A 57,671-nucleotide genomic window follows, 5' to 3' on the forward strand; every position below is an offset into this window, starting at 1 on the left:
CTCTTTAAATTTATCCTGTTGCTATTGTCTCATTTGAGGTAAACACTCTGCTTGGCTTTTTATCGTGCAAAGATCTCTATCTTTCTATTATTTTCCTTTGGTCTATTGCCAGTAATGTTAATGCTATAACGTTACCGAAGGCTTTTACAAAGGTCAGCGCCGAATATTCATACATAAAATATTCAAAAACAATTGAAAATTTGCCTAGAAAAAGATGCCAAGGAGAGGTGCCAGCATGCGGGGGGCTAGTGGTGCTTTTGTAATAGATGCTTATAACTGCAAAGCTAATAATATACCTAACTGTGCTGCCTCTTTAACGCTGGATAAAGAAGTTTCGTCAATAAGTGTAATGAGCTGGAATAAAAAAAATTCGCCAACTAGACCTGATAATTTACCTAACAGCTACACGAATGTGAATCTAGGAGGTGGTTCTGCTTCAACAATTGCTCTTGGAAATGCAGCTGCTGCTTTTAAATTCAAATCTGAAGCTTGCTATCCATTAGACAAGCTGGCTAATAAATATAAGACGAATGAGTCGTTAGTTAAAAAGTTGGCCGAATTAGAAAATTTGTATGCTAGTAACAAAGCTAAAGGTGAAACAGAAGCCTGCGAATCCTGTATATTACAAGGTATTGAAGAAAGTTTTGGAATAAGTCTTACATCCGAAGGTCTTAGATCTGCGATGCAAAAGAAAACCTTTGATGAGTTTGTCTATAAAGTTTTATTTGGCGATGCTACCTGTAACGACCTTAACATTATACCGAAGCCTTATGTTGGTCGCTTCCCAAATAGTTCTGAAGAGCAAAGTAGAATAAAAAAAATTGATCTTGTTGGTAAAGCAAAAGAAATTTTAGCAAAAGATATCCCAGTTCTTTTAAATGAAATTTGTACTGTTGTGCTACCTGATGGTTCATGCCTTAAAGAAAGCTACCACACCGTTGTTCTTACAGGTTTCAAAGAAGTTTGCAAAGATGGTGAAAAAAAAGTATGTCGAAATATAGTACGGGTGCAAAACTCATGGTGTGGAGACTGGGATAAAGAATTCGGAGACGAGGCCTGGGTCGATGCAGAAACACTTATGAATAGTGTCGGTAGTTTTCCGGTCCATAGGGGCGTTTTAGGTTGGCTAGAGACGCATAATTGATCGCGATTAAGTCGTTTGACTGTCTGAGTGAGGGCTGATTCTAAGATGTTCAAGATGAACTTATGCCCAATCTATTGTCAATATTAAGTTACTTAAAAATCGAATTTACATAGGACTGATGTCACCAATTGCTTAGGCCGCATCTTAATTTTAAACTTTGTGCGATTGCTTTGTATGCATCGATCATCATAACGGCTTGTAACTAAAACACTTTTTGGTGAAATTTTTTTAGTTTGTCACATCAAATAATATTGCTTTTTTAGCAATATTTGACGCCTGCTAAGAACACCATACTATCGTTAAATGATATTTATAGACGTTCGTCTAATGAGGTAAAAAATATAGGTTTAATATCTAAACTGTTATGCATTGTGTTTATTTGATCAATTCTTCGTTTCCAAATTTGATGAATACTCAATGATCAATATACAGTTACTCCGGCAAACGATGCACATCCGATTTATTAACATGAGTGGAACGCAAAAGATGTTGCCCAGCATGTCAATATCAAATCTCTTGTCAGTGCCACTTCTTGAGATTGTAGATTTTTCCTGCTGCAGAATGGCAACTGTTCATCGCTGCCATTGCTTAAGTCAAACTCTCCGTCAAACTCCTAGCCACCATTTCCAAATGATGATCAGTACTCCCAAACTGCAACTCGATCGCCATCAACCGCTTAAAGTAATGACTGACATTGAGTTCATCTGTCACTCCCATACCACCGTGTAGTTGCACCGCTTGCTGGCCGACAAAACGGCAGGCTTGCCCGATCACGACTTTGGCTGAGGACAGCGCTATGCTGCGGCTTTTTAAATCCGGGTCTTCGCAACTGACTGCGGCCAGATACACCATCGACCGGGCTTGTTCTATGTGCAGCACCATGTCGGCCATTTTATGTTGTAGCGCCTGGAATTTACCGATGACGATGCCGAATTGCTTGCGATTTTTTGCATAGTCGATGGTCGCTGCCAGCAGCTTGTCGAGGACGCCGATGGCTTCTGCACAAACCGCAGCGAGACCAATATCGAGTAAGTTGCCAATGGCGACTTCTGTATCGCTGGCAGCGTCTAACATCACCGAAGCGCTAACACTGACTTGATCCAATTCCAGCTCGGCGGCAGCGACACCGTCGACCGTAGCATATGACAATACGCGTAAACCCGCTGCGTCTTTAGGGATAATGAAGACAGCTAATTGCTGGTCAGGCAAACGTGCTGTGACCAATAAAATATCGGCGGACCCGCCGTGAGGAATGACACTTTTATGACCGTTCAATAAATAGCCGCCAGCCACAGGTGTAGCCCTAGTCTGGACGTTGAGGCGATCGAAACGTGTGCTGACCTCGTCATGCGCCAGCACGGCTGTGATCGCGCCACTGGCGAGTTGCGGCAGGTAGTTGGCGCGCTGCTGCGCATTGCCCATAGCGGCGATGGCTTTGCTCGCTAGGACGGCACTGGCAAGATAAGGTTCCAACACTAATCCCTCGCCGATTGCGGACATGACGAGCAAAGTGTCTGTTGCCGTGCCATCCAGGCCACCCTCCGCTTCTGGCATATGCAAGGCTAACAAACCGAGGTCGGCAAAGCCTTGCCAGATCGCGGGATTGAAGCCATGACTAGGCTTTTCTAACGTCTTGCGGCGGATATCAAAACTAGCTTCGTTGGCGATAAAACGACGCGTTGCGTCTTGCAACATGGTTTGTTCTTCGGTAAAAATGAAGTCCATTTTTTACTCCTGATGATTTTGCTTTTTGTGATAACGCTAAACGAAGCTGAAGCATCCAAGGTCTACCAACAATTCTCTGCTGCGATGGATCAGACGTGCTCGGATATCGGTGATCAAATTCGTTGAGATAGTTGGACGTCCTACAAACCCAAGATCATCTGCGCAATAATGTTTTTCTGAATCTCGTTAGAGCCACCGTAGATCGATAACTTGCGCATATTCAGATAATTGGCGGCGAGTGAACTGGCATAAGCTGGTCCTGCGTGTTCGCCGTCATAACCAGCCGCCATTGCCTCGCGGCGTAATGGTAAGGCATAAGTACCTACTGCCTGGGTCATCAGCTCGGTAATCGCCTGCTGGATTTCTGTCCCTTTAATTTTTAGGATAGAGGCTTCGGGCCCCGGTGTGCGGCGTTGTTCTTCTGCTGACAATACCCGCAGGTTAGTGATTTCTAGTGCGTTTAAGTCGATTTGGATTTGCGCGATACGGAGAGAAAAATGCGGGTCTTCAATCAATGGCTTTCCGTTTTTGGTCTCTTGACTGGCGATACGTTTAAGCCGCGCTAACTCACGCTTGGCGATCCCGATACCGGCGATGTTGGTGCGCTCATGGCCGAGCAAAAATTTGGCATAAGTCCAGCCAGCATTTTCTTCCCCGACCAGATTCTCTGCCGGTACCTTCACATTGTCGAACCAGACTTCGTTGACCTCATGCGCGCCATCCATGGTGATGATGGGACGCACGGTAATGCCGGGGGACTTCATGTCGATCAGCAAAAATGAAATGCCACGCTGCGGTTTGACTTCATTATCAGTGCGCACCAGGCAAAATATCCAGTCGGCATATTGGGCTTGGGTAGTCCAGGTCTTTTGACCGTTGACCAGGTAGTGATCGCCCTCCCGTTGTGCCGATGTTTTGACTGAAGCCAGATCCGAACCAGAGCCCGGTTCGGAATAACCCTGGCACCACCATTCTTCACCCGATAAAATGCCGGGCAAAAACCGTTGTTGCTGTGCGGGCGAACCAAACGCCATGATCACCGGCGCGACCATTTTCACACCAAAGGGCACGATGCGTGGCGCACCGGCGGCGGCACATTCTTCTTCAAAAATATACTTTTGTACCGCCGACCAGCCAGTCCCACCAAACTCTTTTGCCCAGGATGATCCGCCCCAGCCACGCGCATGCAAAGCCTGCTGCCAGCGCACATAATCGTCGCGCTCCAAGATGAGGCCGTTGTGGACTTTGTGTTGAATATCGGCAGGCAAGGACGCGGCAATAAACTGTTTTACCTCATGCCGGAATGCCTGTTCTTCTGGGGTGAAATGAAGATTCATCGTTGTCTCGCTCTTAGTGTTATTTATATACTCTGACTGGGTATATTTTAATCGTCCATATAAAGTCTGGACAATCAACCATATTTATAAAATTTTAATGGGAGTATATCCATTAACGTTGATTAATTAGGCTTGTCGCCTGGCATCTGCTCAATACTGCATTCGCTATTTATACCCGCTTGGATTGCGCTAAACGCTAACAAACTCAAGCCTCCTCATGATGCAAAGACAGTCCCAAGTGCGCCCGGCGTTTCAGCCAAGGGCTGGCGCGGTAACGCGGATCGCCTGTCTGTTTGAGCAAATTGTCGAGTATCGTCAACACGGTCTTGGCACCGATGACATCACCCCAAGCCAACGGACCATGCGGATAACCCAATCCCAATTTGACGGCGCGATCAATGTCGGTCGGACTGGCGATCGCTTGTTGCGCAATATCACTGGCGATATTAATGATGTGCGCTACTACTCGTTGCGCGACCAGACCAGCGCTGTCGCGGATCACGCTGACAGCAGCGCCATCTGCGCCGAGTAAACCACACGCCATGGCGCGGTAACTAGGTGTTGTCGCAGGCGTTGTCATCACGACGCGGCGCTTGCTGAAGTCGAACAAACTTTCGACCGCCACAGTGCGGCTAGCATCCAATGCGTGATCGGCACAACAGGTACTGGCATCTTCACCCAAGGGCGTGACAATACATAAGGCCGTGGTACTCGGTCTATCATGGAGCTCGATTGCTACGCCTGCTTGTGTCGCCAGTTGGATAATCAGCGTGCGTATTTCTGCGCTGGTCGCTTTATCTGCCGGACTAATCCAGATCGATGATGGCAAAAGGCTTGATTGCTTTGCGCTATCAACACTGATTTTTTTACCGGCATTATCGTATTGATAGAAGCCCTGCCCGACTTTTTTACCGATCACACCAGCAGTCAACATCTGACGCGTCAATCCTTGCGGCCGGAATCGTGGCTCTTCATAATATTGCTGATAAATTGATTCCATCACCGGATGTGAGACATCCAGCCCGGTCAAATCCATCAGTTCACACGGGCCTAATTTGAAGCCCGCACAGTCCCGCAAAATTTGATCCAGCGTCGGAATATCCGTCGTATTTTCCGCCAAAATCCGCAGACCTTCCGTGCCATAACCACGACCTGCATGATTGACGATAAAGCCAGGCGTATCTTTGGCGCGTACTGTGGCATGTCCCCAATGTGTGCCGAGAGCGATCAGATAGTCGACGATAGTTGGATCAGTCAAAAAGCCACCAATGGCTTCGACGATCTTCATCAGCGGTACCGGATTAAAGAAATGGAAGCCAGCAACCCGTTGCGGAAATTGCAAACCCGCAGCGATGGCCGTTACCGATAAGGAGGATGTATTGGTCGCCAAAATCGTGGTCGGGCTGATGATGGATTCAAGTTGGTGGAAGAGCGTTTTCTTGGCCGTCAAATCTTCCACAATCGCTTCAACTATCATGTGCGCATCAGCAAGATCGGGCAACTGATTGCAGGCGTGCAAACACTGCTCGGCTGCATCCGCGGCGGCTTGCGTCAGACGACCTTTTTCTACCAGCTTGCTAAAAGTGACGATCAACTCTTGACGTGCGGCCTCAGCTGCACCGGCGCGACTATCTACCAGCTTGACTTGTGTGCCAGCGAGCGCAGCGATTTGCGCGATGCCTCGCCCCATCACTCCACAGCCGATGACGCCGACAATCAGATCACCGGAATTAAACGCGGGGCGCGTACTGGGTGCGCCAGCGGCTTGTTTGTTTTCATTCATAAGAATCCTGTTATTTGGTTTGATCGCGTAGCCTGAGCGCTTGGCCTCATCAACTCTGTCTGATCAATTCGTTCTAATCAATTCGTTCTAATCACTTTGTCTTGTCTGCATCTATCAACAACGACAATTCCGCTATGCAGAATTAAGTTCCGCAAATATAATTCACTGTATTTCCTCCCACATCACCTGTCAAGACGCATGCAAAATCTGATCAAGCCAGACCAAAAATCCCTCAGTGCAGCAAGCACCCAAGCCAAAGAAGATCGTCATTTTGTCACCGCTTTAGCACGTGGACTGGAGCTACTGGCTTGCTTTAGATCCGGGGATAAGGCGCTGGGAAATCAGGAGTTGGCAGAACGCTGCAAGTTACCTAAATCGACGGTGTCGCGCCTGACTTACACACTGACCAAAACCGGGCATCTGGATTACGTCGCAAGCATGGGCAAATACCGCTTGGGTTCGGCCACACTGGCGCTGGGCAGCGCGATGCTGGCGCGACTAGACGTGAGGCAACTGGCGCGACCGCTGATGCAGGAGCTGGCAGATTTTTCGCAAGGCATGGTGTCGCTGGGTATGCGCGACCGGCTTAGCATGATTTATGTCGAGAATTGCCGCAGCCAGACTGCATTGACCTTGAGCCTAGATATAGGCTCGCGGATTCCACTAGCAAGTACCGCAATGGGGCGGGCATATCTGGCCGCAGTCAAGGCCGATGAGCGACATGAGATTTTAGAATTGATACGCCAGGCCGACGAGGCGCAATGGCCTGCGGTGCAAGAAGGCATACAACAATCGCTGGACGAGTACGACCAACTCACTTGTTGCACCTCCTTTGGTAGCTGGCAAAAAGATGTGAACGCGATTGCGGTAGCGTTTTATCCCGGCAATGGCATGGCGCCTGTGTCGGTCAATTGTGGCGGTCCGGCGTTTAGCTTATCGCCCGATTTTTTGCTGAACGAAGTCAGACCGCGCTTGCTGGAATTAGTACAACGTTTGCGAATCGCTTTGGGGAATACCAACTAGCAAAGAGGTGTCAAGCCGGGTCAAAAACTTTAACCCGATCACGCCCTAATTCCTTGGCACGGTACATTGCATTGTCGGCATTCTTCGACAACTCAATTTCATCATTGCCATGTTGCGGATACAATGCGATGCCGATGCTGCAAGAGACTTGCAAGATGTGGCCGCCCGAGACTTCAAATGGTTCGCTGATAGTGGCACGGATTTTTTCTGCGACGAGTAAGGCGTCCTGCTCTAGCTCAATCACAGGTAACAGAATCATGAACTCGTCACCGCCCATTCTGGCAACGGTATCTGACTCGCGTACACATTGCTGCATTCTCTCTGCTACCGCACGCAATAACATATCCCCGACGTGATGGCCGAGATTGTCATTGATGGGTTTAAATTTATCCAGATCCAGATACATCAGTGCTAGTAAACTTTTGTCACGTTTTGCCTGCACAATCGCATGCCTCAGACGATCCTTGAACATCGCACGATTTGGCAAACCAGACAGCTCGTCGTACTGCGCCAGATACCGGAAACGTGCTTCGCTTTCGCGCAGCTCTTTGGTCATTTCTCGCGCTAGTGTCAACGCCCGTTCACGTCCGGACAACAACACCCAGGCCAGCACGGACAACAACGCACTAAGCAAAATACCGCTGGCTGCGATCAAGGTCGATTTATCGTTACCAATTGCTTTTTCCACCCCCGATGAGCTGGTCATCACAATCGTCCAGGAGCGACCACCGTTGCTGACATACTCAGTCGCTTGCAGCAACTGGGGCTTAATCACCTTGTTCAGATCTAGTCGTGCTGGCTTAGTTACGCTGGCATCACGACGCAGAGTGGCAGAGTCATACATCAAATTGGCGACAGTCGGCTCAACACCATCGTAAATACATATATCGGTTGCACGCGGATTTTCGCCATACAAACTGGCCATGACTTCGGCAACACGAAAAGGGGCGAACACCCAGCCCAATAAATTAGCGCGCCGTGTCTCTTGCGTGTCGTGCGGGCTGCCATCTTTGTAAATCGGCAGATAAATATAGAAGCCATTCTGTGCGGGCACATTGTCTGCTGCCGGCAACTTAAGCATCGCTGTGACGGCAATCGCACCAGAATCACGGGCGCGCTCCATCGCCACTTTCTGCACGGGGTCTGAATAGGTATCAAAGCCAAGCATCTTGCGGTTGCGACCTATTGCAGGTTCTAACTGAATGATGGGCGCAGCAAATGTGATTGCCGGATTGGGTAGCGGATAAATTTGATACTCGCCGGATGTTTGTTGCCGCATAACGGCAATGTGCTGCTCAAAACTATCGCTAGCAACCGATAAAATAATACCGACACCTTCCATCCCGGCATGATCAGCACCCAGCTGCAGCATATTGATGTAATTAGCAAAGTCTTTACGTTGTACCGATTCTGAAATCGTAAACACACCTTGCGCACCACGCAACACTTGCTCGGACGAAGCCATACGCTGCTGTATGCGGCCAGAAATATCACGTACATTAAAATCTAATGTGGCGCGAACCTCTAGCAAGGCATTATTTTTCTCATGTTTCCAGAGTAAATAGCTGAGTCCTAAAGACATGCTCAGAATGAGCAAAACCACTAACTGGCGGCTAAAGTGACGACTCAGTTGATGATTTAGATAGTGACTAGTTTGATGGTTCATCCGGTTCATTATATTTAAAAATTGACCATCGCTTTAGCCAGTTCTGGCTGAAAATATTTCTCAAAAATGGTGAGGACTTTGCCGTCTTCGCGCATGCCTTTTATCAAGGCACGCCATTTTTCTTGTTCTTTGGCAGACAAAGATCGCTTGGACATAATCAACCCATGCGGCACTGAAGAATCGTCCATATCAATCACGATCGTGTGATCACGTATCGCTGTATTTGCGACCTGAGAATAATCAAAAGGCTCAATGATCATTGCCTGAATCCGGTTGGCTTCCAGTATCTGATACAAAGGGTCTAAATCCGATGCATAGCGGACTCTTTGCTCTGCGTGTAATTTATCCAATAAACGATTCGCGTTAGGACTGTATCGAAAAGAACGGATCACCCCCAGTTGCAGATCAGGATTATTTTCAAAATCTTTCAGTTGCTGGATATTGAGTTCTTTGCGTACCAGTAAATAATATTTGTTCGAAAAATACCAAGCGAAACTGGCAAAGCGATCGCGCTCTGCGTTACTAATACCGGACAAACTAAAATCTAATGCACCGGACTCAATCAATTGCCAGATACGTGCACGTGGCAACACGCTGATAATGACTTTGCAACCGCTACGCCGGCTCATTTCGTCCGCAATATCTTTATCAATTCCCTCGCCTGTTTTTGCCGAGTACAGCAAGCCGTGATCATGCAGTGCAAGAGTAAATGGGCGATTACAGTCAGGCTGCGCAACTGCTTTTGAAACTTCCTCAGCCTGCGCTAAACTGCACATCAATAACTGCAACGAAATAAATATCAGCAGTAATGCCAGCAATAAGGCCAGCAATAAGGCCAACGGTAACGCCAACGATAATACCCAACCATAAAATCCATGGCTGCGAGCTTTGGAGTGAGCAAAAAAATGCGTCATTGATTAGGTGTATTGACTTGTAGTGTTGACTTGTGGCGTAGTCATTATTTACAACATTATTTGCTGAGTTTTGTATCCATTTACTTCATGGCTTGCTTTATGACTTGATTGCCTTGCTGTGTTTAAATAAGTCCAAGCCTTTAAATACCAAGGAGTTGAGCGCAATCGAAATAATCGCTCCAGCCAAGATCAGGTTTTGCCCTTCCATTGATAACAATCCTAGCGAGACTCCCAAGCCTGCAAGGATAAATGAAAACTCCCCGATCTGCGCCAGACTGGCAGAGACTGTCAGTGCCGTATTGAGCGGGTAGCGGAATGCCAGTACTAACAAGAAAGCGGCAACTGATTTTCCAAAAATAATAATCAGCACTACCGTTAATACTTGCCAAGGCTGGGCGAGCAAAATACGTGGATCAAACAGCATCCCGACTGAGACAAAAAACAGCACGGCGAAGGCGTCACGCAAGGGTAAGGTTTCTTGGGCAGCTCTCAGACTCAGTTCGGATTCGCGCAGCACCATCCCGGCAAAAAAAGCGCCGAGTGCAAACGACACGCCAAACAACATCGCCGACCCATAAGCAATTCCGATTGCGGCAACTACCACGCACAGCGTGAACAGTTCTTGCGAACCAGTCCGTTCTACTTGCGCCAATATCCAAGGGAAGAGTCGTCGTCCCACAATCAGCATAAACGCGATAAAGGCGACCACCTGCGCCAGCGTGATTAAGATCGTCACTCCCAGACTGTGATGTGGCGCTGGTACGGCAGCATGATCAGCACCTTCTGCACCGAGCAAACCAGCCAGCGGCGGCAATAAGACCAGCACTAACACCATCACTAAATCTTCTACCACCAGCCAGCCGACTGCAATCCGGCCATTTTCTGAATCCAGCTCATTACGACTTTCCAGCGCACGTAATAAGACTACCGTGCTGGCAACCGACAATGCCAGGCCAAATACGATCCCCGCCCCCAAGTCCCAGCCCCACCAATACGCCACGCCTGCCCCCATCGCAGTAGCAACAACAATTTGTACGATCGCGCCGGGCAAGGCGATTCGCTTTACCGACAATAAATCTTCTAACGAGAAATGCAAGCCAACGCCAAACATTAGCAACATCACACCAATTTCTGCCAGTTGCCCTGCCAGATTAACGTCGGCCACAAAGCCGGGCGTGGCAGGACCTATCAAAATACCGGCAATCAGATAACCCACTAATGCGGGCAGTTTGAGACGGACAGCAATAAAGCCGATTAGCAACGCCAATCCAAAGGCGGAGGCAATCGTTGTGATGAGGGAAATATTATGTGGCATAGGCAAATGATTATTTTAAATACAGCAATTGAATGCAACAGGCTTGAGTGTATACAAATTCTGACAAACAACATTAAAACAAGCGTACGCAGGGGTCGTATTTTTAAAATTTACGTTGCAACACGGAAAAATATTTCTTTTTACGATATCTTCGGCGATTAAATTTAAATATACTCCCCCAGTTTTTTCATAAAATTACCTTAATGACCAATAAATATATGGGCAATTAATTATACTAATAGGGAGTATATAATTTACTGATTTTTGGATGTATAGAATCGTATCTACTAAGAACTCAGTTAAAAATTCTGAAAAAGTAGCAGGCAATAAAAAAGGCGGAAATCTCCGCCTTTTTTATTTTGTGCCACATGCTTCTATTGCATCAGTGCAAACAAGCTAAATCATCAACCTAAATAATCAACTTAAGCCAGCTTACCGTGACACTGCTTATATTTCTTGCCACTACCGCAAGGACAAGGATCATTACGCCCAACCTTGAGAGCGTATTCCATTTGGGCCTGATCATTGTTTTCAGCCAAAGCGGTCGGTGCCAACATTTCTTCCGGGGTCGCATTTGCATCAAAATCTGCGTGTTGAAAATGAACATTCTCAACTTGTGATTGTGTCATTTTTTCTTCAGCAGCTTCGATTTCTTCACGTGATTGGATACGCACTGTCGAAACCGTTTTGACGACTTCATTTTTGATCAAATCCAGCATCTGTCCAAATAATTCAAACGCTTCGCGCTTGTATTCTTGCTTAGGATTTTTCTGCGCATAACCGCGTAAATGAATACCTTGGCGCAAATGATCGAGCGCTGCCAGATGTTCGCGCCAATGACTGTCGATACTCTGCAACATCACACTACGCTCAAATCCTGCGAAAGAATCTTTACCGACCAAGGCTACTTTTGCCTCGTAAGCTTCATCCGCTGCTTTTTGTACGCGCTCTAAAATGTCTTCATCATTCAGACTTTGCTCATTTTCCAGCATTTTGTCTAAAGGCAAATCCAGCGCCCATTCGCTTGCCAGCGTTGCTTGCAATGCCGGAATATCCCATTGCTCTTCCACCGATTCTGCTGGCACATAAGTGCGCACCACGTCGGCGAACATACCCGCACGCAAAGAAGAAATCAGTTCGGACATGTCTTGTGCTTCCAGCAAATCATTACGCTGCTGGTAAATCACTTTGCGCTGATCATTGGCGACGTCATCGTACTCAAGCAATTGCTTACGCACGTCAAAGTTGCGCGCTTCTACTTTGCGCTGAGCAGATTCAATCGAGCGGGAGACGATACCAGCTTCAATCGGTTCGCCTTCCGGCATTTTGAGTCTGTCCATGATGGCGCGTACGCGATCACCTGCAAAAATGCGCAAGAGCGGATCATCCAAAGACAAATAGAAACGGGAAGATCCAGGATCGCCCTGACGACCAGAACGGCCGCGCAATTGATTATCTACGCGACGTGATTCGTGACGTTCAGTACCGACGATATGCAAACCACCGGCATTGACAACATGCTCGTGTAAAGACTGCCACTCATCACGCAGTTGCTGAGATTTTTGCTGCTTTTGCGCGTCAGACAGTTTGTCGTCTGCTTCGATCAGCTGCACTTGCTTGGCGACGTTACCGCCGAGGACGATATCCGTACCACGACCCGCCATGTTGGTGGCGATGGTGATGCCTTTTGGACGACCTGCCTGGGCAATAATTTCTGCCTCACGCGCATGCTGCTTGGCGTTCAACACATTATGTGGCAACTTGGCTTTTTCCAAAATGCCAGACAAGAGTTCAGAGTTTTCAATCGATGTCGTACCCACCAAGACCGGCTGACCGCGCTCGTAACAATCTTGAATATCCACCAGCATCGCGCCGTATTTTTCTTGGGCTGACTTGTAAACCTGATCCTGACGATCTTTACGTTGGGATGGACGGTTTGGCGGAATCACGACCGTTTCCAGTCCGTAGATTTCCTGGAATTCATACGCTTCTGTATCGGCTGTACCAGTCATACCGGACAGTCGGTTATACATACGGAAGTAGTTTTGGAAGGTGATTGATGCCAACGTTTGATTCTCATTCTGAATCTTCACGCCTTCTTTGGCCTCAACAGCTTGATGCAAGCCATCAGACCAGCGACGTCCTGTCATCATACGACCAGTAAATTCATCGACGATCACGATTTCATTATCTTGTACGACATAGTGCTGATCTCGGAAATACAAAGCATGCGCACGCAAAGCAGCGTACAGATGATGAATTAAAGTGATGTTGGCAGCGTCGTACAGGGACGCGCCTTCTGGCAGCAAACCCATCTGCGTCAAAATACGTTCAGCGTGATCGTGACCAGCTTCGGTCAGTAATACCTGATGCGTTTTTTCATCTTTAGTGTAGTCGCCAGGAACTTCAACATTGCCGGTGCCGTCATGTTTTTCTTCACCGATTTGCAACGTCAGCAGCTTAGGGACTTCGTTAATTTTGTAGTACAGCTCTGTGTGATTTTCAGCCTGACCAGAGATAATCAGTGGGGTACGCGCTTCATCGATCAGAATTGAATCGACTTCATCGACGACGGCAAAGTTCAGACCACGTTGTACACGGTCTTTGGCTTCATACACCATATTGTCGCGCAGGTAGTCAAAGCCGAACTCGTTGTTGGTACCGTAAGTGATATCGGATGTGTAAGCAACTTGCTTATCATCATGATCGAGTTGCGATAAGTTGACACCGGTAGTCAAGCCCAACCAGCCGTACAATTTGCCCATCCACTCGGCATCACGCTGCGCCAGATAATCATTGACGGTTACCACGTGCACACCCTTACCGGACAAGGCATTCAGGTAAGTTGGCAAAGTCGCCATCAAAGTTTTACCTTCGCCGGTGCCCATCTCTGCAATTTTGCCGTAATGCAGCACCATACCGCCTATCATCTGCACATCAAAATGGCGCATTTTTAAAACACGCTTACTTGCCTCACGACAAACGGCAAACGCCTCTGGCAGGATTGCATCTAGTGTCTCGCCATTAGCAACGCGGGTTTTAAACTCCTCCGTCTTGGCTTTTAATGCCTCATCCGACAAGGCTTCCAGCGTAGGTTCCAGTGCGTTGATATCAAGCACGGTTTTTTGGTATTGCTTCAGAAGGCGCTGATTGCGGCTACCGAATATTTTGGTCAGGAATGACATGCTATGAATGGATGAGTGAATTCTGAAAAAATTGCTGACGGCGCCCGTACATCGTTAACACTAGCGCTACGAATTTACAACAGCAACAACAATAGACTAACTTTCGATTTTACCATGCGCGCATCATTTACTAACAATTGCACAATGACAAAATTAAGCATGATGGAAGAATTGGAGACAAAGGCAACAATATCAAGTGGAGATCGCTCGAAATTATCTTGTTAGCTTACAAAGTAGTTGCAAGCCAATGATTACTTTTTAAACAACAAACTGATTAAACCCGCTGGATTACGGCTAGAGGCGAAAAATTCAGGATTGCCACTCAGGCATCTTTATTTGAGACTTATTTTTGCCCCAGCTCGGCCATGCTAGCTTGATTAGCGCCGGCACTTAGGAATTTATGAGGGTTTTGCGGTATGCCTTTGACATGCACCTCAAAATGTAAATGCGCACCAGTGGAACGCCCAGTCGAACCGATGTCGGCAATATGTTGGCCGCGTTTCACGATATCCCCTACTTTTACGTAGACTTTGGACGTATGGGCATAACGGGTAATGATTTCTCCACCGTGATCGATGTCAATCATATTGCCAAATTCTGGATGAAATTCAGCCGCAATTACCACGCCGCCTGCCGCGGCGACTATAGGCGTGCCGGTTGGCGCGGGGAAATCAATACCTTCATGAAAAGCGCTGCGCCCTGAGAATGGATCAAGCCGCCAGCCAAAGCCAGACGCGTTGTAGCTGACATTAACTGGTGTAATGGTCGGCAATAATTTGGATTGCACTTTAAAACCCATGAGCTTGGTTTCCACCACATTCATGTAATCAGAGCGATTCTCAAGATCTTTCCCCATCGCATCTAATGCGGCTTGGAATTCGCTCATATTCAGTTCTTTTGCGGGAGCTGAGGAATTTTCTGGTCCGCCGCGACCTGGGACTTCACGGAAATTAAATTCTTCGGGCTTGACGCCTGCCAAGCCTTGCACTCTCTCGCCCAAGGCATCTAAACGTATTAACTGCGCCTGCATTTCCCCTAGCTTGACTGCCATTGCGGCAATATTTTCTTTCACATAACGGTCTTTAGCATTGGGGTCATTGACCAGCGCGACTGGGACGTAGTTGCTTAAAAACGGTATTTCTCCGCTGGCAAGGCGTAACGTCAATGCCGCCATCAAAGCGGAGCACAAAATGGTCAGCAATAAAAAGCCAACAACGGCTACGATAATATGTCGGGAACTGAGGGTGATGGATTTGGCTTGGGTAAAGCGTGAATGCATGACGATGATTTGCATCAATTCACTCCATGACTAATAGAACAAATAAGAGAAGAAATAAAACAACTATTTAGCAGATAATCCGGCAGCAATGTGAGTGTCGGCAAAGCACTCATCCGCTCGTGAGCAGGCAACTCGATCAAATCTGGTTGTTTGTGGTAAGGTTCCATCCATGCAAGCATCTTCACCACCTCCCTATAGACTCAACATCAAGCGCGGCCGCAAGTTGCCAGTAACCACTGGCGCCGCTGACTTTTTACGTAGCAACGATCAAATTTCGCCTTTATTACCTACGATCAGGCGCAATGCCAAATTACAAAAAGACTGTGGAAACTTGTTGCCCGCGATGTTCAATGCCTGTGATGTGCTGCAACTGGAGGAAGGGCAGTTAACTCTATCCGCGCCTAACGCTGCGCTAGCCACCAAGCTGAAACAACAATGTCCAAAATTACAAGACGCTTTAGTACAGCGGGGATGGCAGATTAACGCAATCCGTATCAAAGTACAAGTCAAGAGAAAAGTCGAGCCCAAACCTTACGTCAAGCAATGTAGCCTGTCGAACCAGGCGGTGAATGCGTTTAATGTGCTTGAGAATACCTTGGAAAATACGCCGCAAAATGCGGGTCTGATTGCCGCTTTACACAATCTGGTGAAGCGGCATCAGAGTGAAACATAATCAATAAAAATGGGGAGTATTTTTAATCGTCCAGAGAATTACTGCACGATACGGCATATTTTTACTATACAAGGCAGGAGTATAGTCAAGATATCAGGTCAAAGCCCATTCCCGCTGCTCTTGCAAACCATAAGAATCTGGCGCGGATTCTATTTCATCAAACGTCACAACTTCATACGCATCTGGCTGAGCTAATAAAGCCCGCAACAGCTGATTATTCAAACCATGTCCTGACTTATGCGCTGTGTAACTCGCTAAAAAAGGATGGCCGATCAGATAGAGATCGCCAATGGCGTCCAATATTTTGTGGCGCACAAACTCGTCATCAAAGCGCAAGCCATCTGCATTAAGGATACGATATTCATCCATCACAATGGCATTCTCCATAGAACCACCACGCGCCAGACCAATCCCACGCAACATTTCCACATCTTGCATAAAACCAAAAGTACGCGCCCTCGCAACATCTTTCACATACGAGACTTTGGCGAAATCGACTTCGGCCGTTTGGGTCGTGCCATCGACTGCAGGATGATTAAATTCGATAAAAAAATGCAGTTTGAAGCCGTTAAATGGTTCGAGGCGTGCCCATTTTTCACTTTTCCCGCTACCTTCACGTATTTCAACAGGCTTTAAAACACGAATAAATTTCTTCGCAGCATTCTGCTCCTGCATACCTGCTTGCTGTAATAAATAGACGAAAGAAGAGGCAGAGCCATCCATGATAGGAATTTCTTCAGCACTCACATCAATGTATAAGTTGTCTATACCAAGACCAGCACAAGCCGACAATAAGTGTTCAACAGTAGAAACTTTAGCGCCATTATTCGACAAGGTCGATGCCATACGGGTGTCGCCGACATTGAGTGCCGTAGCGTGGAAAACAACCGGTGGGTCAAGGTCAATGCGGGTAAAAATGATACCCGTATCAGCGGGTGCCGGACGCAAAATCAAATCGACTTTGGTGCCAGAATGCACGCCTACGCCGATTGTTTTGACTGATGTTTTGATAGTTCTTTGTTTTAGCATGAAATCATTATAACGATTTACTACAGTTGCTATGTATCACCATATTTTTGCAGAGCAAGATTTTGACTCAACATAGCAGAGAGCAACGCTCTTTTTATATTTTACTGAATACCAAATCCCAGACACCATGGCCCAATTTTAAGCCACGATTTTCAAATTTAGTCACAGGACGGTAATCCGGACGCGGAGCATAGCCTTCAGACGTATTCTGTAAAGTTGGCTCTGCGCCTAGCACTTCTAACATCTGTACTGCGTACTCTTCCCAATCCGTTGCACAATGCAAATAACCACCGGGAGCAATCCGCGAGGCTAGTAAAGCGACCAAAGGACTTTGGATCAAACGACGTTTATTGTGACGCGCTTTATGCCATGGATCCGGAAAAAAGACATGGACGCCTGCTAAAGAGTTTGGCGCAATCATATTAGTCAAAACTTCGAACGCATCATGTTGGATGATGCGCTGATTCAACAAACCCAATTCATCCGTCAGCTTGAGCAAGCTACCAACACCTGGCGTATGCACTTCAACGCCGATAAAATTTTTCTCGGGCATGCTGGCAGAAATCTTGGCGCTCGTTTCGCCCATACCAAAACCAATTTCAAAAATGGTAGGTGCCGTGCGACCAAAAAGACTATTTACATCCAATATAGTTTTTTGATAAGGGACTAAAAATTGTGGCCCCAGCGTCGCAATAGCACGCGCCTGCGCATCAGATAAGCGCCCGGCACGTGTCACAAAACTACGAATACGGCGCTCAGCCGGATCATAAAAAAGTGGTTTGGATGTAACGTCGGCAGGTTTGGTGTCAGACATACTTAGGAAATTAAAATGGAGTTAACGCGAGAATACAACAAAGACAATGGGGTAGCCATTTCTGACTACCCCATCAATTACTTTTAAATCAATTCAGGCCTAAGCCACAATGTGATTAGAACAGATGACGAATGCCAAATGTCAGCTCTTTAACGTCAGCACCGCTAACTGTGGTCAATACTTTAGAGTTAGCATCTTGAGTTGTACGTGCATAAGCAGCGTACAAATCAGTACGCTTGGACATCGCATATTGGTAACCCAATGCGAACTGTTTAGCATCGCCAACTGTGTTGAACGTTGTTGTATTGATACGTGTTGAATCTTTAACTTTGGAATAAGTTGCGATTACTTTGTTAGAAGCATCAACTGGAACTGTTGCACCAACTGTAAATACTTTCTTATCCAAAGCCAAAGCTGCATCATCTTGTACTTTTTGATAAATTACGATTGGCTTAGCAATACCAAAATCATATGTAGCTGCGATTGTGTTTGCTTTTTTGCCGTTGATTGGACCACCAACAACTGCTTGCTGATTATCTTTAGTGTAGTTGTATCCGATATCAAAGCCTGCTGCCGTATAGCGCAGATTCAAACCTAAGGAGCGGCCAGCAGATGTATCGCCAGCGACTTCGCCAAAACCATATCCAGCCAAAGCGGAGAAACCATTCAGGTTGCTTGGTGTAGAGTAAATAATTGCATTTGTGATACGGCCATTAGATGCACCAGCTGTATTCGCTGTATCGCCGCCAACGAAGTACACCGTATTACCGGACAAACCGTTACCGCTGTTAATGAAACCAGATGCAAACGGATCAAAATTGTCGAAGAATTTAAAAGCTGGCGTTTTATCGCGGCCTAAGTCAACAGCACCAAAATCACCAGACAGGCCGACTAATGAACGACGACCGAATGCTTTACCACCTTGAGCCGAACTACCGTCGTCAATATTCAATCCCATTTCCAACACGAAGTTGGCTTTCAGACCGCCGCCCAAATCTTCAGTACCTTTAAAGCCAAGGCGGGAACCACTTTCTTGACCACTTTGAATCTTAGATGTCTTACCTGCTGCCAAGCCGGTATCTAGGCTTTGGAAACCAGCATCAGCGATACCGTAGATCGTGACGGAAGATTGAGCGAATGCTGCGCCAGAGAAAGCACCCATTAGAGCGAGTGCGAGTAATGATTTTTTCATAGGGTAATATCCAGAAAATAGTAAGTTTAGTCTTTGCTGCAACACAACAAATCGAGTGCACAAAAACAAATTTGCAGGTCTTTAACAGCCTTGAGTCCTTAAAAATAACCCAATGACATGTTCTAGCATATCTGCGGAAAATGACAACTTGATGAAATAAGTGATATTAACTACCTACGTTCAACAAGCTGTCGCACAAAACACACACGAGCCCTTCTCAACTACAACGTGCTAAATCGTTGGACTGCTTAACTTCGATTTGGTTCGCATTATAGTCAAAATTTCAAAATGCTGCAGAGCACCAACTAAGTAAGGCAATGTGTACTTATTTCAAGTCCGATAAATTAAATGTTTTTATCCCACGGTCTCCCATGCATTTTGCTTCTGATTTGTCATACTGCGCCAGTACAAACGCCCCGAGTACCAAGAGATCATTCCCAGAGATGCAAATACCAATTGCCCGATAGCCAAGGTCAGGCTGGAATGATCCAGTGCAGGCGCTACCATACCCGCCACTACTGCTCCAAGCATCGTAACAGCAGCAGACTGGCAAGAGGCCACTATCCCTCTGATTGTAGGAAATAAATCGAGGACAAGCAAGGTAGCGCCAGGAGCAACCAGCGACATACCAAAACAGTAGAAAAACAAGGGCATCACTGACCAGGGCAGCATAGCTGGCCAAATCGCGTGGTAAATCACGTTAAATAAAGAGGCTCCGATCAGGAAGCAAAAGCCGATATTGACTTGCTTCCAAACAGAAATTCTCCCTGCAAGGCGATTCGCCGCCAGTGCACCTAAAAATATGCCTGCGACTGAGGGAATAAATTGCCAGCCAAATTGATCTGGCCCCAGCTTTAAATGCTGAGTAATAAACGCTGGCGCGGCGGAAACATACAAAAAAAGGCCTGCAAAATTAAACGCAATCGTGCCGGCTTTAAGATGAAATAGCGGGGACTTAAACACCATCTTGTAACTTTTCCACAAAAACTCTGCACTGAAAGGCTGACGCTTTTCGATAGGCAAAGATTCTGGCAGCCGCTTGTAGCACGCCCAAAATAAAATCAGGGTATAGACAAAAAGTAAGAGGAAAATACTACGCCAGCTGAAATAGCTGACTATCCAACCGCCTAAAATAGGTGCAATTGCCGGAGCAATAGAAAAAATCATTGTTACCAGAGAAAGCAAGCGCTCAGCGGGAGCACCTGAGTACATGTCACGGATAATTGCGCGTCCAACCACCACACCAGCGCCCGCAGAAACACCCTGCAAAATCCTAAAGCCCCACAAATAATGAATCGTATGGACAGATGCACAGCCAAAGGAAGCTACGGCAAAAACAGCCAGCGACACCAAAATTACATTCCGGCGCCCGAACGCGTCCGACAAAGCGCCGTGCCATAGGGTCATGATGGAAAAAGACAGCATGTAGGCAGTCAACGTCTGCTGAACTTCAATTGGACTCGCCTGCAAACTCGACTGAATTGCCGGAAATGCGGGCAGATAAGTATCAATTGAAAATGGCCCCAACATTGCCAGCGCTGCGAGCAGCGTTGCGAGAGCGCCAGCGCTCACCACTTGCAAGTGAGAAGGCAGTGCTGCTGGCGGAGTCGCTTCTGGTGTAGGACTATTAGACATATTCAATCGCAATTAGCAGAATTTTATTCATCAGGATCATCAAGGGAAATTTAAATACCGCCCATGCACAAGTATTTCATCTCAAGATATTCATCCATTCCATAGCTAGAACCCTCGCGTCCCAGGCCAGATTGCTTAACCCCACCAAACGGCGCGACCTCATTCGAAATCAAACCAGTATTAATACCGACCATGCCATATTCCAGCTTTTCAGCAACGCGCCATACGCGACCAATATCACGGGAATAGAAATACGATGCCAGTCCAAAATCAGTATTGTTAGCCGCCGCAATCACCTCATCTTCGGTTGTAAACTTGATGACGGCAGCTACTGGGCCAAAGGTCTCCTCGACCATAATTTTCATCGTATTGGTAATGTTAGACAGTACCGTCGGCTCATAGAATAAAGCGCCGGCTGCATGTTTTTTACCACCAGCTAAAATCGTAGCGCCTTTCGCCAGCGCATCAGCAACGTGCTCTTCTACTTTGGCTACCGCCTGCTCATCAATCATCGGACCTTGGCTGATGCCTGACTCCATACCGTTACCGACCTGGATTTTCTTAGCGCCCGCAGCCAGTTTTGCAACGAAGGCGTCGTAAATCGACTCATGAGCATAGAAGCGGTTGGTACACACACAAGTTTGTCCGGCATTACGGAATTTTGATTGCAACGCACCTTCCACCGCCGCGTCCAGATCAGCATCATCAAATACGATAAATGGCGCATGCCCGCCCAATTCCAGAGCTAATTTTTTTACTGTCGGTGCGCATTGCTGCATCAAAATACGCCCTACTGGAGTTGATCCAGTAAAAGATAAATGCCGAACAACCGGGCTGTCGCACAATACTTTACCAACGGCAATAGAACGCTCTGAATCAGCGGTAACGATATTAATAATGCCTGCTGGCAGACCGGCTCTATGTGCCAACTCCGCCATTGCCAAGGCAGATAGCGGGGTTTGTTCCGCTGGCTTAATTACGATGCTGCAACCAGCCGCAATCGCGGGAGCGACTTTGCGCGTAATCATGGCAATCGGAAAGTTCCAAGGCGTGATTGATGCGCAAACGCCGATAGGCTGTTTTAACACCACCATGCGTTTGTCAGTCCAGGTCGATGCCATGACATCGCCAGTTACCCGCTTTGCTTCCTCGGCAAACCATTCGATAAAACTGGCGCCGTAAATTACTTCTCCTTTGGCTTCGGCTAAAGGTTTGCCTTGCTCAGCAGTCATTAACATCGCCAAATCATCGGCATTGGCAATCATCAGATCAAACCATTTACGCATTACCGCAGCGCGCTCTTTGCCGGTCTTGGCAGCCCAAGCTGGGAAAGCCGCTTGCGCAGCGTCAATTGCCGTTTGTGCGGCGCTAGCACTCAGGTTGGGAACGGTACCAATAATTGATTGATCCGCTGGATTATTGACTTCAAAATTATCACTAAAACTAAACCAGGCACCATTAATGTAAGCCTGATTACGCAATAAACTACTGTCTTTTAAATCGAGGGGGAAAGCGTTAGACATAGATTAATCTCCTGATGTGTTTTGTTTTAGATGAGACCAATCTAGATCTCGGCCGGATTATATAAAACAGCGTAAATTATGATTGATGACGCGACGTAGATGGCAAAGCATAAAGTAAAACGGGCGAACCTGCTGTGCAGCGTTCGCCCGTTTTTATGTGGAGTTAGGACAAGTTTTTAGGCTTGGCCTCTTCACGGCGGTTAAAGCCCGCCACCATATCGAACCGGAACAAGCGACATTCCAGGGCACCGTTGAAGAAAGGTGTCTTGCGCGACTCTTTTAAACGCAGCATCTTTGGCAAACCCAGATCAGCGGTGAACAAGAAAACACTCCAGCCAGCAAACCTTTGTTTTAACGTGCTGCTAAATGCACTGAAAAAATCGGTCGCCATCGCATCAGGCTCTACCGAACTATCACCGCGTAGGCCAATACGTTCGCCATAGGGCGGATTGGTCAGCAAAATACCTGGTACTTCAGTTGGCGCTTTGATCTCTTGCGCTTCAATTTGCTTCAACGGCACGTCAAAACGAATACCTGCCTTATTCAAATTATTACGCGTCATGCTGATCATGTCGCCGGAGATATCACTGCCGAAAATAGTCGGCTCTTCCGGCACGTGATTTGGCTTAACACTGTCCTTGATCGCTTGCCATTCGTCTTGCTTATAACCGGCAAACTTTTCAAACGCAAATTCACGACGCAAACCTGGCGGAATACCAGCAAGCATTTGTGCCGCCTCAATCAAAATAGTGCCCGAGCCACACATAGGATCAAACAGAGGCACGCCGGGTTTCCAGCCTGCAGTCCGCAACAAACCCGCTGCCAGGTTTTCACGCAAAGGGGCATCGCCTGTCTCTAAGCGCCAGCCGCGTTTAAACAAAGGCTCGCCTGATGTATCGAGATACAAAGTAAAGTTGCGTGCATCCACAAAACCGACGATGCGCATATCCGGATTTTTGGTATCAACCGAAGGACGCTGTGTAAATTGATCGCGGAAACGATCGCAGATCGCATCCTTAATTTTGAGGGTGGTAAATTCCAAACTTTTTAATGGCGATTTGACTGCGGTCACATCGACACGAATCGTGTGGTGGTAGCCAAACCAATCTTCCCATGGCTGCTCTAGGGTCAGATCATAAATATCGTTTTCGTTGAGATAGCCAGAATGCGCCATCCGTAATAACACACGCGAAGCAATGCGTGAATGCAAATTGATGCTATAGGCATCGCGCAATTCACCAGAGCAATGCACACCGCCGGGAACTTGCGTGTGGACATGCAAAGTTTTATCCAGCTGGGCAATTTCATTCAACTCTTCAGCGAGAGCGACTTCCAGGCCACGGGGGCAAGGGCAAAAATACGAGTAACGTGTCATGGGGAACCTTTTATCCAAGTTAATTTTTAAAGGCTAAAGCTCTTGCCTAGCCGGTATTTACATCTGCTTCTCAGCACTAAAACTAAGGTGAGTGCGTGCAGCATTCGCTCGCCTCATTACTTCATTCTATTGATCGTAATGCCAACTGCTAACCACTATTCCGGAAAAACGCGCTCCAAAAAATCTAAGCGATCTTGCCCCCAGTAGCTCTCGCCATTGAATACAAACCAAGGCACGCCGAATACATTGTTGGCGATTGCTTCATTAGTAAAGCGCTCATACTCAGATAACACGCTGGCGGTTTCTGACGATTTGATTAAAGCTTTACCGTCGAGCTCGCAATCAAGTGCTAACGCGGCCAAGGTATCCGTATCAGCAATATTTTTTTGTTCTGCCCAGACCGCTCGCATGATCGCACCAGTCAGTTTGAGTGCGGTCTCAGTCCCGTGTGCCAATTGCGCTGCAATAATCAAGTGTGCAGAAGAATCGCCTGCGACCGGAAAAAAGGTCGGCTGCAAATTCATCGGCAAATCCAGATGCGTACTCCAGCGCTGCATTTCTGTCAGACGATAGGCTTGTCTTTGTGCTGCACGTTTAGCTAAAGGCAAACCACCCGAAGTGGCGAACACTTTGCTTAAATCAATCGGTTTAAGATCAATCCGGATTGCATGTTTTTTTGCCAGATCAACAAAGCGCTGATGCCCCAAATACGCCCAAGGAGACTGCGGTGCAAAATAGTATTCACAAACTCTGTTCATCAATATTTCCTTGAGAATTTAACGAGCGGACTAAAACGGCTTCACTACCACCAACACCACAACAGCTAATAACAAAACGACTGGCACTTCATTAAACCAGCGAAACCAAGTATGCGCGCGTTTATTGTTGCCTTGTTCAAACTTTTTCAGAATACTGCCACAGGCATGGTGATAGCCAATCAGCAACACCACAATAAAAAGCTTGGCATGCATCCAACCGCTGCCGGGACCACGCCCGATACCTGTGGCAATCCAGTACCACAACCCAAAACCTATCGCTGGAATGGCCAGTATGGTCATAAACCGGTACAGCTTGCGGGCCATCAGCAGCAGTCGCTCGGTCGTAACCGGCTGATTCTCCATCGCCAGATTGACGAAAATCCTCGGCAAATAAAATAAGCCTGCAAACCAGGACGTCACGAAAACGATATGTAGTGCTTTAATCCAGAGCATGCATTTCTCCTGTTACTTATTATTGACGAACTTCGCCGTTACCAAATACCACATACTTAAGTGAAGTCAGACCTTCTAATCCAACTGGTCCACGTGCATGTAGTTTATCGTTAGAGATGCCGATTTCTGCACCTAAGCCATATTCAAAGCCATCTGCAAAACGGGTCGATGCATTGACCATGACCGAGGCTGAATCAACTTCACGCAGAAAGCGTATGGCGCGCGTGTAATCTTCCGTCACGATGGACTCAGTGTGTTGCGATGAATAGTGATTGATGTGTTCAATCGCCTCATCCATATCTTTGACTACTTTAACAGCAAGAATCGCTGCCAGATATTCTGTGCTCCAGTCCTCTTCATTCGCAGCCGCCAAATGAGGATAGTCGCTGAGTATTGCTGCGGCAGCAGGGTCGCAACGTAATTCGACTTGTTTGCTGGCGTAGAGTTTGGCTAAGGCGGGCAATACCTGCGCTGCAATAGCTTGCGCCACCAATAAGGTTTCCATCGTATTGCAGGTGCCATAGCGATGACATTTAGCGTTGAACGCAATATCCAGCGCCTTTTGCATATCTGCTTTATCGTCGATATACACATGGCAAATGCCGTCCAGATGTTTGATCATTGGCACTTTGGATTCACGCATTAAGCGCTCGATCAAACCTTTGCCACCGCGCGGGACGATAACATCAACATAATCTGGCATGGTGATCAGCTCGCCCACCGCAGCACGGTCGATAGTCTCAACTACCTGAACGGCGTCGGATGGCAAACCAGCACCGGCTAAACCTTCTTTGACCAATTGTGCAAGTGCCTGATTGCAGTGAATTGCCTCAGAACCGCCGCGCAAAATTGTGGCATTACCACTTTTAATGCATAAGCCTGCCGCGTCGACTGTAACGTTTGGTCTGGCTTCATAAATAATACCAATCACGCCCAACGGCACGCGCATCTGACCAACCTGAATCCCAGTCGGGCGGAATTTCATATTCGAGATTTCGCCTATCGGGTCTGACAGACTGACGATTTGCTCCAGTCCCTCCGCCATGCTGGCGATGGCTTTGTCGGATAAGGTCAGACGATCTAGCATCGCCGCTTCCATCCCATTTGTGCGGGCGGCAGCAAGATCTAACTCATTGGCTCCGCGCAAAATCGCTGCGTCGCGCCGGATCGCCGCGGCAATCAATAACAACGCCTGATTCTTTGCAGCCGTATTTGCTTTTGCCATGGCGCGCGACGCTTTACGAGCGCGTATGCCAAGGTCTTTCATGTAGGTTTTGATATCCATATCAGTTCTTTTAATTCGGTCTGTCTATGTCTGCTTGCGCTTTAAAAGTGAGTTAAGAGAAGATATATACTACCCACTGTATATTTTAACGTCCAGATATTGTCTGGAAGTTAATGCCATTTATTAGACATACTCCCCTGTTTTTACGTATTTATCCTATGCGCGGGCAACACGTAGACCTAATTGCAGCAAGGCATCCCAGGCGTCACCGGCAAATGCCTTGGCGCGTAAACCTTTGACCATCTTATCGACTTGCGCTGCCTCTTGCAGTGCCGCCTCTAAGGTCGCCAAACTCACCCGGCGTAGCGCAGGCTCCATCAATTTTTCACGCGCGCCCCAGATACGAAATTCCTTCAGCAGCATGCCAAGCGACTTGCCTTGTGCCATACCAGACTTGATTTTAAGCAAAGTCCGGATCTCTTCGGCAACTGCCCATAGTACCAGCGGCAAGGCCTCGCCCTCGCCCTTCAGACCTTCTAGCATGCGCACCAGTCTGGCGGCGTTGCCAGCCAACATGGCTTCGTTGACTTTAAACACATCGTAGCGCGCGACGTTTAAAACAGCGTCGTGTATTTGCTCAAAACTAAGTTTGCCTTGGGGGTGCAACAAAGCGAGTTTTTGAATCTCTTGATGTGCGGCGAGCAAGTTACCTTCTACTCTGTCCGCGATAAAGTCCAGACTAAGCCGATCAGCGCTTTGCCCTTGTGCAGATAAACGCAAGGAGATCCAATTAGGCAGTTGTGCCCGTTCCACCATCGGGATGTCGATATACACCGCCGCCTGCTGCAAGCTCGTCACCCAGGCAGCCTTTTGCGTCGCCCAGTCGAGTTTTGGCAAGGTAATCAGGGTCAGATTATCGGGAGATAGATGCTTGACATATTCTTGTAGTGCAGCGCCGCCGTCTTTGCCTGGCTTGCCGGTGGGTATGCGCAAATCAATCAGCTTTTTATCGCCGAACAAGGATTGTGATTGATTCACTGACAGCAGAGCGCCCCATTTAAAACTACGCTCTACAGTTAAAATTTCTCTTTCCAGAAATCCTTGTGTTTTAGCGACACGACGGATTTTGTCCGCGGTTTCTAATGCCAACAAATGCTCGTCACTGGTGATGACGTACAAAGACGCCAGTGATTTAGTCAGGTGAGCATCGATTGCATCAAAGCGCAATTGCATACGCTATTCCATCTTCAGTACAGCTAGGCGACGCATGATTTGCTGCACCAGATCGCTTTGCATATCACGGTATAACAGAGCTTCTTCAGACTCTTTCGCCAAGACTGCAGATTCGTTGAACGTGATATTGCGCTTGAGTGGGATGCTGGTTGGCTCTAACAACTCTTTACCAGCCTTGTCGCGCACACGGAATTTAAATGTGTACAACAAATTGTATTCACGTGCACGACCTTGGCTATTTAAAGACAAGATCACTTTCTCGCGTGTTTCTGCCAAAACTTCTAATGCCACATCGGCGCTTCTGACATCGTTAAAAATCACGGTATTGCCATTGGCACGAATATTCCGCCGCAACTCACCACCAAGCGGTGAGGTATCTGGCAAGCTAATATAAATACTAGAGAACGGAAAAGTCACCGGACCACGCAACGCAAAGCCGCAGGCGGACAAAATTACAGCAACTGACGCGATGCTGAAAAAGGTTAGCAATTTCCGCATCCAATCAGACCTTGTTGTAGAGTCTTTCTCATTACGCATATCGCCCGCTTTCGAATTAACGATCATAAAATTACCCGTCTATATTAAGGAACGATATTGACTAATTTACCCGGTACGATAATGATCTTTTTCGGCGTACCCTCAACAAAACGTTGCACACTCTCATTCGCCAAGGCTAAAGCTTCTATCGTCGCTTTATCCGCATCTTTGGCTACCGTGATACTACCGCGTAGCTTGCCGTTGACCTGGATCATCATTTCGATTTCTGTTTGTACCAAAGCCGCTTCGTCGACTTGGGGCCAAGGGGTATTGAGAATATCGGTGAAAGAAGCGGCATAACCCAACTCTTCCCACAAGACATGGGTCAAGTGCGGGCATGCCGGATATAAAACACGCAACAAGACACCAAAGGCTTCACTCAAAACCGCTGCATGACCAGCACCTTCTTGCTTAAAGGCTTCGATCGTATTCAATAATTTCATCGCGCCGGACACGACCGTGTTGTATTGCATACGTTCGTAGTCATAGCTTACCTGGCGCAAAATCATATGTACTTCGCGGCGTAGCGCTTTGCTGTCGGCACATAAGTTCGAACTTAAGTCAGTACTTAAGTCAGTACTGACTGAACTTGCAGGGCGCAATAACTCAGCATTTTTAAAACCGAAAGTCCAGACCCGGCGCAAGAAGCGATGCGCACCCTCAACACCAGAGTCGTTCCACTCCAAAGTCTGCTCAGGTGGCGAGGCAAACATCACAAACAAACGTGCTGTATCTGCACCGTATTGATTAATGAGTTCTTGCGGATCGACACCATTACTCTTGGATTTAGACATGGTAGTCATCTCGTATTCGAGTGCTGACCCATCCGACTTCAAGGTTCCGCCGGTGATCTGACCTTGCTCATTGGTGATGACGTTGACTTCTTCTTCCCAGAAATAATTCTTGCCTGCGCCTTCCGGTTTTTGGAAAAACGCGCCCTTCAAGACCATGCCTTGCGTCAGCAATTTGGCGAACGGTTCGTGCGCATCGATCAACTTCAGATCACGCATGACCTTGGTCCAGAAGCGCGCATACAGCAAATGCAAAATCGCATGTTCGATACCGCCGATGTATTGATCCATCGGCATCCAGTATTTACTACCTTCCGCAACCATGGCCTGGTCGTTACTCGCGTCGCAATAACGCATGAAATACCAGGAACTATCAACGAAGGTATCCATGGTGTCCGTTTCTCGTTTAGCTGGCTTGCCGCAACTTGGGCAATCAACATGCAAAAAATCTAAGCGTTTATTTAGCGGATTGCCTGAGCCATCAGGAATGCAATCTTCTGGTAACACAACGGGTAAATCTTTTTCCGGCACTGGCACCACACCACAAGCATCGCAATGGATAATAGGGATAGGCGTGCCCCAATAACGCTGGCGGCTGATGCCCCAATCGCGCAAACGCCAGGTAGTTTTCTTTTCGCCTAATTCTTTGGCTGACATTAATTCGGCGACCTTGCTGACCGCCTGTCTACAGGTCAATCCATTTAGGTCAACGTTAGAGTCTCCGCTATTAATGGTCAAGCCACGTTGCTTGTCGCCATACCATTCTGCCCATGCATCGGTGGAGTAGGTTTCACCTTCTACAGCGACTACTTGTTTAATCGGCAGATTATATTTTTTCGCAAAAATAAAGTCCCGCTCGTCATGCGCAGGCACGCCCATGACCGCGCCATCGCCGTAACTCATCAACACATAGTTACCGACCCAAACTTCAACTTGCGCGCCTGTCAACGGATGCGTGACGAACAGTCCCGTTGGCTGCCCTTCTTTTTCACGCACTGCAACTTCTGCTTCGGTCGTACCGCCTTTTTTGCATTCTTCGATGAAGGCAGCGAGTCCCGGATTACTGGCAGCAGCATGAATTGCCAACGGATGTTCCGGTGCCACCGCACAAAAGGTCACGCCCATGATGGTATCGGCACGGGTCGTAAACACGTACATCTTGCCGTCCTGAATCAATGCGCCGGTGGCGTCCTTGATGTCATGTGTGAAGGCAAAACGTACACCTTCGGATTTACCTATCCAGTTTTCCTGCATCAGGCGCACGCGCTCTGGCCAGCCGGACAGGTAATTCGGATCTTCCGGATTGGCGACTGCAGACAGCAATTCTTCCGCGTAGTCGGTGATGTTCAGGTAGTAGCCTGGAATTTCGCGCTTCTCGACCAGAGCACCGGAGCGCCAGCCGCGCCCGTCGATCACCTGCTCATTTGCAAGCACGGTCTGGTCAATCGGATCCCAGTTCACTACTTGCGTACGGCGTTCGCAAATGCCAGCTTCCAGCATTTTCAGGAACAACCATTGATTCCATTTGTAATATTCAGGCGAGCAAGTCGCTACTTCGCGTGACCAGTCAATCGCCAGACCCATAGCTTGCATCTGGGTCTTCATATAGGCGATATTATCGTAAGTCCATTTGGCAGGCGGCACCTTGTTTTTGATTGCAGCGTTCTCTGCCGGCAAACCAAAAGCATCCCAGCCCATCGGCATCAGAACGTTGTAACCATTCATGCGCAATTGACGCGCCAGCATGTCGTTGATCGTGTAATTGCGCACGTGCCCCATGTGCAATTTACCTGATGGATAAGGCAGCATAGAACAAGCGTAGTACTTCCCTTTTGGGAAGCGTGGATCGTTCTCCACCGCTTTGTAAGCGTCTATTTTTTTCCAATGGGATTGCGCAGATTGCTCAATGTCGGCTGGTTTATAAACTAAGCTGTATTTTTCTTGCATGGCGGGCTATATTTTCTAAATGCGAGGGGATCTTTTGAACCTTTGATTATAACTGGTTCAGGTGGCATCCTGATTAAGGATAACGCTGTAGATTACTTTTGATCGAGTGGTTGGCCTGGCTGCTCAGTCACAAAACCAATTTTACCCAAACCTTGTTCTTGGGCTGCCGCCATCACTTGGGCAATGATCTCGTAGCGAGTTGCTTTATCGGCACGCAATTGCAATTCTGGCTGCGGTAATTTTTGTGCTGCTTTTGCTAATTTTACGTTTAAATCTTTAAAAGTAATGACCTGTTTATCCCAATATAAAACGCCTTTAGAGTCAAATGAGATGGTGATGTTGTTTGGCAATTGGGGGGCCGTATTTGATTTTGCAATAGGTAATTCAAGCTTGATAGCTTGTGTCATCAAAGGGGCGGTAATGATAAAAATTACCAGCAATACCAACATGACATCCACCATCGGTGTGACGTTGATATCGGCCATAGCAGCCGGTGTTTTTGCTGCCGAGTCACTTGCCTGATTGAATTTACCGAAGGCCATAATGCGTTGAGATTTTTATTTACTACGTTGGCAAGCTTGTGGTTAGTTTATTGCTGACGTTAGCCGAGTTACGCTCTTATCCGCGCGGACTAAGGTGTGCATGCAGATCATGCGCAAAAGCATCTAGCTCTGCCATGGTAATACGGTTCATACGGTTAAAAGCGTTATAGGCCAATACCGCAGGAATCGCCACCATCAAACCTAATGCCGTCATGATTAATGCCTCGCCGACCGGACCAGCTACTTGCGCGATCTGCACGGCACCATTATTTGCAATCGTCGTCAGCGCATGAAAAATACCCCACACCGTGCCGAGCAAACCGACAAAAGGTGCAGTCGCTCCGATGGAGGCCAAAATACTTAAGCCAGATTCCAGTTTGACCGTAACACGGTTTAATTCTTGCCGCAAAACCCGGGTAAGAATGTCGCTTGTAGCAGAATTAGTATTAAGTCCTGCGCTAGCGCGTGCTGGTTCTGTAGAGAGTTTTAGGTCCGCAGCCGCCATACTTCTTCTCGCCAGAGAAGCATAAATGTCTTCGCTATCAGCATGACTGATCAGGCTAAGCGCATCATTGATATTTGGCGCTTTCCAAAAAGACTCAACAACTGGCGCGGTTTTGCGAACGCGCCAAAACGACCAGGTTTTATAAAAAATAATGAACCAGCTGACGAGGGACATCGCCATCAAAAAATAAGCTACTGCGTGGCTTATTTCATCAACTTGGGACCAGTAATCAAAAATCATAGGACTCGTTAAAAAGATCGTCGGTTAATAAATTAAATAGTCTCTGTGTTTCCAAAATAGAACTTACGCAAAATTGTCCCGGAAACGCATCGCGACGAAGACAGTACTTTAATACGGCTAGTCGCTGCAACGCGGCTGGCGCGGTTTTGCGTAACTCCTACTAAGCTACTGAATTCAAACCCAGCACATCAAACATATCGTACAAACCAGTTTTCTTATCCGCCAAAAACCGTGCTGCGCGCAAACTGCCGTGGGCATAATTAATCCTGCTAGACGATTTATGGCTGATTTCTACCCGCTCACCAATCCCTGCGAACATCACTGTATGGTCGCCGACAATATCGCCGCCACGAATGGTGGCAAAGCCGATCGAAGAAGGGTCACGTTCGCCGGTGACACCTTCTCGTGCGAACACGCCGACTTCGTTCAAATCACGACCTAGTGTACTTGCGATGACTTCGCCCATTTTTAATGCGGTACCGGAGGGCGCATCAACTTTATGACGGTGGTGCGCTTCGATAATTTCTATATCGTAGCCCTGCGCAAAATTCTTGGCTGCCATTTCTAACAACTTCAACGTCACATTCACGCCGACACTCATGTTCGGCGCAAATACAATCGCCGTTTTTTGCGCTGCAGCGGCAATCGCTGCTTTACCTTCATCATCAAAACCCGTCGTACCAATAACCATTTTAATGCCATGTTCCGCGCAGTAAGCCAGATGCGTTAAGGTGCCTTCAGTACGGGTAAAGTCGATCAGACAATCAGCATCTGCCAAAGCCGTCGACAAATCAGACTCAATTAAAACGCCAACTGGCTTGCCTAAACTGGCACCGGCATCAGCCCCCAAAGCAGGCGATCCAGGCAAATCCAGTGCGCCGACCAGTGCAACATCATCTGCCGCAGTGATGGTCTCGATCAACATTTTACCCATGCGACCAGATGCACCGGTCACGGCGATTTTTAATACTGTCATCGGAATACCTTGATTATTTTTTCTTATCTTTATCCGTCGTCAGGATAGAAGATTCAGCTCTCACACCAATTGCAGAAGTCGTAATATTGGCTAAGTAGTCTTTTTCGTTGGGCAAATTACCACCCTCAAAACGTTGCACAGTATTGTTCTTAAAAAATACCGCCACGCGGCTGGTGAGTAATTCGCCGTTCGGCTTTAATAAACGGAACGGGTAGTCCCAGCGGTCTTCGTGGAACATATCGGTCAATAATGCCGTACCCAGCAAAAACCGGACTTGCTCACGGGTCATGCCTTCTTTAAGTTGCGATACCATTTCTTGCGAGACAAAGTTACCTTGCTGAATCGTAATCCGGTAAGGCGAGATGTAACCTAAAAATTTGGATACGCCTGTTGGCGTCGTTTTTTGTGCGCCATCAGCAGAATTGAGTTTGGCGCCGTCTTTGTTACCAGCATCCGTCACTGCGGAGTCAGTGGAACTAGGGAGCTTGGTCACTGGCGGTGTATCCACCATAGGATTGAGCATAGCGCAGCCAGAGACACCAACTACACCAAACGCCAAAGCGAGAGCAGTCAAACCTTGCGCGGTACCTCGGGATACTTCAGAAAACAACAATCGCATAAATAACCTCAATGTGATGTGCAACGGTGTACAGTTTGCAAAAAATAATTAATTCAAACAGCTTATATCAATCTTACTTACTAATTTATTACGTTTAACTTTGGCGTTACTTGGGTAGTAACTTAGGTGGCAACTTAAGTGAGAGCCTACACAAAGAACACAAATACAGCGCGAAAGAATCTTAGAATAAAGCAGCATAATGAAATCACTCACTGATGCAAGCTTGATATACGTCGATTAAAACCCCAAAAAACCACCCTGAAATTACGCCGGGATTATGCTGAGATTCGCTTTGAGTTAAGCTCTAAACCCGATATCATAAAGCAGATACACTCTTTTTGACCGAAAACATGACGAATACCACTCCCAATCTCAAATCCAGCGGCCTGAAAGCGACTTTGCCAAGGCTGAAAATTTTAGAAATTTTCCAAAGTAGCCCAGTTCGCCATCTGACAGCGGAAGATGTTTATAAAATTCTGCTGAATGAAAATATGGATGTCGGTTTAGCGACGGTATATCGGGTTTTAACCCAGTTCGAACAAGCCGGATTGTTAAATCGTAATCATTTTGAAACCGGCAAAGCCATCTTTGAACTAAACGAAGGTTCGCATCACGACCATTTGGTCTGTTTGGACTGCGGTTTGGTAGAAGAGTTCTATGACGAGCAAATTGAGAAGCAACAACATGCCGTTGCACTGGAGCGTGGCTTTACTATTGCTGAACATTCGCTAGCGATGTATGGTCATTGCACCAAACAAAATTGCGAACACAGAAATCGCAAATCATAAAAAATGAGAACACAAGTATCAGCTTCTACTGATATTTACTGATCAAATTCGTACTCAAACGTCGCTACTGGTATTTTCGCTGCTAGCATTTTGCTTACGAATTTTTTCTACTACCCCTGCCACTGCATCAATCACTCGCTGTGAATTAAAAGGTTTTACGATATAGCCGTGAATACCGGCTTTAACAGCCTCCGTCACCGTGGCTTGATCTTTATTCGCAGTCACCATCAAAATCATCGCATTTGGCAATGCTTCCTTCATTTTTGGCAATATTTCTAAGCCGCCGATTTTAGGCATAACTACATCCAATAGAATAATTTGCGGATTGAGTTTGATCGCCATTTCCAAACCCGACCCACCATCAGAAGCATCGCCAACGACGTTATAACCCTCGCTGCGCAGTACTACCCGTAAAACCTCACGAGTCATATCATTGTCGTCAACAATTAAAACAGAGATATTTTTGTTGTTCATAACAACCTCATTATTTGGAATTTGGATACTGGATATCGGCTATTGACTTAGCGCATTTGAGAGTAGCTTTGCAGTGATATCAACAATAGGAATAACACGTTCATAAGCCATACGAGTTGGCCCTATCACCCCAAGCGTGCCGACAATTTTACCGTTCACGCCATAAGGCGCAGTGACAATACTCATTTCATCCATCGGTACGAGTTGCGATTCGCCTCCGATAAAAATTTGTACCCCGGTCGCTTTACTAGACACGTCCAGCAATTGCATCAGTCCGGTTTTTTGCTCGAACATATCAAATAACTTACGCAAAGAAGTCATATTATTCGACAAGTCCTGCACATTGAGCAAATTGCGCTCGCCCGAAATCACCACCTCGTCCGACTGATCTGACATCGCATCACTGCCCGCTTCGACCGCCGCTTGCATCAGGCGCGTCATATCGTTTTGCAATTGGCGTAATTCAGTGTTGATACGTAAGCGAGCGTCTTCAAAACTCAATCCACCAAAATTTTGATTCAGATAATTCGCGGCCTGCACCAATTGCGAGGAGTTGTAATCAACATCGGTCAGCAGCAAGCGGTTATGCACTTCGCCATTGGGCGCGACCACGACCAGCAAAATCCGCTTTTCAGATAAGCGTAAAAACTCGACTTGCTGGAATGTTGATTCATGCCGCGGGGTCATGACTACACCTGCAAATTGCGATAGCGACGACAACACCTGAGCCGCGTTAGAAATAATTTTTTGTGGGGAATTAGAAAACACGCTCGCTTGCATACGCGACTCCAGCGCAGTGCCATCAAATTCCTGCACGGTCAGTAGTTTGTCCACAAACACGCGGTACCCGCGCGGGGTCGGAATCCGTCCCGCCGACGTATGCGGGCTGGCGACAAAGCCCATTTCTTCCAGATCTGCCATCACATTACGAATGGTGGCAGGAGACAACTCCAATCCAGAAATTTTTGAGAGCGCCCGCGAACCCACCGGCTGACCATCAGCGATGTAGCGTTCTACCAGAGCTTTAAGTAATGTTTGTGCGCGAATATCGAGTTGCATGTTTGTATTCTATGCGAGCGTTGTAATCAATGACATAGAAATATAAACCCATATTCGCTTGCAATGAAGCAAGACGCTTATTATTTGGTGCTTTTAATGCAATTCTCAAATTTTCCCTCGCTGCATCTTCATAATATCTGTTTACTTTGATATTTCAATTAATATAGAATTATCGAAATTAAATAGAAAATTAAACCCAGATTTTCCATTGGAACAGCGACAAGTGTGTCTTTGGCGGACTGACTGGCTAGACGCGACGACGACGCAAGCTGCATCTTGCCAGGAGGGGCAACAACGCCAGGCAGTTCGCCAAAGGTGCAATTGTCGCTGTAGCGCTCCCACTCAAATCGCGGTGGTGTTATCCCTCTGAAGACTACACGCCGTCTGCGTTTTTTGCGAAGTGGTAGCGGTCTAATGGAAAATCTGGGTTAAAACAAGGGGAATTAAATATGGAAACGAAACAAGCTGTTAGCGCCCTCGCCGCGATTGCCCAAGATTCCCGCCTGGCGATCTTCCGCTTGCTAGTCCAAAGTGGCCCCAGCGGCGTCATCGCCAGCAAAATCAGCGAACTCCTTGGCATTGCGCCATCGTCTTTATCCTTTCATCTAAAAGAGCTGATGCATGCCGGTTTGATCACGGTGCAACAAGATGGGCGATTTATGATTTACGCCGCCAATTTTACGGTGATGAATGATCTGATCAGCTTTTTGACGGAAAACTGCTGTGGCGGAAATCCTTGCTCTCCAAATGCGACCTGCGCACCGATGGATCAGCAAGTCACCGAGCGAGAGAATAATCGCGGCAGTACTGCAAACCTATGACCCAAATCTCCGCTAATAATCGGATCAAAGCGAACTTATCCCGACGTCTGGTCGCCGAAGGTCTGGGTACGGCGTTTTTGCTCGCGATTGTGATCGGCTCTGGCATCATGGCCGAACGCTTGTCCGCTGGTAATGTTGCAATCGCTCTGCTGGCGAATGCGATAGCGACCGGGGCTGGTTTAGTTGCCTTGATTTTGATGTTTGGCGCGGTATCGGGTGCGCATTTTAATCCGGTAGTCAGCCTATCCGAAGCATGGCAAAAAAATTTGCCCTCATCAGAATTGTTAGCTTATATCGCCGTTCAAATTGTGGGGGCATTTGCGGGTGTGGCAGCTGCACATTACATGTTTGATGATCCATTATTTTTTGCATCAACACATGTACGAACTGGCGCTGGCCAGTGGTGGAGTGAGTTTGTTGCGACCTTTGGTTTGATTGCCACCATCATCGGCTGCTCGCGCAGCAAGCCTAATACAACGCCATTTGCCGTTGCCGCTTACATCACAGCAGCGTATTGGTTCACCTCCTCGACCTCGTTTGCCAATCCGGCAGTGACCCTGGCGCGTGCCGCGAGCAATACCTTTGCAGGAATCAGACCGGCAGATACGCCGGGCTTTATCGCTGCTCAGTTGCTGGGGGCGGCCGCTGCAACGCTGCTATTTTGCTGGCTTTATCCAGCACCGCTGTCAGAAGTAAAAGCATAGCAAGCAAGCTTGCGCCCAACGATTTTGCTTAAATCATTCCGGCTACTCGCAATATTTTTTAAGCTAACTATTACTTAATTACTTAATCACTTAATTACCTAGGCGGACTTCCATGACGATCACGATTTATCACAATCCCAAATGCGGCACCTCGCGCAATACGCTGGCCTTAATACGCAATACCGGCATCGAGCCAGAAGTCATTGAATACCTGATCACGCCGCCAAGTCACGATAAATTGCTGGAGTTAATTGCGGCCATGGGCATCCCGGTACGTGACTTGCTACGACAAAAAGGGACGCCGTACGAAGAGCTCAAATTGGACGACAGCAAATGGACTGACGATGAGCTAATCAACTTTATGTTGACCCATCCCATCCTGATCAACCGCCCGATTGTCGTCACGCCAATGGGAGCTAAGCTATGCAGACCGTCCGAACTGGTGTTAGATATTTTACCGTCACCGCAACTGGGTGAATTCGTCAAAGAAGATGGCGAAAAAGTGATCGAATTGATTGATAACGAGGCTCGCCGTGTCCAAGCTAAATGATCTGCCTAATCTGGATCAGGACTTATTTACAGTACCTGACAATACACAGTTAAGACCCGCAGCGCCTGCCACACATGCGCCGCGTTTTTTACTGTTGTATGGTTCGCTACGCGAGCGCTCGTATAGCAAATTACTAACGCTGGAGGCGGCTCGTTTGTTAGAAGCGATGGGTGGTGAGGTACGCGTATTCGATCCACAAGGCTTGCCTTTACCGGACGGCGCGCCAGAGGATCATCCCAAGGTCAAAGAGTTACGTGATTTATCTTTGTGGGCGGAAGGCATGGTCTGGTGCTCGCCAGAACGCCATGGCGCGATGACCGGGATTATGAAAGCGCAGATAGACTGGATTCCTCTGTCAATCGGCGCTGTGCGTCCGACACAGGGTAAAACGCTGGCAGTCATGGAAGTTTCCGGCGGATCGCAATCGTTCAATGCTGTCAATCAGTTGCGCATTTTGGGTCGCTGGATGCGTATGCTGACGATACCCAATCAATCATCAGTCGCCAAAGCATTTTTAGAATTCGATGATGCGGGACGGATGAAGCCATCAGCGTATTACGACCGTGTGGTGGATGTGATGGAAGAGTTGATGAAGTTCACGCTGCTGACCCGCGATGTCGCACCGTATCTGGTGGATCGATACAGCGAACGTAAAGAGAGTGCCGAGGCTTTGTCTAAACGTGTGAACCAAGGATCGATATAAAGACCGATTAGAAAACGTGACGTCCATCTGAATTAACCGACATACGGCAAAATCATCCAGCACTACATTCTTACGTAAAAAAATATACTCCCCCTATTTTTTATAAAATATCTCTTATCGTCCAGACTTTATATGGACACTCTATATATACATATGACAGTATATTAATAACCCATAGGCAATTGTGCAGCGGACTGAGATCAAAACAGAAACCAAATGGAATCGCATCAACACTGGCGCGATGTCCGCTAGCGTATTTTCCCGCTATAATCGTCGCCATATGAAAAAGCCCGTCAGACTATTCTTATTATGGATATTGATGATTGCGATCCCGCTGCAAGGTTTGGCGGCGGCGTCTATGCTGATGTGCGGCAGTCAGCATCATATGAACCCATCACACCCAATGCAACAACACGCAAGTCCATCAGATCAGCAAGTTATGCATGATGAAATGCATCACGATATGCTAAGCGATCAGGTGAACAATGCATTAAGTAATACTGTGAGTAATACAGCCAGCAACAATAGCCATAGCCACCACAGTGGCGATACCAATCTATCGGTCAAACATAAATGTAGTGCCTGCGCCGCTTGCTGTGTCGGTGCTGTGATTCTGAGTGATGCGATCAAACCGCAAGTCAATGCAGCCGCATCTGAACGTATCGCTTTTCAAACCATCTCCCACGTTGGATTTATTACCAACGGTCCAGAGCGCCCTCCTCGATTTTTCGCTTAAGCAGTGTCTTGTCGCGTCCGCAATTTGTCATTGCGGTCATACAGTGTCAGCACTCGCATGCTGTAAGCCCAAAACTATAAGCCATAGTTAAATAAGCCATAGTTAATCTACTTTTTTCTGTCTCCATCAATGGGAATTTCTACCATTCGCTGGATGACTAACCAAGAGGTATCGCATGAATTACCTGAAATCGTCCTATGCATATTGGGACATTATTTATCTATTACCAAAGCGATCGCGCGGCTACATAAAACGCTGCTCGGCATTTACGGCGTGCATCACGCTCTCTGCCTGCGCCTCATTTAGCCAGGACGGTGGCTTCGCCGTTGTACAACAAACAGCTACCGACAAACTGCATAAAAACGTGCAGTGGATTAAAAGTGATGTAGACCGGCAGCAAGTCAACGACCGCAATAAAGAATTACTCGCTCAAGCATTAACGGTTGACGCGGCGGTGCAACTCGCGCTGCTGAATAACAAAGGCTTGCAGGCCTCATTTGATACGTTGGGCATTGCTGAATCTGATCTGGTACAGGCAGGTCGCATGAGCAATCCTGGTTTCAGCTTTAGCCGCTTGCGACGCGGTGATGAAGTTGAATTTGATCGGGGCATCAGCTTCAATATTGCCCGCTTGATTGCGATGCCACTCACTAGCAAAATGGAGCGTCATCGCTTTGAGCAAACCCAGCGTCAGGTCATGATGGAGATGCTGATCATGGCGGCAGAAACCCGTAAAGCCTACTTCATCGCAGTGGCAGCAGAAGAGTCGGTACGCTATCTTCAACAAGTCAAAAGATCTGCCGAAGCCGGCGCAGAACTGGCCAAGCGCATGAAAGCAGCGGGCAACTTTAATTCCCTGCAAGAGGCGCGTGAACTCAGCTTTTATTCCGACGCAGCGCTCAATTTGGCGCGTGCGGATCAAGCCCGTATCCGCAGTCGCGAGCGTTTGATTCGCTTGCTTGGAATAGATCAATTCAGTGAGGAAAATACTGGCGTAACGAGTTTCAAACTACCTGAGCGCTTACCTGATCTTCCCGATGTTTTGACTCTGACTGATGTTAAGACTGAATCGGATGAAGAAGCAACGGTGATAAACAAGCTCGTTGTCCAACGACTGGATGTGCAGGCAGCTAAGCTGAATACGCAGCAGTTAGCAGAGAGTTTGGGCTTGAACAAAGTTACCCGCTTTATCAACGTACTGGAGCTCGGTGGCGTACGAAATACCTCCAACCAACAAGCGACGCAACATGGTTATGAAGTACGCCTAGAGTTACCACTATTTGACTGGGGCACGGCACGTACTGCCAAAGCGGAGGCGCTCTACATGCAGGCAGTCAATCAAGCCAACCAGACTGCTTTGGAAGCCCGCTCTGAAATCAGGGAAGCCTATGCTAACTATCGCGCCAGTTATGACATCGCCAGGCATTATCGGGATGAGGTCGTTCCCTTAAAAAAACGTATTTCACAAGAGAATCAACTCCGCTATAACGGCATGTTTATCAGCGTATTTGATCTGCTGGCCGATGCGCGCTCACAAATTACCAGCGTCAATAGCGCGATCGATGCGCTCAAAGATTTTTGGCTAGCACAAGCGGATCTGGAGATGAGCATGACTGGCAAGCCCAGCATGATTTCATCACAATCCACAGTGATCTCTGTCTCCGGTTCTGCCGCAGAACACTAAGGAATTATTATGACCAATCGTCGACATTTTTTAAGTGGTATGGGTACGATGGCTGGCGCTGTGGCAGGCACCATCGCCGCCGCAGTTACCGGCGCTTCTGTGAGCAAAGTGGCCATGGCCGCATTGCCCGAACCAGCCACACAAATCACACCGGATACCATGCCGCCACTACACCCGACTACGGGCAGACCTTACAACCCGGTGGTGACACTCAATGGATGGACGCTGCCTTGGCGGATGAATAATGGCATCAAAGAATTCCATCTGGTCGCAGAGCCAGTCGTACGTGAAATGGCACCCGGCTTTAAAGCACATCTATGGGGTTATAACGGTCAATCGCCGGGCCCGACGATCGAAGTCGTTGAAGGCGACCGGGTAAGGATTTTTGTGACAAATCGTTTGCCAGAACATACCAGCGTACATTGGCATGGGCAACGCCTGCCCAATGGGATGGATGGTGTATCTGGTCTGACCCAGCCGTCAATTCAGCCCGGAAAAACCTTTGTCTATGAGTTTGTGGCACGTCGTCCCGGCACCTTTATGTATCACCCGCATGCCGACGAAATGGTGCAAATGGCGATGGGCATGATGGGATTTTGGATTACCCATCCTAAAACGAAACATCCTCTAATCGATGAGGTTGATCGTGATTTTGTATTTCTGTTGAATGCTTACGACATCGATCCCGGGGCTTATACGCCTAAGATTATGACGATGCTGGATTTTAATTTATGGAGCTGGAATAGCCGGATTTTCCCCGGCATTGATCCCTTGGTCGTGCGCAAAAATGACAAGGTAAGAATACGCATCGGCAATCTGACGATGACGAACCATCCGATTCATATCCACGGACATGAGTTCCAGGTCACCGGTACCGACGGCGGGGCGATCCCGAAAACCGCACGCTGGCCAGAAGTCACTACCGATATCGCGGTAGGACAAATGCGTCAGATCGAATTTGTCGCCAATGAAGAAGGTGACTGGGCATTTCATTGCCACAAATCGCATCACACCATGAATGCCATGGGGCACACCGTACCGACCATGATCGGCGTTGATCACGCCAAAGTCGCAAAGGAAATTACCGATTTAGTGCCTGCATACATGGCAATGGGCGACAGTGGTATGGCGGATATGGCCCAGATGCAAATGCCACTACCGGATAACACCGCACCGATGATGACGGGCGACGGCCCATTTGGTTCTGTCGATATGGGTGGTATGTTTAGCGTCGTCAAAGTACGTAAAAATCAAGCTGCGGGCGACTATAAAGATCCGGGCTGGTATCAGCATCCCAAAGGTACGGTCGCATTTGAATGGGTGGGCGCGCTGCCTGAGGCAAAACGTCTTTCACCGGAAGGGACTCAAGCGGCGCCAGAAAACATCAAGCCTGAAAAAGAGATTGAAGTACAAATCCGTAAGCCCGAGGGACATATGCATCATCCTTAAGGTATCTTGGTTGTCCTCACTTAGTTGTCCCTATTTAGTTATCCTTAATCATCCGTCATCAGGACTCAATATGAACTCAAGAAACATCAAAAAATTAGTAGCCACAAGCTTTTTATTGTTGGCAGGACTTACCTCGCTGCACGCGCATGCGCATGGCAAACTGGAATCGTCATCACCGAAAGCGGCCGAGGTGCTAGATCAGTCACCAAAAGAAATCCGTATCCAGTTTAATGAAAATCTGGAAGAGACATTCAGCAAAATACAATTGCTAGATGCCAAAAAAAACGCGCTGGCTTTAGACAAAAGTATCGTTGATAAAACCAATCCTAAAATCATCTCGGTTGCTGTACCCAACTTGTCCGCAGGAGACTATCAGGTGCAATGGACAGTCATGACGCAAGACGGTCATAAAACCAAAGGCACATTTAGCTTTAAGGTGAAGTAAGTGGCAGAAATAGGAGTGATACAGCATCTGGCTACCTGGGCGTTAAATCTGGCATTTGCGATTATGCTTGGCGCGCTGGCGTCACAAGTCTGGCTTAGCTCTGGGCTTAGCTGGGGAGGCAACCGGAAGAGCCTTGCGGGATTAACAAGGCAACCATCATCCTGGGCACTTACTGCTGCGTCACGCTTGAAGCGCATCCTGACAATCTCGACAATCATCACACTACTCGCCAGTACCGGCGCACTGTGGATAGAAGCTGCGGTTATGGCTGAACTGCCGCTACTAGCGTCATGGGATGCCGGCATCGCACTGGCAACCAGTACCCATTTTGGATACGCTTATTTGGTCGGCGCTTCCGCCTTGGTCATGGTCGTTTTTATCAATATATTCCTATCGAAACGAACGACATCTCATCAGTATTTACGGACTCAAAAAATCATCCTCGCAATCTGCATCGGAGTATTTGCTTACAGCCGCAGTGTCGTTAGTCATGCGGTGATATCCGGTGATTTCACCTGGTCAGTGATGATCGATTGGGTGCATCTGCTACTGGTCAGCTTATGGGTTGGAGAAGTACTGATCGCGGGATTGAGCGTGCTCGCCAAACCGGTAGGCTCGCTGCAAGATCACCGACGCGATTGCGTTAGTTATGTCACTGCACTGTCGCACTCTGCTAGCTGGGGGTTAGTCGGCATTTTTATAACCGGTGGCCTAAACGTATGGCGAGGGCTAGGTGACGTCAACAGTGTCAGCGCAATCACAGACAGTGCGTACGGCATTACTCTGCTACTTAAAATTGCACTGGTAATTGGTGCCGCAGCACTAGGCGGATATAACCGTTTTTATGTGATGCCTGATTTACTGCAGGCATTAGAAAAATCTAAGCAACATCCGACAGAGCGGCGGTTTACTTTAATACTGCAAGCAGAAGCGATCATTTTGTTGATCGTCATTTTTGTTGCGGCGATACTCAGTTCGACTTCGCCACCATCGGCTAGTTAATGCGGATAGCTAAGTTAGTAGCTTGATTAATAGCGCCAAATTCCAATATATTTCGTTACTGATTAACGACACTATTGGTCTTAATTTGCAGTATTGTGAAAATAAATTAACTTTACATAAAAACATTATTTATCCTCGGCTATGATTGATTTCTTTTTCAAAAAATCAAATCAAAATTTATGATTAGTAATTTCATTGGCCGGAGTAAATTAATTTTTACTATTGCGATAATTGGTGTCATTTTATTTTCAACAGCATCAAATTCACGAGCTAGCGCAGAACAAACCTCTGTTGACATTTTTTTTGAAAATCCAAAATTAGATAAAGCCGCCCTATCGCCAGACGGAAAATATCTGGGGGTATTAGTTGCAACAAAAAGTGGACGTATGCAATTGGCGGTCGTAGATCTAGCAACAAAATCGTCCAAAATTATTAGTGGCTTCAGCAATGCAGATATCGACGAATTTCATTGGGTAAATGATGACAGGTTGGTATTTAGTACGAAGGATAAGAATGTAGGCATCGGTGATAATCGATTTTTCCCAGGTCTGTATGCGATAAACCGTGATGGATCAGGGGCAAGAACCTTAGTTGATCGTGTTTGGGGAGAAGAATTTACTACTGGAACCATCATTAAAAGCCGCATTTTGCGCGCAGACAATTATTTTTATTCCGTCGATTTTAGTAAGGGATCAAATAGTGTATTTGTCGTGCATCCGGTTTGGGATGCTGTTTATGATTTAAAAGCATTGTCGCTAATACGACTAGACACAACAACCGGAGCCGTTGAACGCATAACAAGACCTGGGGATAGCAAAGAATGGTTGATTGATCAATTTGGTACTCCGCGCATCAATATAACTACAAACGAGGGTGTCAGCACCATTTACTATCTCGATCCCAAAACAGAAAAATGGCGTCAATTATCTCAATTCAATACCTTCAAAGAAGGAAGTTTCACGCCATTTTTTTTCGGCCCGGACGGATCATTATATGTAACCGCTCGAAACGGTCACGATACAAGTGCTTTATACCGTTTTGATTTAGAGAAGAATGCTATTGATCCTAACCCACTGGTTTCAATTACTGGTTACGATTTTGACGGTTCAATGATTTTTGATTTCTCCAAGAAAAAATTGTTGGGCGTTCGTTACGAAAATGATGCTTCATCAACGATCTGGTTTGATGAAGAAATGAAAAAAATTCAAACGTCGATCGATACTTTATTACCAAATACCATCAACGACTTATCCATCTCAAGGAATGGAGTGAGTCAGAATGTTCTAATACGCTCCTACTCAGATGTGCAGCCAGCAACATTTTTAATTTACGATATAACAACTAAGAAGTTAGATTTAATTGGAGGAAAACATCCCGACATAGAATCAAAGAAAATGGCAGCACAAGATATGGTGCGATACAAAGCAAAAGATGGATTAGAAATTCCGGCTTATTTAACATTGCCTCAAGGCAAAGCCAATAAAAATTTACCCATGGTGGTTTTAGTGCATGGCGGTCCGTTTGTTCGCGGAGTAAACTGGGGCTGGGATCCGGAAGTACAGTTTTTAGCGTCTAAAGGCTATGCGGTATTGCAGCCAGAATTCCGTGGTAGCACCGGTTACGGATATAAACATTTCAGAGCAGGCTGGAAACAATGGGGCCTTGCTATGCAAGATGATATCGCCGATGGTACAAAATGGGCGATACAACAAGGAATCGCCGATCCGAAACGTATCTGTATCGCTGGGGCTAGTTATGGCGGATATGCGGTACTAATGGGACTAGCAAAAAATCCAGAATTATTTCGTTGTGGCGTGAATTGGGTTGGTGTAACGGATTTAAACTTAATGTACCAGTCAAACTGGAATAGCGATGCCGACGCTCAATGGCAAAACTACGGAATGCCTGTATTAATTGGCGACAAAGTAAAAGACGCAGCCCAACTAAAAGAAACTTCACCAGTTGAAATAGCAGATCGTATTCGGCAACCGCTGCTGCTTGCTTATGGTGGATCAGACAGACGTGTTCCTATCGCTCATGGGAAAGACTTCTTAGCTGCCGTCCGCAAGACAAACTCATCAGTTGAGTGGATTGAATATGTTGAGGAAGGTCATGGCTGGGGATTGGTCAAAAACCGATTAGATTTTTGGAACAAAGTAGACCACTTTTTAGACGCCAATATTGGTAAATAATATAGGTGAATGAGCGCTCGATCTAATCACTGATTACCTTTATATCGGCGACTATCAGATCGAGTCTAACTACTCAACTATCAAAATACAGTGGTTAAGTTTTTTTAGATTCGCAGCATTTTGATTCAAACATCGAGTCAATACGCTCAAGCCAAAAACATCGCTAGCACATCATGCACACTCGCTACCACGGCATCTGGCTTAATATGTGCATGATGTGGCTTGTCTTGTGCGACTTGGTGGCGGTTCATCCAGACGCCTTGCATACCGGCGCGTTGCGCGCCCTCTACATCTAAGAGTAAGTCATCGCCGACATACATCACCTGTTCTGGTGACAAATCTAAGGCATTGCATGCAGCACTAAAGATTCTTGGATCGGGCTTGGCGCAGCCAAATTTGTGGGCTGCGAATGAAACATGGAAATGAGGCGCCAGACCAATAACATGCAAATCGGCAAAGCCATTTGAAATGGAACCCAGTTTGACGCGCTTGCTCAACGCCTGTAAACCCGGTACTACGTCATCATAGAGACTGACTTTGTTACGGGCATCGGCAAAGACCGCCATAGCTTCATCAGCCTTTACCACATCAACTTTAAATTCCTGGAACAATTTCGATAACAATGCGTGGCGCAGCGACCACAAATCATATTGGAAGCGCGGATTGGTTTTGACCAGCTTTTCGCGATAACTGCGCATGCGGTCGATCGAATAATGTTGTGCTACTTCTGGCGTATTAAACATCATCCACTGGTATAAGCTCGCCTCGGCATATTGAATCACTGGTGCGACGGGCCACAAGGTATCGTCTAAATCGAACAGCACTGCCTGAATCTTAGGACTACTCATCGTCACTTCTCATCTATTTTTTGGGAATTTCGCCCACTTACAGCGAATTGCAGAGGCTTGTCGCTATTTGGAATATCCAAATCAAACGCAATTATGGTCTAATCTGAGTCAATCGGAAACTTCTAAAATCCTTTAATCGAGATGCCGCGCTAGGCACAAAACAAAGCAATACGTCGGTATTGCGAGGCTTTAAGGCTTTGCAACACCTACAACGCGGGGCGCTCGATTATGGGGTTTTTACAGGTTTTCAGTCCGTCATCCGTGCTCACATTACCAACCTTTATGACCTCTTCGTCTAAAACCATCGCACTGATAGGCAAATATAACGCCGCAGGCATTATCGAATCCTTGACTGAGCTAGCCGATTTTTTAGGCCAGGCCGGTCACACTGTCGTATTCGACGAAGAGACTGCACAAAATATCTCAGTAGAAGGATTTAGCGTGCTGTCGGTACCTGATATCGGGAAAAACGCTGACGCCGCGATTGTCCTCGGTGGCGATGGCACAATGTTAGGGATCGCCCGCCAGCTTGCCCCCTACAATGTGCCGCTAATCGGTATCAATCAGGGGCGGCTTGGTTTTATTACCGATATCCCGCTGGACCGCATGCTGCCCGTCATTACAGAAATGCTGGAAGGTAATTATGAATCCGAAAAACGCAGTTTGTTGCAAGGTATTGTGATCCGTGACGGCGAGCAGATTTTTAGCGGAATGGCATTTAATGATGTTGTGGTATCGCGTGGCACCGGGTCTGGCATGGTGGAATTGCGGGTCGATGTCGATCAGCATTTTATGTACAACCAGCGCTCGGACGGTCTAATCGTTTCTACTCCGACTGGCTCAACGGCGTATGCGCTCTCGGCCGGTGGCCCCTTATTGCATCCTAGCCTGAGCGGCATTGTGATGGTGCCAATTGCGCCGCATGCCCTGTCCAATCGCCCGATAGTGTTGCCGGACTCCAGTGAGATCGTAATTGAAATCGTCGCAGGCCGAGATATCAGCGTCAATTTTGATATGCAATCCTTCGCCAGCCTAATCTACAAAGATCGAATCGTGATCCAGCGATCCGCTCATACGGTCACCTTTTTACATCCAAAGGGCTGGAACTATTACGACACCTTGCGGCAGAAATTGCATTGGAATGAGTACCCGTCAGTAGAGGGCGCTTTACGTTAAAATAGCTAGCGTAGAACGACACCAGCTATCGGTTGATAGCAGCGCATTTTTTGCATTCATTCCACCTCTTGTTATCTCTTTTTTACACCGAATCCCCTTATGCTGCGCACGCTTGCTATCCGTGATTTTGTTATCGTCGATGCGATAGAACTCGATTTTTCTGCTGGCTTCACCGTGTTCACGGGCGAAACCGGCGCTGGTAAATCCATTTTGATTGATGCCCTCAGCCTCTCTTTAGGCGGACGTGGCGACGCCAGTATGGTGCGTGAAGGTGCCGCTCGTGCCGATATCTGTGCAGAATTTTCTTTAGACGCCAATTCATCCGTATGGCTGACGGAGCATGACTTTGCTAATGACGACAATCAACTCATTTTGCGTCGGGTGATCGACAACGCTGGTCGCTCCAAAGCCTATATCAACGGCATCACCGCTACCGCAGGACAGTTACGTGAACTGGGCGATTTGTTAGTCGACATTCATGGTCAGCATGCACACCAGTCTTTACTTAAAAGTGATGCGCAACGGGCGCTGCTGGATATGCAAGGTGGCTTGCAAGCATCCGCGCAAGAAGTCGCACAATTATTTAAAACCTGGCGCAATCTGGTCAAACAAAGAGAGGAGTTTGAACGCGACTCCAAAAACGTTTTGCTAGAAAAAGAACGTCTGGAATGGCAGGTTAAAGAACTCGATAAGCTACAAATTCAACCTGGTGAATGGGAAAGCATCAGCCATGAACATAGCCGTCTGGCACATGCCGCCAGTCTGCTCGAAGGAGCGCAAGAAGCTGCCGATCTAATCACCGAATCCGATCACCCTATGCTGTCGCAGCTATCGTCGTTGCAACAAAAATTATCCAAATTATTGGATTACGATCCTGCTCTGCAACCTGTGATTGACGTACTAGATTCTGCCCGCATCAACTTGCAAGAAACTAGCTATGCATTAAATGATTATCTGAGCCGGATCGAACTTGACCCGGCACGCTTGCGTACGGTAGAAGCGCGGATGGAAAGCATTCATTCCACTGCACGCCGCTTTCATGTGACGCCTGAGACCTTACATTTAGAGTTTGCGACCTTGTCCGAACAGTTGCTTCAATTGGCAGATGCATCAGATATTCAGGCACTCAAAGCGCAGGAAGAAAAAGCGTTTGCCACCTACAAAAAAAATGCACAACAGTTATCCAAAGCACGTCGTCAGACAGCCCAAGAATTATCTGCAGCAGTAACGACAGCAATGCAAGATCTGAGTATGAGTGGCGGGTCGTTTGCGATCGCTTTATCTAAATGTGAACCAGCCAGTTACGGCCTGGAGCAAATCGAATTTCAAGTAGCGGGTCATGCTGGTGTACAACCAAGATCATTGGCAAAGGTGGCCTCCGGTGGCGAGCTAGCGCGGATTTCACTGGCAATCTCAGTGATCACCTCGTGCGCGACCGCCACGCCGACACTGATTTTTGACGAGGTGGATAGCGGCATTGGTGGCGGTGTTGCCGAAGTCGTCGGGCGTCTGCTAAAACGTTTAGGGCAGGACCGGCAAGTACTCTGTGTGACTCATTTACCGCAAGTCGCAAGTCAGGCCAATCAACATTTTGAAGTCAGCAAAAACAGTGATGATGGCAAAACCCATTCACAGATCGCCAGACTCGATTCCAAACAACGGGTAGAAGAAATTGCCCGCATGTTGGGCGGACTGGAAATCACCGCAACCACGCGCAAACATGCCAGAGAATTGCTGGCATCTTAATTTAAAAAACTTTAATAAAAAACTATGCGCTTCCTCAAAGAACCAGATCACACCCACGGCAAAATAGGAAAAATCGCTGTCGTCTTAATCAATCTTGGCACACCAGATGCGCCGACGACTTCCGCAGTGCGTCGCTATCTGAAAGAATTTTTATCTGATCCGCGGGTGGTAGAGGTACCGCGCATGATTTGGTGGCTGATTTTAAATTTAATTATTTTGCCATTTCGCTCCAAACAATCTGCGGCTAAATACGCGTCGATCTGGACCAAGGATGGATCACCGTTAAAGGTGCATACTGAAAAACAAGCGGTGCTCTTAAAAGGCTATTTGGGAGAACGTGGACATGAAGTGCATGTGACCCATGCAATGCGCTATGGCTCGCCCAATATCCCGACTGTTTTACAAAAATTGAAAACCGATGGCTATGACAGGATTTTGATTTTGCCTGCCTACCCGCAATATTCAGCGACGACGACCGGTGCCAATGCAGATGCAGTTTTTCAGCATTATCAAAAAATTAGAAACATGCCCGAGTTGCGTATGGTCAGGAGTTATCACGACCATGATTCCTACATCCGCGCACTCCGATTCTCGATCATGAACCACTGGCAAAGCTATGGTCGCCCTGACAAACTGGTCATGAGTTTTCATGGATTGCCAAAAGCATTTTTAATGCGCGGCGATCCCTATCATTGCGAATGCTATAAAACTGCCCGTTTATTAGCGGAACAATTAGGTCTGACTAAAGAGCAATATGTTGTGACTTTCCAATCAAGGCTGGGACGCGCAGAATGGCTGCAACCCTATACAGCCCCCACAGTAAAAGCGCTCGGACAACAAGGTACCAAACGTATTGATGTGGTTTGTCCCGGCTTTATCGCCGATTGCCTAGAAACCTTGGAAGAGATAGCCATGGAAGTCCGTGATGAATTTTTGCATGCCGGCGGTAAAGAATTTAATTACATTCCCTGCCTGAATGAATCGCCAGAGTGGATGCGCGGGCTAGCAGAAATTACCGAGCAACATCTGATCGGCTGGCCGACGATGATGACAGTCAGTATGCGAGACAAGCAAAAGCAAGATGCGCAAATTAGTCGATCAGAATCTAAACGTTTAGGTGCAGAGCATTGACTACCTCAGCCCAATCTAACAAGGTATTTGTCATTGGCGACATCCAAGGTTGCCATGATCAGTTGTTAGAACTGATTGCGCTGATAGACAAAGATGTACCGCAGCAAGCCCCGGCTCCCCGTCTGTTATTTGCGGGCGATCTGGTCAACCGTGGCCCGAAGTCCTTAGCCACGTTGCGCCTTATACGCAGTCTGGGTGAACGCGCAAATAGCGTGCTGGGCAACCACGATCTGCACTTACTCGCCGTCGCCAACGGCATCCGCAAAGCCCATCGCAACGACACCATCGACGATATCTTAGCGGCACCCGATCGGGAAGAATTATTGACATGGTTGCGTCATCGCCCGCTCGCCTTGTTGGAGCAAGGTCATCTGCTAATCCATGCTGGCGTTTTTCCCGCATGGACAATAACAGAAGCCTTGAACTTGGCTCACGAGGTGGAAACGGTTTTGCGCGGTGATCACTATGTGGATTTTTTGAGTCAGATGTATGGCAATACACCCGATCAATGGAGCGATACTCTGCAAGGCGCAGACCGCTACCGCTGCATCGTCAATGCCCTCACTCGCATGCGCTTTTGCAGCAGCGATGGGCTGATGGATTTTGCCAGCAAAGATGGCATGGGCGATACGCCTGATGGTTATTTCCCTTGGTTTGACGTTCCAGGTCGTCAGACCGCAGGCGAACCGATTGCCTTCGGGCACTGGTCAACACTGGGCTTGATCATTCGTGACGACTTGTTGAGTTTAGACACTGGCTGCGTCTGGGGTGGCAAGCTGACGGCGGTATGCCTTAATGATCACAGCGTAGTACAAGTCGATTGCCCCCAGCAGCAAAAACCGGGCTAAAGCTAGATGATCTATCCGACTTTGATTTAAAAAATGTCAAACGGAGTGTCCAATCATTCTGCGGCTTCTGGCACGAAAATGACCTGCAAGCAGCATAATCATTGGACGATGCTTTTAACCTTAGAGTGCGCATGGCGCATCCTATAGTTTTAATTCCATAACGAGGCAATCAAGCTTACGCTGCTTGCTGACTCACTCTACTCGCCTCTGCAATCGCATTCAATTGATCCACGATCGTCTGATCCAATTGCATCGTCTGTGCTGGCGGGATCACCAACGTCGTAATTGTTTTGAGCATCGCCGTTGGTAAGTCGCCTAAACGCACTTTATCAATACGCGTCTTTTCCATCGGATTGGTGGCGGCCTCGTACAAAATAACTTCGTGCTCCAGAGGATAGTAACGAGCCAGTTTATTCACCAGTATTTGTAAGTGCGCGGTATTGGTCTCAAACTTCTTCATGCTCAAATCACCCGCTAAGCCAGGCTGCCACAAGATTTGTAGGCAGGTTGGATCAAGCACATGCTGGTAGATCATAAACTGCGTTGTCTCCATAGACTGCATGCCCGTTTTGGCCGGATCAATCCCGATATCTGCCACCAGACAATCCTCTTCAGAAATGCCAGGCTCCATCACGGCGCTATAACCCTCGGCTCTGGCATCGGCAATTGCCATGTGAGCGATGCAGGCAAAAATGCCGGGGTGCCCATAGAACGCAGCACAGACAGTTTTACCGGCACGCACCTGATCCAGAATTGTGTCGGCCATACGGCGATAAGTATCACGCCGATCTTTACCTTCGATCTCGACATCGCTGTAATAGCCGAGCAAACAAATATATTCTTTAGCGATATCTTGCAGCCATTTGCGGGTAAAAATATTAGGCACGACAGCAACGACCACATCGCTGTTTTCAATATAGCTTTGAGCGATTGGGGTCAGATGCCCAGCCATTCTTAAACCAGTGCCAACACAAATTAACTTACCTTGCTTTTGATTGGACATAGACGTTCTTTAGATAAAAAACTACTGATGATGGACGGATACACAGTTACGCCCCCGAGATTTAGACAAATATAAGGCCTGATCCGCTGCTTCCAGCGTCGCTTTGAATGTACGATTTGGGCTGACAGGAAAACTGGCGACGCCAAAACTAGCGGACAATTTGAATTGATGACCGCTTGCGGTGGTGTCAATAGATTCAATCGCATTGCGGCAGCGCTCTGCTAACTGCAGGGCCGTGTCTGAATTCGAGTCCGGCATACAAATGGCGAACTCCTCACCTCCAAGCCGTCCGAACAAATCTACTTTACGGAGCTGAGACTGCACTACCTCGGTCACTGTCTTCAAGACCCAGTCACCTGTAGCATGACCAAAAGTGTCATTCACTTTTTTAAACAAATCCATATCGAACAAAATGATACTCATCCCACTAGAATTTTTTTCAAAAATATCGGTCGCACAAGTCATAAAGTGCATACGGTTTGCGACCTGCGTTAAGCCATCTGTTTGGGAAAATTGACGAAAGCGATTTTTTTGTTCCAGGGTTTTCATCAACCAGATCAAAATGGATAGCAACAATCCCATGACAAAAATTACTGCTATCAGCAACAATTGATTATTACGCTTTTCTAATTGTTGCTCTATACGAAGAACCTTATTTTTCTCCTCCAGCAAACTCATTTGATTAGCTTTATCCTGCATATCAAACTTGACACGTTGGTAGGCAACGCTTTTTTGCAATTGCTCATCCAATACTTTATCTTTAAGTACTAATGCAGCGTCAGAATATTCTAAAGCAGCAGCTAGCTGCCCTTGAGCGCGCTTAATGAGTGCCATAGTCGTATTAATTTTTTGCCTGACTTGCATAGACTGATTTATTTTTTCATGCTCGTACGCACTTAGACCATGAGTCTCTGCAAGCGAGAAATTCCCAATTTTCAGATACGCCTTTGCTATGGCCTCCTCTAGTTCACAAAAATTATTTAATTTTTGATCAGCTTTGGAATATTCAATCAGTAGAGGTAGCCCCAGCTTGATTCCCTGCTGATATGAGTGCTCCTCAATTAAATCAATTACCTCGTAACCCCTAAGAAACAGCACAATACTTTTCCGACCATTAGCGTTGCAACTGTCGATTGCATCTTTCATTAAAGAAAGAGCATCAGCATGATTTCCACGTTCAAAATTGATCTGTACCTTATTCGCATAGCCGATACATTTAGCTTGGAAATTACCTTGGGGGCTGGGAAGGCTAATTATCCTGTCAGCATAAGATAACGCATCATCATAAGCGCGTAGAGAAGATAGAAGAGTTGCAGCCGAATGGAGAATACCGATTTGTGCGGTGTAACTGTCTATCGTTGGCAGTAATAAAATGCTTTGATTCATTGCATTTAGTGCATTGTCATATTCTCCTAGCGCCGTATAAGATGCGGATAGTTGATTTAAAAATTTAACTTTAAGATTCTGATCAGTTATATTTCCGATTACTGACTGAACAATATCAATACGCTCTTTATGAAGCCCCACAAATCCTAAATATGAAGCTTTATACAATACAAATTTATTAGATTGCTCTTGAGTAAATTGTATTTTTTCGGCTGTTAAATGTTGCAATACAACAGTGGCCTTTGCTATATCCCGGTCTATATATTGTAAAAAGAGTTGAAGTTGTTGATCAATTTCTTCGGCACTATCTGCAAATACAGAGGATGTAAAAGTCAGTAGCATCAGAAAAATAATTGATACAGTCACTTTCAAAATACGTCCCCTTCCAAGTGTTTTTTAGAATAGAAGATTCTAAATCTAAATTTTAAACTCCTTGAGTAACTTCAATGCTCGGAAGTTCATCGGCAGAAATACCAATCAAATCTGCGACGGCATTTTTATCACCCGACATAAACGCGTCCTGCTCTTCTTCAGTCAAACCAAAAGTGGTCATTGCGCCTGCAGGATCTGCGTTGTGTGCATCACGAGCGGCAGCATCTTTATCGAGCACATTCAAATAATCCAATAGTTTTGACATAATCGTTTTCCTTTGGTTGGGTTAAAGATAAGGTACAGCCGTAAGGATTCTATAATGTTTCTTTTAAACACTGGAAAAAATCTGTCACTTCTGTGCTCGATACGTAGCGGCCAGAAGTAAAAATTTGTATCGATTATTGAGCTTACGAACCTAAGCCCTCGCCGACAGATACCCAAGCCGCTTGTGCTACCTCTCTCCGGTGTGCGTTTTCAGTTGAAATGAGTGGTAGACGAATCAGATCGGCTGTCATGCCGCCGCCTTGCAAAATCAGTCGCATGCTTTCGACAAAGGTCATCTCGCCGATAAAATCCGCTGCGGTGTGCAATGCTCCTTGAGCATCGACATAGCGGATGGCAAAGGGTTGGACCGGGACGCGGGCTTCGATGGCGGCTTCAAACAGATTGGCGTGGAACGGCAAAATTGCACCCTGTGCTGCGGTGGTGCCTTCTGGAAAAAAGGCGATGCGTTTGCCTGCTTCGATCTGATGTACCAGGCCTTCATAGATGCGACGTACTTCGCGTTGCTTGCCGCGGGCTAAAAAAATCGTGCCCGCCTTTTCGCACAGCCAGCCGACCAGTGGCCATTTTCGGATGTCGGATTTGGCGACGAAGTGGCAGGGTTGCAGCGTATTTAATACGAAAATATCTAACCAGGAAACATGATTGGATACAACCAGCACGTTGGAAGACGCGTGCGCTGACGGTGAGTCGGCTGCGCGATCAATCAAGCGCACTCTGACTTTGCAAATGGTAAGTAAGTTTTTAGACCAGCGGCGGATTAGCGCCTCGTGCGTTGCAGTGCTAGTCCATGGAAAAATCGCCGCGCAGGTGAGCATGCCCGCAAACAAGTGAACGATGATACGTATAAAACGCCAAGCTATCATGCCTACCCTGTATCTTTTTTACAGGATTTACGCAAAACCGCCCCAACCGCGTTGCAGCACCTAGCCGTAGCGAAGCACTGTCGTCATCGCTACGCCTTGTTGGGACAATTTTGCGTAAGTCCTATTTTAGTTAAATATATACTGGGAGTAGGTATTTTTAATTGTCCATATATTATTTGGACATTAAGTATGATTTTTACCCATACTCCCCTATTTTTGCCAAACAACAGGCACTTCAGTTAGTCAGCCAACTGTGTACGGACTAGCGACTTTGGCTAGACCACTTCATACGCAACATGACCAGATACGATGGTGGCTTTGACGATGCCGGGCAGTTCATAGCCGATAAATGGCGTGTGCTTGCCTTGACTAGTCAGGGCTTTGGGTTCGACCAACCAACGGGCTGCTGGATCGAACAGACACAGGTCGGCGACGCTGCCGACACTCAACACACCGCAAGGCAAGCTGGCGACCTTGGCGGCACCGTTGGTGATTGTCGACAAAGCTTGCGTCATGGAGACTGTGCCGTGGCTGTCCTCTACCCATTTCAGAGTCAGCGACAAGAGTAATTCCAAACCAGTGGCACCGGGTGATGCCTCGGCAAATGGCAGCAGTTTTTCATCATCATCGACCGGCGTGTGATCTGAGCAGATGGCGTCTATCGTGCCATCTAATAATGCGCTACGGATCGCATCGCGGTCACGCTGGCTGCGCAGTGGCGGCGTGAGGTGGGCATTGGCGTCGAAGTAGCCGATGTCGGCATCGGTCAGGTGAACGTGATGCGCGCCGACATCGCAAGTGAGGAGCAAACCTTCTTTTTTTGCCTGCCGCACCAGATCTAACCCGGCAGCAGATGAAATACGACATAGATGGACTTTGGCACCTGTCGCACGCATCAATTCAAATAAGGTGTGCAGTGCAATCGTTTCTGCCATAACGGGCACACCGGATAAGCCAAGGCGCGATGCCAGCGGTCCGCTGTGGGCAACACCACCTTTACCGATAAAAGCATCTTGCGGACGCAGCCAGACGGTATAAGAAAAAGTGCTGGCATATTGCAGTGCGCGTTGCAGTATGTTGGTGTCGGCAATGGTGACATCCGCTTGCGAAAAGCCGATGCAACCAGCGTCGGTCAGCGCAGACATTTCTGTCAGGGCTTCGCCTTTCAATCCAACGGTGAGTGCGCCCAAGGGATAAACATGTGCCTTGTTTTGGATTTTGGCGCGTTGTTTGAGCATCTCGACCAAACCGGATTCGTCCAGTACTGGATCAGTATCTGGCGGACAAACCAGACTGGTCACGCCACCGCGCATGGCAGCTTGCAACTCGGACTCTAAAGTGGCTTTATATTCAAAACCCGGCTCACGCAAACGGGCGCTGAGATCGACCAAGCCTGGCGCGACAATCAATCCGGTCGCATCGATGATTTTATTCGCGACAAAATCAGCAGGCGCCTGACCAATGGCGACGATCTTGCCAGCGGCAATATAAATATCCTGCACGCCGTCGATCTGGTTGGCGGGGTCAATCACTCGGCCATTTTTGATGTGTAGTTTCATACTGGTTTTTCTTCTTTATTTTCTACGTGATAATATCAATTACCAGCGACGATGCTCATCACCGCCATCCGCACCGCGATCCCAAATGTCACTTGCGGCAAGATCACTGCCTGCGGACCATCGGCGACCGCAGAATCAATCTCTACACCACGATTCATCGGACCTGGATGCATCACGATGGCATCTGGTTTTGCTAATGCCAGTCGCTCCGGTGTTAAGCCATAGCTTTTAAAATATTCTTGCGCGGAAGGGAGTAAGGCACCACTCATGCGCTCATTCTGCAGGCGCAGCATGATGATCACGTCGACGCCTTTGAGACCTTCATCCATATTATTAAACACGCGCACGCCCATCTGTTCTAATCCCCCCGGTAACAAAGTGCGTGGGCCAATCACGCGCACTTCTGGCA

At 47.3% G+C, this 57,671-nt stretch carries 50 protein-coding genes and 1 pseudogene (1 of these 51 running past the window's edge); 18 read left to right on the forward strand and 33 right to left on the reverse strand.

Annotated features, from left to right (window positions below; genetic code table 11):
* Positions 1-235 precede the first annotated feature (235 nt).
* The gene (locus QN395_RS08410) at positions 236-1,144 is read left to right on the forward strand and encodes a hypothetical protein (protein WP_322121420.1); all 909 of its coding nucleotides are present in this window, start codon (positions 236-238) and stop codon (positions 1,142-1,144) included.
* 588 nt (positions 1,145-1,732) lie between these two features.
* On the opposite strand, the gene QN395_RS08415 is transcribed toward QN395_RS08410, so the two are convergent.
* The 3 genes from QN395_RS08415 to QN395_RS08425 form a co-directional block, all read right to left on the reverse strand.
* Positions 1,733-2,869, reverse strand: coding sequence for an acyl-CoA dehydrogenase family protein (locus tag QN395_RS08415; RefSeq protein ID WP_322121419.1), 1,137 nt, complete (start codon positions 2,867-2,869; stop codon positions 1,733-1,735).
* A 140-nt stretch (positions 2,870-3,009) separates the two neighbouring features.
* Positions 3,010-4,206, reverse strand: a complete 1,197-nt coding sequence (locus QN395_RS08420) for an acyl-CoA dehydrogenase family protein (protein WP_322121418.1) — start codon at positions 4,204-4,206, stop codon at positions 3,010-3,012.
* 205 nt (positions 4,207-4,411) lie between these two features.
* Positions 4,412-5,989: a 3-hydroxyacyl-CoA dehydrogenase gene (locus QN395_RS08425; protein ID WP_322121417.1), complete on the reverse strand. Its 1,578-nt coding sequence runs from the start codon at positions 5,987-5,989 to the stop codon at positions 4,412-4,414.
* Positions 5,990-6,187: 198 nt separating this feature from the next.
* Here QN395_RS08425 and QN395_RS08430 point away from each other — a divergent pair, with 198 nt between their 5' ends.
* On the forward strand, positions 6,188-7,012 hold the full coding sequence (locus tag QN395_RS08430; RefSeq protein WP_322121416.1) for an IclR family transcriptional regulator: 825 nt from the start codon (positions 6,188-6,190) through the stop codon (positions 7,010-7,012).
* 10 nt (positions 7,013-7,022) lie between these two features.
* On the opposite strand, the gene QN395_RS08435 is transcribed toward QN395_RS08430, so the two are convergent.
* The 5 genes and pseudogenes from QN395_RS08435 to QN395_RS08455 form a co-directional block, all read right to left on the reverse strand.
* Positions 7,023-8,678: a diguanylate cyclase domain-containing protein gene (locus tag QN395_RS08435; RefSeq protein ID WP_322121415.1), complete on the reverse strand. Its 1,656-nt coding sequence runs from the start codon at positions 8,676-8,678 to the stop codon at positions 7,023-7,025.
* A gap of 14 nt (positions 8,679-8,692) precedes the next feature.
* Positions 8,693-9,454 (reverse strand): substrate-binding periplasmic protein, encoded by a 762-nt coding sequence (locus QN395_RS08440; protein ID WP_322121700.1) that lies wholly within the window; start codon positions 9,452-9,454, stop codon positions 8,693-8,695.
* 271 nt (positions 9,455-9,725) lie between these two features.
* A pseudogene (locus QN395_RS08445) lies at positions 9,726-10,907 on the reverse strand (cation:proton antiporter); the annotation flags it as partial.
* Positions 10,908-11,329: 422 nt separating this feature from the next.
* Complete coding sequence (secA, locus tag QN395_RS08450) at positions 11,330-14,092, reverse strand: preprotein translocase subunit SecA (RefSeq protein ID WP_322121414.1); 2,763 nt, start codon at positions 14,090-14,092, stop codon at positions 11,330-11,332.
* Positions 14,093-14,435: 343 nt separating this feature from the next.
* Positions 14,436-15,386 (reverse strand): M23 family metallopeptidase, encoded by a 951-nt coding sequence (locus QN395_RS08455; RefSeq protein WP_322121413.1) that lies wholly within the window; start codon positions 15,384-15,386, stop codon positions 14,436-14,438.
* Positions 15,387-15,540: 154 nt separating this feature from the next.
* Between QN395_RS08455 and QN395_RS08460 the strand changes: the two genes are divergently transcribed.
* Positions 15,541-16,044, forward strand: a complete 504-nt coding sequence (locus QN395_RS08460) for a DciA family protein (RefSeq protein ID WP_322121412.1) — start codon at positions 15,541-15,543, stop codon at positions 16,042-16,044.
* A gap of 93 nt (positions 16,045-16,137) precedes the next feature.
* On the opposite strand, the gene lpxC is transcribed toward QN395_RS08460, so the two are convergent.
* The 16 genes from lpxC to QN395_RS08540 form a co-directional block, all read right to left on the reverse strand.
* A complete protein-coding gene (gene lpxC / locus QN395_RS08465) occupies positions 16,138-17,073 on the reverse strand; it encodes a UDP-3-O-acyl-N-acetylglucosamine deacetylase (RefSeq protein WP_322121411.1) in 936 nt (311 codons plus the stop codon).
* Between the two features lie 94 nt (positions 17,074-17,167).
* On the reverse strand, positions 17,168-17,887 hold the full coding sequence (trmB, locus tag QN395_RS08470) for a tRNA (guanosine(46)-N7)-methyltransferase TrmB (RefSeq protein ID WP_322121410.1): 720 nt from the start codon (positions 17,885-17,887) through the stop codon (positions 17,168-17,170).
* A 115-nt stretch (positions 17,888-18,002) separates the two neighbouring features.
* A complete protein-coding gene (locus tag QN395_RS08475) occupies positions 18,003-19,079 on the reverse strand; it encodes a porin (protein ID WP_322121409.1) in 1,077 nt (358 codons plus the stop codon).
* Between the two features lie 354 nt (positions 19,080-19,433).
* Complete coding sequence (locus QN395_RS08480) at positions 19,434-20,714, reverse strand: multidrug effflux MFS transporter (protein WP_322121408.1); 1,281 nt, start codon at positions 20,712-20,714, stop codon at positions 19,434-19,436.
* A gap of 50 nt (positions 20,715-20,764) precedes the next feature.
* Complete coding sequence (locus QN395_RS08485) at positions 20,765-22,237, reverse strand: NAD-dependent succinate-semialdehyde dehydrogenase (protein ID WP_322121407.1); 1,473 nt, start codon at positions 22,235-22,237, stop codon at positions 20,765-20,767.
* Positions 22,238-22,400: 163 nt separating this feature from the next.
* Positions 22,401-23,612, reverse strand: a complete 1,212-nt coding sequence (locus QN395_RS08490; RefSeq protein WP_322121406.1) for a class I SAM-dependent RNA methyltransferase — start codon at positions 23,610-23,612, stop codon at positions 22,401-22,403.
* 155 nt (positions 23,613-23,767) lie between these two features.
* A complete protein-coding gene (locus QN395_RS08495; RefSeq protein WP_322121405.1) occupies positions 23,768-24,370 on the reverse strand; it encodes a 2-hydroxychromene-2-carboxylate isomerase in 603 nt (200 codons plus the stop codon).
* A 30-nt stretch (positions 24,371-24,400) separates the two neighbouring features.
* On the reverse strand, positions 24,401-24,823 hold the full coding sequence (locus tag QN395_RS08500; RefSeq protein WP_322121404.1) for a CopD family protein: 423 nt from the start codon (positions 24,821-24,823) through the stop codon (positions 24,401-24,403).
* Positions 24,824-24,842: 19 nt separating this feature from the next.
* Positions 24,843-26,108: a glutamate-5-semialdehyde dehydrogenase gene (locus QN395_RS08505; RefSeq protein ID WP_322121403.1), complete on the reverse strand. Its 1,266-nt coding sequence runs from the start codon at positions 26,106-26,108 to the stop codon at positions 24,843-24,845.
* A gap of 156 nt (positions 26,109-26,264) precedes the next feature.
* Positions 26,265-27,281 carry a DNA polymerase III subunit delta gene (holA, locus tag QN395_RS08510; protein WP_322121402.1) on the reverse strand — a complete coding sequence of 339 codons (1,017 nt, stop codon included), beginning with the start codon at positions 27,279-27,281 and terminating at the stop codon, positions 26,265-26,267.
* A gap of 3 nt (positions 27,282-27,284) precedes the next feature.
* Complete coding sequence (gene lptE, locus QN395_RS08515) at positions 27,285-27,845, reverse strand: LPS assembly lipoprotein LptE (protein ID WP_322121401.1); 561 nt, start codon at positions 27,843-27,845, stop codon at positions 27,285-27,287.
* A 17-nt stretch (positions 27,846-27,862) separates the two neighbouring features.
* The gene (gene leuS / locus QN395_RS08520; protein WP_323492014.1) at positions 27,863-30,556 is read right to left on the reverse strand and encodes a leucine--tRNA ligase; all 2,694 of its coding nucleotides are present in this window, start codon (positions 30,554-30,556) and stop codon (positions 27,863-27,865) included.
* 92 nt (positions 30,557-30,648) lie between these two features.
* On the reverse strand, positions 30,649-31,098 hold the full coding sequence (locus QN395_RS08525; protein WP_322121399.1) for a biopolymer transporter ExbD: 450 nt from the start codon (positions 31,096-31,098) through the stop codon (positions 30,649-30,651).
* A gap of 76 nt (positions 31,099-31,174) precedes the next feature.
* The gene (locus QN395_RS08530) at positions 31,175-31,843 is read right to left on the reverse strand and encodes a MotA/TolQ/ExbB proton channel family protein (RefSeq protein WP_323492015.1); all 669 of its coding nucleotides are present in this window, start codon (positions 31,841-31,843) and stop codon (positions 31,175-31,177) included.
* Between the two features lie 160 nt (positions 31,844-32,003).
* The gene (gene dapB, locus QN395_RS08535) at positions 32,004-32,819 is read right to left on the reverse strand and encodes a 4-hydroxy-tetrahydrodipicolinate reductase (RefSeq protein WP_322121397.1); all 816 of its coding nucleotides are present in this window, start codon (positions 32,817-32,819) and stop codon (positions 32,004-32,006) included.
* 13 nt (positions 32,820-32,832) lie between these two features.
* Entirely contained in the window at positions 32,833-33,438 is a 606-nt protein-coding gene (locus QN395_RS08540; protein WP_322121396.1) for an outer membrane protein assembly factor BamE, read from the reverse strand.
* 350 nt (positions 33,439-33,788) lie between these two features.
* On the opposite strand from QN395_RS08540, the gene fur reads away from it, so the two are divergent.
* The gene (fur, locus tag QN395_RS08545; protein WP_322121395.1) at positions 33,789-34,226 is read left to right on the forward strand and encodes a ferric iron uptake transcriptional regulator; all 438 of its coding nucleotides are present in this window, start codon (positions 33,789-33,791) and stop codon (positions 34,224-34,226) included.
* Between the two features lie 54 nt (positions 34,227-34,280).
* On the opposite strand, the gene QN395_RS08550 is transcribed toward fur, so the two are convergent.
* Together QN395_RS08550 and hrcA are read right to left on the reverse strand one after the other, a co-directional pair.
* Positions 34,281-34,700, reverse strand: coding sequence for a response regulator (locus QN395_RS08550; protein ID WP_322121394.1), 420 nt, complete (start codon positions 34,698-34,700; stop codon positions 34,281-34,283).
* A gap of 39 nt (positions 34,701-34,739) precedes the next feature.
* Entirely contained in the window at positions 34,740-35,759 is a 1,020-nt protein-coding gene (gene hrcA / locus QN395_RS08555; protein ID WP_322121393.1) for a heat-inducible transcriptional repressor HrcA, read from the reverse strand.
* A 449-nt stretch (positions 35,760-36,208) separates the two neighbouring features.
* Between hrcA and QN395_RS08560 the strand changes: the two genes are divergently transcribed.
* From QN395_RS08560 to QN395_RS08605, 10 genes are all read left to right on the forward strand, one after another.
* A complete protein-coding gene (locus QN395_RS08560) occupies positions 36,209-36,580 on the forward strand; it encodes a metalloregulator ArsR/SmtB family transcription factor (protein ID WP_322121392.1) in 372 nt (123 codons plus the stop codon).
* Entirely contained in the window at positions 36,577-37,284 is a 708-nt protein-coding gene (locus QN395_RS08565; protein ID WP_322121391.1) for an MIP/aquaporin family protein, read from the forward strand. The genes QN395_RS08560 and QN395_RS08565 overlap by 4 nt, the downstream gene beginning before the upstream one ends.
* A 112-nt stretch (positions 37,285-37,396) precedes the next feature.
* Positions 37,397-37,834 (forward strand): arsenate reductase (glutaredoxin), encoded by a 438-nt coding sequence (gene arsC / locus QN395_RS08570; protein ID WP_322121390.1) that lies wholly within the window; start codon positions 37,397-37,399, stop codon positions 37,832-37,834.
* Positions 37,803-38,537, forward strand: coding sequence for an arsenical resistance protein ArsH (gene arsH, locus QN395_RS08575; protein WP_322121699.1), 735 nt, complete (start codon positions 37,803-37,805; stop codon positions 38,535-38,537). The genes arsC and arsH overlap by 32 nt, the downstream gene beginning before the upstream one ends.
* 184 nt (positions 38,538-38,721) lie before the next feature.
* Positions 38,722-39,273 carry a hypothetical protein gene (locus tag QN395_RS08580; RefSeq protein WP_323492016.1) on the forward strand — a complete coding sequence of 184 codons (552 nt, stop codon included), beginning with the start codon at positions 38,722-38,724 and terminating at the stop codon, positions 39,271-39,273.
* 175 nt (positions 39,274-39,448) lie between these two features.
* Positions 39,449-40,957 carry a TolC family protein gene (locus tag QN395_RS08585; RefSeq protein WP_322121388.1) on the forward strand — a complete coding sequence of 503 codons (1,509 nt, stop codon included), beginning with the start codon at positions 39,449-39,451 and terminating at the stop codon, positions 40,955-40,957.
* Positions 40,958-40,966: 9 nt separating this feature from the next.
* Positions 40,967-42,406 (forward strand): copper oxidase, encoded by a 1,440-nt coding sequence (locus QN395_RS08590; RefSeq protein ID WP_322121387.1) that lies wholly within the window; start codon positions 40,967-40,969, stop codon positions 42,404-42,406.
* A gap of 70 nt (positions 42,407-42,476) precedes the next feature.
* Positions 42,477-42,851: a copper resistance protein CopC gene (locus QN395_RS08595; protein ID WP_322121386.1), complete on the forward strand. Its 375-nt coding sequence runs from the start codon at positions 42,477-42,479 to the stop codon at positions 42,849-42,851.
* Positions 42,852-43,853 carry a copper resistance D family protein gene (locus QN395_RS08600; protein WP_322121385.1) on the forward strand — a complete coding sequence of 334 codons (1,002 nt, stop codon included), beginning with the start codon at positions 42,852-42,854 and terminating at the stop codon, positions 43,851-43,853.
* Positions 43,854-44,032: 179 nt separating this feature from the next.
* Complete coding sequence (locus tag QN395_RS08605) at positions 44,033-46,045, forward strand: alpha/beta fold hydrolase (protein ID WP_323492017.1); 2,013 nt, start codon at positions 44,033-44,035, stop codon at positions 46,043-46,045.
* A gap of 146 nt (positions 46,046-46,191) precedes the next feature.
* On the opposite strand, the gene QN395_RS08610 is transcribed toward QN395_RS08605, so the two are convergent.
* The gene (locus QN395_RS08610) at positions 46,192-46,893 is read right to left on the reverse strand and encodes an HAD family hydrolase (protein WP_323492018.1); all 702 of its coding nucleotides are present in this window, start codon (positions 46,891-46,893) and stop codon (positions 46,192-46,194) included.
* Positions 46,894-47,175: 282 nt separating this feature from the next.
* Between QN395_RS08610 and QN395_RS08615 the strand changes: the two genes are divergently transcribed.
* From QN395_RS08615 to QN395_RS08630, 4 genes are all read left to right on the forward strand, one after another.
* Positions 47,176-48,069, forward strand: a complete 894-nt coding sequence (locus QN395_RS08615) for an NAD kinase (RefSeq protein WP_322121382.1) — start codon at positions 47,176-47,178, stop codon at positions 48,067-48,069.
* A 99-nt stretch (positions 48,070-48,168) separates the two neighbouring features.
* Positions 48,169-49,815: a DNA repair protein RecN gene (gene recN, locus QN395_RS08620; RefSeq protein ID WP_322121381.1), complete on the forward strand. Its 1,647-nt coding sequence runs from the start codon at positions 48,169-48,171 to the stop codon at positions 49,813-49,815.
* A 24-nt stretch (positions 49,816-49,839) separates the two neighbouring features.
* Positions 49,840-50,946 (forward strand): ferrochelatase, encoded by a 1,107-nt coding sequence (gene hemH, locus QN395_RS08625; RefSeq protein ID WP_322121380.1) that lies wholly within the window; start codon positions 49,840-49,842, stop codon positions 50,944-50,946.
* Positions 50,943-51,794, forward strand: coding sequence for a symmetrical bis(5'-nucleosyl)-tetraphosphatase (locus tag QN395_RS08630; RefSeq protein WP_322121379.1), 852 nt, complete (start codon positions 50,943-50,945; stop codon positions 51,792-51,794). The genes hemH and QN395_RS08630 overlap by 4 nt, the downstream gene beginning before the upstream one ends.
* A 175-nt stretch (positions 51,795-51,969) precedes the next feature.
* Here QN395_RS08630 and QN395_RS08635 read toward each other — a convergent pair whose 3' ends face one another.
* The 6 genes from QN395_RS08635 to QN395_RS08660 form a co-directional block, all read right to left on the reverse strand.
* On the reverse strand, positions 51,970-52,797 hold the full coding sequence (locus QN395_RS08635; protein WP_323492019.1) for an SAM-dependent methyltransferase: 828 nt from the start codon (positions 52,795-52,797) through the stop codon (positions 51,970-51,972).
* Between the two features lie 21 nt (positions 52,798-52,818).
* The gene (locus QN395_RS08640; protein ID WP_323492042.1) at positions 52,819-54,549 is read right to left on the reverse strand and encodes a GGDEF domain-containing protein; all 1,731 of its coding nucleotides are present in this window, start codon (positions 54,547-54,549) and stop codon (positions 52,819-52,821) included.
* Between the two features lie 58 nt (positions 54,550-54,607).
* The gene (locus QN395_RS08645; RefSeq protein WP_323492020.1) at positions 54,608-54,820 is read right to left on the reverse strand and encodes a hypothetical protein; all 213 of its coding nucleotides are present in this window, start codon (positions 54,818-54,820) and stop codon (positions 54,608-54,610) included.
* A gap of 142 nt (positions 54,821-54,962) precedes the next feature.
* Positions 54,963-55,703 carry a lysophospholipid acyltransferase family protein gene (locus tag QN395_RS08650; RefSeq protein ID WP_322121376.1) on the reverse strand — a complete coding sequence of 247 codons (741 nt, stop codon included), beginning with the start codon at positions 55,701-55,703 and terminating at the stop codon, positions 54,963-54,965.
* Between the two features lie 275 nt (positions 55,704-55,978).
* Positions 55,979-57,262, reverse strand: a complete 1,284-nt coding sequence (locus QN395_RS08655) for a dihydroorotase (RefSeq protein WP_322121375.1) — start codon at positions 57,260-57,262, stop codon at positions 55,979-55,981.
* A gap of 35 nt (positions 57,263-57,297) precedes the next feature.
* A protein-coding gene (locus QN395_RS08660; protein ID WP_322121374.1) for an aspartate carbamoyltransferase catalytic subunit crosses the window boundary here: on the reverse strand, positions 57,298-57,671 show its 3' portion. Its footprint extends 586 nt past the window's final position; 374 of the gene's 960 nt are visible here — the last part of the coding sequence; the start codon falls outside the window, past its right edge — the gene reads right to left on this strand; it ends in the stop codon at positions 57,298-57,300.

The sequence above is a fragment of the Undibacterium sp. RTI2.2 genome (genome assembly GCF_035018705.1).
Lineage (GTDB): Bacteria > Pseudomonadota > Gammaproteobacteria > Burkholderiales > Burkholderiaceae_D > Undibacterium.

Excerpts from the sequence above, each read along its gene's own strand:
- lptE (WP_322121401.1), bottom strand. The coding sequence starts at position 27,845 with ATGATCGTTAATTCGAAAGCGGGCGATATGCGTAATGAGAAAGACTCT.
- leuS (WP_323492014.1), bottom strand. The coding sequence starts at position 30,556 with ATGCAAGAAAAATACAGCTTAGTTTATAAACCAGCCGACATTGAGCAA.
- QN395_RS08530 (WP_323492015.1), bottom strand. The coding sequence starts at position 31,843 with ATGATTTTTGATTACTGGTCCCAAGTTGATGAAATAAGCCACGCAGTA.
- QN395_RS08435 (WP_322121415.1), bottom strand. The coding sequence starts at position 8,678 with ATGAACCATCAAACTAGTCACTATCTAAATCATCAACTGAGTCGTCAC.
- QN395_RS08460 (WP_322121412.1), top strand. The coding sequence starts at position 15,541 with ATGCAAGCATCTTCACCACCTCCCTATAGACTCAACATCAAGCGCGGC.
- fur (WP_322121395.1), top strand. The coding sequence starts at position 33,789 with ATGACGAATACCACTCCCAATCTCAAATCCAGCGGCCTGAAAGCGACT.
- recN (WP_322121381.1), top strand. The coding sequence starts at position 48,169 with ATGCTGCGCACGCTTGCTATCCGTGATTTTGTTATCGTCGATGCGATA.
- trmB (WP_322121410.1), bottom strand. The coding sequence starts at position 17,887 with ATGTCTGACACCAAACCTGCCGACGTTACATCCAAACCACTTTTTTAT.
- QN395_RS08585 (WP_322121388.1), top strand. The coding sequence starts at position 39,449 with ATGAATTACCTGAAATCGTCCTATGCATATTGGGACATTATTTATCTA.
- QN395_RS08610 (WP_323492018.1), bottom strand. The coding sequence starts at position 46,893 with ATGAGTAGTCCTAAGATTCAGGCAGTGCTGTTCGATTTAGACGATACC.
- QN395_RS08605 (WP_323492017.1), top strand. The coding sequence starts at position 44,033 with ATGATTAGTAATTTCATTGGCCGGAGTAAATTAATTTTTACTATTGCG.
- QN395_RS08480 (WP_322121408.1), bottom strand. The coding sequence starts at position 20,714 with ATGTCTAATAGTCCTACACCAGAAGCGACTCCGCCAGCAGCACTGCCT.
- arsC (WP_322121390.1), top strand. The coding sequence starts at position 37,397 with ATGACGATCACGATTTATCACAATCCCAAATGCGGCACCTCGCGCAAT.
- QN395_RS08420 (WP_322121418.1), bottom strand. The coding sequence starts at position 4,206 with ATGAATCTTCATTTCACCCCAGAAGAACAGGCATTCCGGCATGAGGTA.
- hrcA (WP_322121393.1), bottom strand. The coding sequence starts at position 35,759 with ATGCAACTCGATATTCGCGCACAAACATTACTTAAAGCTCTGGTAGAA.
- QN395_RS08595 (WP_322121386.1), top strand. The coding sequence starts at position 42,477 with ATGAACTCAAGAAACATCAAAAAATTAGTAGCCACAAGCTTTTTATTG.
- dapB (WP_322121397.1), bottom strand. The coding sequence starts at position 32,819 with ATGACAGTATTAAAAATCGCCGTGACCGGTGCATCTGGTCGCATGGGT.
- QN395_RS08635 (WP_323492019.1), bottom strand. The coding sequence starts at position 52,797 with ATGTCCAATCAAAAGCAAGGTAAGTTAATTTGTGTTGGCACTGGTTTA.
- QN395_RS08440 (WP_322121700.1), bottom strand. The coding sequence starts at position 9,454 with ATGTGCAGTTTAGCGCAGGCTGAGGAAGTTTCAAAAGCAGTTGCGCAG.
- QN395_RS08415 (WP_322121419.1), bottom strand. The coding sequence starts at position 2,869 with ATGGACTTCATTTTTACCGAAGAACAAACCATGTTGCAAGACGCAACG.
- QN395_RS08430 (WP_322121416.1), top strand. The coding sequence starts at position 6,188 with ATGCAAAATCTGATCAAGCCAGACCAAAAATCCCTCAGTGCAGCAAGC.
- QN395_RS08475 (WP_322121409.1), bottom strand. The coding sequence starts at position 19,079 with ATGAAAAAATCATTACTCGCACTCGCTCTAATGGGTGCTTTCTCTGGC.
- QN395_RS08565 (WP_322121391.1), top strand. The coding sequence starts at position 36,577 with ATGACCCAAATCTCCGCTAATAATCGGATCAAAGCGAACTTATCCCGA.
- secA (WP_322121414.1), bottom strand. The coding sequence starts at position 14,092 with ATGTCATTCCTGACCAAAATATTCGGTAGCCGCAATCAGCGCCTTCTG.
- QN395_RS08540 (WP_322121396.1), bottom strand. The coding sequence starts at position 33,438 with ATGCGATTGTTGTTTTCTGAAGTATCCCGAGGTACCGCGCAAGGTTTG.
- hemH (WP_322121380.1), top strand. The coding sequence starts at position 49,840 with ATGCGCTTCCTCAAAGAACCAGATCACACCCACGGCAAAATAGGAAAA.
- QN395_RS08550 (WP_322121394.1), bottom strand. The coding sequence starts at position 34,700 with ATGAACAACAAAAATATCTCTGTTTTAATTGTTGACGACAATGATATG.
- QN395_RS08495 (WP_322121405.1), bottom strand. The coding sequence starts at position 24,370 with ATGAACAGAGTTTGTGAATACTATTTTGCACCGCAGTCTCCTTGGGCG.
- QN395_RS08645 (WP_323492020.1), bottom strand. The coding sequence starts at position 54,820 with ATGTCAAAACTATTGGATTATTTGAATGTGCTCGATAAAGATGCTGCC.
- QN395_RS08485 (WP_322121407.1), bottom strand. The coding sequence starts at position 22,237 with ATGTCTAACGCTTTCCCCCTCGATTTAAAAGACAGTAGTTTATTGCGT.
- QN395_RS08425 (WP_322121417.1), bottom strand. The coding sequence starts at position 5,989 with ATGAATGAAAACAAACAAGCCGCTGGCGCACCCAGTACGCGCCCCGCG.
- QN395_RS08590 (WP_322121387.1), top strand. The coding sequence starts at position 40,967 with ATGACCAATCGTCGACATTTTTTAAGTGGTATGGGTACGATGGCTGGC.
- QN395_RS08505 (WP_322121403.1), bottom strand. The coding sequence starts at position 26,108 with ATGGATATCAAAACCTACATGAAAGACCTTGGCATACGCGCTCGTAAA.
- lpxC (WP_322121411.1), bottom strand. The coding sequence starts at position 17,073 with ATGCTAAAACAAAGAACTATCAAAACATCAGTCAAAACAATCGGCGTA.
- QN395_RS08560 (WP_322121392.1), top strand. The coding sequence starts at position 36,209 with ATGGAAACGAAACAAGCTGTTAGCGCCCTCGCCGCGATTGCCCAAGAT.
- QN395_RS08525 (WP_322121399.1), bottom strand. The coding sequence starts at position 31,098 with ATGGCCTTCGGTAAATTCAATCAGGCAAGTGACTCGGCAGCAAAAACA.
- QN395_RS08490 (WP_322121406.1), bottom strand. The coding sequence starts at position 23,612 with ATGACACGTTACTCGTATTTTTGCCCTTGCCCCCGTGGCCTGGAAGTC.
- QN395_RS08410 (WP_322121420.1), top strand. The coding sequence starts at position 236 with ATGCGGGGGGCTAGTGGTGCTTTTGTAATAGATGCTTATAACTGCAAA.
- QN395_RS08655 (WP_322121375.1), bottom strand. The coding sequence starts at position 57,262 with ATGAAACTACACATCAAAAATGGCCGAGTGATTGACCCCGCCAACCAG.
- QN395_RS08650 (WP_322121376.1), bottom strand. The coding sequence starts at position 55,703 with ATGATAGCTTGGCGTTTTATACGTATCATCGTTCACTTGTTTGCGGGC.
- QN395_RS08615 (WP_322121382.1), top strand. The coding sequence starts at position 47,176 with ATGACCTCTTCGTCTAAAACCATCGCACTGATAGGCAAATATAACGCC.
- holA (WP_322121402.1), bottom strand. The coding sequence starts at position 27,281 with ATGCAATTGCGCTTTGATGCAATCGATGCTCACCTGACTAAATCACTG.
- QN395_RS08500 (WP_322121404.1), bottom strand. The coding sequence starts at position 24,823 with ATGCTCTGGATTAAAGCACTACATATCGTTTTCGTGACGTCCTGGTTT.
- QN395_RS08455 (WP_322121413.1), bottom strand. The coding sequence starts at position 15,386 with ATGCAAATCATCGTCATGCATTCACGCTTTACCCAAGCCAAATCCATC.